The organism is Mammaliicoccus sp. L-M44, from assembly GCF_022386355.1.
GTDB classification, from domain to species: Bacteria; Bacillota; Bacilli; order Staphylococcales; family Staphylococcaceae; genus Mammaliicoccus; species Mammaliicoccus sciuri_A.
The window spans coordinates 1-56,457 of the sequence record NZ_JAJNIU010000016.1 but is presented as its reverse complement, the minus strand read 5'-3'; the positions used below and the strand labels follow the sequence as shown (position 1 = coordinate 56,457).

Sequence of the window (56,457 nt, the reverse complement as noted above, 5' to 3'; positions counted from 1 at the left end):
AGACTAATATTCGTCTGTATTGTAGGTTCAGTTGTAATGTGAAAAGTCTTTTTAGCGTTTAAAATGGTCTTAACGCCTAAATAAGCAATGTAAACAGAACCTAATATTTTGATAGCACTAAAAACATAATATGATGTTGTTAATATAAAAATTAATCCAAATGCTGCTAAAGCTGAATAAAAAACATGTGCACTCGATATACCTAAGCCAGCCATAATGCCATTTTTAGCATTTCCTTTTAAAGTATTATTCAATACAATGAAGAAATCTGGTCCCGGAATAATAATGATCATTAATGCAATAACTACGAAACTTAACCAATTATCCATATATGCAACACCTCTTATTGATGATTTGTTTTAAATAATATAACAAAGAAATATTAAAATAACTATACTATTTTATAATTAAGTGGTATATTCGACTGAAATTAATAATTATTTTAGGAGTATTATATGAATTTTGGTAAATATAGAGTGGATTCAACCTGGTTAAGTATGATTGTTGGAGTTGGATTTGTATCATTATTTGCACCATTTATGTGGTTTTCTGTTTTAGCATTAGTATATTTCGCATACAGAAGAGGTGCTATTGAAAAAGATTAATGTTTGTAGGTAAAACTAGTTATGACAGTATGACTAGTTTTTATATTAAATTTAAAAGGAAGTTTAACAAAGAACCTAAAGTTAATAAAATTCCTAAAGCAAATATAAATATATTGAAGATACTTTTGCCTTCCCAGATAAATATGATAATGCTTATAAGTATTAGCGTAATGCCACATATTAAGTACATAGTGCCTCCGTCTGATTTAACAGATTGAATGTTTTTTTGAATATCATTATTTTATCATAAACTTTTAATTAAATAGTCTTTAAACTTACGAAGTTGACATATAAATTTTTTTATTATAACATTTAAGTAGTTACTTAAATGATTAAATGATGATAAAGAAAAAGGTGTGATTTATGAAAGATATTTTTAAAGCTTTATCAGATGAAACAAGAAGAGAAATCTTAGAAATGTTAAAGGATGAAAAGATGACTGCTAGTGATATCGCAAGTCATTTCGATATGAGCCAAGCTAGTGTTTCGCAACATTTGAAAATACTTAGACTGAATGACTTAATTTATTCTGAAAGACAAGGAAAGTATATATATTATCACTTAAACTTATCTGTTTTTGAGGAAGTCATTAAATGGGTGATTCAGTTTAAAAACTAAATGAGAGGGTTTTTGAAGTGAAAGAAATATATAAACAATCTAAACTCAGTATATTTATTATTTGTATTGCTATTATTACATGGATTATAGCAATTCCGTTTCTACCTCATGATGTTCCAATGCAATATAATGCAAATGGAGAAATAAATTGGTCAGCTAATAAATTTGTAGCAGCTATTGTAATGATTGGTATTATGTTGTTTAGTTATATCATCACAAATTTAAAAATTGTTAAAGATAAAGATCAACGCAAATTTTCTAATATAAAATCTTTAAATGATTTACTCAATCCTTTAGTTCAAGGATTTATATATGTCATTACGTTAATTGTAATAAGTAATGGACTAGGGTATGAAATCTCAGCCAATTTTATAATACCAGTTTTAGTTGGTGTACTTCTGATTATAATAGGTAATTATTTACCTAAAGTACCGAAAAATAATACATTGGGGATTAAAAATAAGTGGACGAAAGCTAGTGAATATGTATGGAAGAAGACGCATAGATTTACAGCTTTAATTTATATAATAGTTGGACTCATGATGTTTGTTCTAGGTTTATTACACATGATTAACACTGTTGTAACGATTACTTTAATTGTAATTCTTGTATTAATACCATTACTTTATTCTTGGTACACATATCAAATCTTATCTAAAAATTAATTTAAATATTTGAAGGGTAATGTGTTTCGACATGTTGCCCTTATTTCATAAGTATATTACTATTATCCATAACTATTGTTATTTATTAATTATGGAATTAATTAAAATACTAAGGTGATTAAATGAAAGCATTCTTATTGTTGATGGCATTTATTGTTGAAGGTTTACTGATATTACTAGGAGTAGGCTTTGATCTTTATACTGGGCATCTTGGTATTAGAGATGCATTTTATGATTCATGGATTACGAGTCACTTACATACGAAGCGAAATGCTGTAGGTACGTTAACTGCAGTGGCTTTTGCTTATCTTTCTTTAATGACATTGTTTATTATCGTACATATTGTTTATAGAGATAAGGGAGAAAAAATTAAAATAATGTCTGCTTTATTTATTTTAGGCACTATGGCTTATGCATTTTATATATTTATAAAAGGTATCAACTATCTAGTTGAATTTGCTTCTGTACATTTATAAATTAAGATAGGAGGCGTCATATGGGTAAAGAAAATAAAAAACATAAAGCTGATAAATTATCTTTTGGAGATTTTTTAGAAGGGTTCTTTTATATAGGAGATATTATCAGAGCAATATTTGTTACAATTCCAAGAGCTATAGGCTGGATATTTAGAATGATTTTTCGATTATTTGACTAAAAACATCGTAAAGGTGTTTTTATTTTTTTGATTTGAATCCATTGAATATTTTTTATTTATAAATGCTATTAATATAATCTTTTAAGGTAAGGTAATTTAATCGAACAAGATAATAAAAATTTACGATAAATTTTTGTGAATTTAGTATAATTAACAAGTGAATATTTAAGTAGGAGTAAGTGTTATGAAAAAGATTATATTGTTATGTGTAAGTATTTTATTCTTAGCAACTATTGAAAGTGGATGTAGTAATGTAAGTATTGATAATAGTGAAAAAGAAAAAGTAAAACAGGAGAATACAGCATTAAAAAGTAAACAAAAAGAATTAGAAGAGACAAATAAAATGCTGAAGGAAAAAGTAGAGAACTCCGAGAAAAATTCAAATAATAATGAGAAATCTAGTCAAAATGGTACTCAAGAAAAAACATACAAACCAGGTACAACTGACAGAATTCCAGTTGAGTTAGCGGGTACAGTTGATGGAGATACTGCGAAATTTATTTATAATGGCAGCCAACAATCATTTAGATTTTTACTAATTGACACACCTGAAACGAAACATCCAAGATTAGGTAAGCAACCATTTGGACAAGAAGCATCAGATAGAACAAAAGAATTGTTAACGAATGCAAAGAAAATCGAAGTAGAGTTTGATGTAGGTGGACAAACAGATAAATATCAACGTTATTTAGCATATATATATGTAGATGGTAAAATGCTTAATGAAATATTGGTGAGAGAAGGATTAGCTAAAGTAGCATATGTATATCCGCCAAATACAAGATATTTAGATCAATTAGAAAGTGCACAAGAAAAAGCAAAAGAAGAAAAATTAGGTATTTGGAGTTTAGGAAGTGCATTTGAAGATAATCAAGCAAGCACACAACAATCTACAACTAATCAACCAGCATCAAATAATACTCAAAGTTCAAATGGAGCAGGAAATTCTGCAACACAAACACCAAAAAATACTTCTCAAAATGCAGGATCAGAATATTATCCAAATTGTACAGCACTTAGAAAAGTATATCCAAATGGCGTACCTAGTACACATCCAGCATACAATGGTAAACTAGATAGAGACAAAGATAACTTTGCATGTGAAGCAAATTAAATTTATTTTATTTATCTTAGTTAAAGGAGATTATTATGAATAATAAAATTATATTTTTTATCTTAAGATTATTAATCTATTTCTTAGCTATTTGGGGATGTAATACTTTAACTAGTTATTTGGAATTGGGATATGTTTGGAGTTTAGTTGTACTATTAATCGTAATGATTTTCGTTAGTATAGTTGTTGAAACGGTATCCATTAGAATTAGAAAAAATAGATAAATAACCACACTAAAAACCCCCCTTATTTTCCGAGAATAAGGGGGTTTGGTGTTGTCCATGATGGAAGCTATCATGGTTGTATTGTATGGAAATATTATACAATATTGATAAGTCCAATTCAAAAGTTTTCTTCACAATTTTCAATGTATATTTACTGAAATTTAGCGTGTTATGTACCGTTATAAGTGATACAATAGATTTTAAATTATTTAATGTGAGGTTTGAATGATGACAAATGTATATTTTTTAAGACATGGTGAAACGGATTGGAATTTGGAAGGTAGAACGCAAGGCAGAACGGATATTCCTTTGAATCGTAATGGCGAATTACAAGCTAACGAAAGTGGTGTAGCTTTAAAGGATAAAAAGATTGATGTGATTATTACGAGTCCTTTAAAAAGAGCTAAAAAAACTGCCGAAATCGTTCAAGAACAATTGAATGTAGATTTGATTGAGAGAGAAGCGTTTATTGAATTATCGTTTGGTGATGCTGAAGGTATGACGCTTGCTGAAAAACTCGAACGATTCCCAAATCGAATATATCCTAATAGTGAAGATGGGGCTAGTATCGAGCATAGATTCGTAAATGGATTGTCTGAATTACATGAAAAATATCCAAATCAAAATGTAGTAGTTGTATCTCATGGTGCCTTTATTAATGCCATATTATATCATTATTCAAATGGAGAAACAGGGACAGGAAAAATTAAACTTACAAACGGTAGCATATCGTCGTTAAAAATATCAGACGATAAAGTAGAAATATTAGAATGTAATCAAGTAAATCACTTGTCTCAATATAAGAAAATTGGTGAGATATAAAGGATGATTGTATGAAAATTAGAATGTTCGATTCAAAAGATGCAAAAGCAGTTAGTGAAATGATTATTCACACATTGAGAACAACCAATGTAAAAGATGAACCAGTTGAAGAGATAGAAAAAGTTGTGAGTAGCATGACACCTGAAGCAATAATTGAAAGAGCAAGTTTTACAAATTTTTATATATTTGAAGAAAATAATCAAATAATAGCAACAGGTGCAATTGGACCGTATTGGGGTAGCCAAACTGAAAGTAGCTTGTTTACCATTTTTGTATCACCAGATCATCAAGGAAGAGGTATTGGTAAGTTCATAATAGAAACCCTTGAAAATGACTATTATTATAAACGTGCACAACGTATAGAAATTCCAGCATCAGTTACAGCAGTAGAGTTCTATAAAAAGTATGGTTATGATTTCAAGAATGGTATCAAATTTCAAGATGCTGAAGGTATTTATAGAATGGAAAAATTTAAATAAAACTACCTAAGCTTTAGTTATCTATATTTCTATATTCATAACTTAAACTTATCATTCAAAATACTAAATTTGTCATATTTATTATGATTCATTTGTGATAGCTTGAATATAAGAGAAATATAGAGAGAAAGAGGATATTATGTTTGTTTTCATTTTAACGGAAGTGTTATTACCGCTTCTTATTTTAATTTTTGTTGGGTTTTTATTACAGAGAAAGTTTGCATTTAATTTAAAACATTTTTCTACACTTATTACTTATTGTTTAATGCCTGTTGCGGTTTTTGCGAATATTTATGATATTACAATTCAGATGGATTTGTTGTTAAAGGTTCTATATTATATTGTAGCTTATAGTTTAGTAATGATCTTGATTGGTAATTTATTTGCTAAAGTATTGAATCTTCAAAAAGGTGAGAGTGCTGCTTTAAAGAATAGTATCTCTTTGATGAATTCCGGGAACTATGGTTTGCCGGTCAGTCAATTAATCTTTAGTCAAAATCCTATTGGTGTTGCTGTACAAATCTTCGTGCTTATTTTCCAAAATCTACTTACGTATTCTTATGGTATGTATAATTTACTTTCCACTACTAAAAGTTTAAAAGATATTTTCATTTCTTTTTTGAAACTACCTGTTTTTCATGCACTGATTTTAGGTATTATATTTCAAGTAGGGCATATTAAATTATCTCAAGTGTTTCTTATTCCTATCCATCAAATTTCAGATAGTTTTGCGCCAATTGCTTTAATTTTATTAGGTGCTCAATTAGCGCATATTAAATTGAAATTATTGCATAGAGCGATTATGGGATCGTTGATTGGTAGGTTGATAATTGGACCACTTATTGCACTTAGTTTAATTTATTTATTCCATATTGATGGCGCTATTGCACAATCGTTATTTATAGCTAGTGCATTTCCAACTTCAAGAAATACGTCAACGATTGCTTTTGAATATGATGTGGAACCAGAACTACATGCTCAAATTGTATTATTCTCCACATTATTAAGTTCAGTCACAGTATCAATCGTCATTTATTTGTCATATATACTATTTACTTAAGGAAAAAATCATTTGAATTTATAATGTCCATGCTTACTAAGATGTAAGCGTGGACATTTTTTGTTTGTATACCATTAGATGAAAAGTGTATATTATTATATTTAAATATTAAGTTGACACTATAAAAAAGTGAGCGTATACTCTTTAAACATGAAAAGGAGCTGTATACGTTTGAAGTTTAATAAAAAGAAAATCAACGTCGTAGATATCGGTATGGCAAAGAAAAGTGTGTTTGCTACTGGTATTGGTAATGCAATGGAATGGTTTGACTTTGCACTATATTCTTACCTTGCAGTTATCATTAGTAAGAATTTCTTCAGTCCAGTTCAAAATGATGAATTAAAATTAATTTTCACTTTTGCAACATTTGCGATAGCATTCTTACTTAGACCAGTGGGCGGAATCGTCTTTGGTAAAATAGGTGACAAGCTAGGTAGAAAAGTTGTCTTAACATTTACTATTATTATGATGGCAATTTCTACTTTGATTATTGGACTATTACCTACATATGATCAAATCGGAGTTTGGGCACCAATTTTATTATTGCTAGCTCGTATTTTACAAGGTTTCTCAGTAGGTGGGGAATATGCTGGTGCGATGGTTTATATCGCAGAGTCTTCACCGGATAATAAAAGAATTAGATTAGGTAGTGGATTAGAAATTGGTACTTTAACTGGTTATATTGTGGCATCTATCCTTGTTACAGTATTGTTCTGGACACTATCAGACGCTCAAATGAATTCTTGGGGTTGGAGAATTCCATTCTTCTTAAGCGCGCCAATTGGATTGATTGGTCTTTATTTGAGAACGCATTTAGAAGAAACGCCAATTTTTGAAAATGATATCGCTGATCAAAAAGATCAACTGAGCGTTATTGAAATTATAAAACAATATAAAAAAGATATCTTATTATGTATTGTGTTTGTAGCCTTCTTTAATATTACAAACTATGTATTATTAGGTTACATGCCTTCATATCTAGATGAAACAGTTGGTATTAGTGATCGTATTAGTACACCGATAACAGCGATTGTATTACTGATTATGGTACCGTTCGCACTTACATTTGGTAGACTTGGCGACAAAATAGGTAATAAGAAAGTAATTTCATTCGGTCTAATCTTAGGTATATTAGTATCTGTTGTTTCATTCCAATTCTTAAACATTGGGGGACTAGGATTCTTATTCCTTGGATTACTATTGTTAGGTATCGTATTATCAGTTTACGAAGGTACAATGCCAGGTTCATTACCAACATTGTTCCATACAGATATTCGTTACAGAACATTATCATGGACATTTAATATTTCAGTTTCGTTATTTGGTGGTACAACACCATTAGTAGCTTCATGGTTAGTACACGTGACAGGTAATAATTTAGCACCTGCATTCTATTTATTGGGTGTGAGTATTATTGGTCTGATTGTTGTCTTAACATTATTTGAAGATACTTCTAAAAAATCATTAAAAGGATCTTATCCAACTGTAGCATCGAAAAAAGAATTTGTTCATGCTGTAGAAAATCCGAAAGATTCATTATGGTGGCATAACGAAAGTACAAAATCATAATTTACATTAAAGAGTCTGGGACTGAAAAGTTCTAGACTCTTTTTCATATTTTTAGAAATATGAGGGTCAACATTGCAAGTGAGGTGCGACAAGCAACATAGACGATCCCTATGTTGCAAGACAGCCCAAACAAGCAACATAGAAACTCACGTTTACATTGATTTTTCCTTATAAAAAAGACCGGGACATAATGCTATGTCTCAGTCTCTTGTAGTATCTTATCAGTAGATGTCTTAATTGAAATACGCTTGTACTAAGTTTTTTCAACTCTAGTGATCCTTGCCGGGGCGGGACTACGAAATCTTTTTGTTATATGTGTAATGAAAGACTTAATTGGGTAAAGTAGTGAAGAAGTAATAGTAAATGATATATTGTAAGAGGAGCTGATAAGGATGGGAAACATAGTAAAACGTATTTTAAGATATGTTGGTACAGTTTTAATTATGAGACTTATAAGAAATCTTTTTAGTAAAGGTTCTAATAAACGTTAAAGAATCATGAATTTCTTTAGATTATTATTAAAATAATGTTTAGAGTTTATATACGTCGGGTATTTTATTATTACAAAGCTATTTACCTAGAGTGGTTTTGAAAATATTTATTCGTATATGACATAAGCACCGCACAATTTTGTGTGGTGCTTTTATTTGTTAAATATATCTGTATCAAAAAAGAAGCATATCACAAAATTAATTAAGTGATATGCTTCTTTATATTTATTGTACTTTCTATTTTTTAATTGCTTTTAAAATGAATGAAAGTACTAAGATTAAGATGATTGAACCGATTAATGCTGGAATAATTGCAATTCCACCTATTACTGGTCCCATATCTCCTAATAATTTACCACCAATTGCTGAACCAATAATACCTGCGATAATATTACCAATAATACCGCCTGGAATATCTTTACCTAAAATAACACCTGCTAGCCAGCCGATTAAACCGCCGACGATTAACATTAATATAAAGCCCATATATAACCTCCTACTTTTACACTTCTTTATATATATCCAAAGTGAAGATACGTTAAACACTTATAAAGAAAATTATTGGTAAAATTAAACAATAATTGTAGTAAATAGTTGGTTTTTTAAAATATTGGTATTATTTTATGAGCTTCTAGGATATCTTTAGTCCAAAAATATTGTTTGCCTTGTCCTGTATATGCTGGTACTAAAACATCATTTCTAATACAGGCATAGAACCATTCTGGATCGACACTACTATATAATAAAGTTTGGTATTCAATAAAATCTGATTTCCAGTTTATATTAAGTTCTTTCATAACTATACACTCCATAAATATTAAGCTTTATGACCTGCAATTAAGTTTTTTCGTTTATGTGAATGGTGTTCAAACAAAGTATGAAGAAAAACGTGTATATGGACCATACCCATCTAATAGATCTATTTCTGTATATGCTGAGGGTAAATATAAAGGTAAAACTTTAAAGTCTAATACGGTTAAAGTTAAAGAAAATAAAGATATCAATAATCAAAATATAACTTTAGAATTTGATACAACGAAGATAGATGAAATGGTTAAAAAAGATAGAGAAATAGAAAACGAAGCTAAGGCATTTATGGACGACTATACCAAAGACTTAAATAAAGCCTATAAAGAAGTTGAGTTTAAGCATGTAGAAAAGTATTTTGAACCTAATTCTAGCTTGTCTAATCATATTAAATCTATGGTAGACAGTAAAAATAAATCTAAGTACACTATGCCGACATATACAGGCTATAAAAAAGATGGTTCAAAGATATATATTGAATTAGTTAAAAAAGATAAGTCTAATAATCCGATTAAATCACAATATGAATTAGCGTATGATCATAAAGATAAGTCATTTAAAATCGTATCATATGGTGATATTCAAAAAACATAAGTTAGTAAAAGGATTAATAATTCACTGAATGTATTTTAAAAATTGGAAATTTTCTGATAAAATAGTGTGTTTTTTTATTTATTGATGATATAATAATAATCGTACATATATTTAATTTCAGGAGGCGATAAATATGAAAACTTTAGAACGTGATTGGAAAGAAAGTATTTTTGAACCTGTACTTAATGTAAGTAATGACAAATGGGATTAAATTCAATAAACAAAAGTCTTATAGAATATATTCTATAAGACTTTTGTTTATTGAATTTAGAAAGGATGAATAAAATGATATATACATCTAATGATAATTTAGAAATTTACAATGAAGACATGGAAGAATTATTTAAAATTGATAACTTGCTCAAAAATTTAAACTTAAGAGATAAGAAAGAAACTGAAAATACCATCCATACTGTATTAGATATATCTAGTAAAATACGACATTTTGCAGTGGCTGAACAATTATTTGGAATGGCTATTGGATTTAAAAATAGTTATGTAAGGTCAAAATTAATAGATTTTGTTAAAAGTTGGTTGCCTTATCCTTCAGCAATTGAAACAATAATTAGGCTAACTCATGATCCAGACGATCTTGTTTCTTTTAAAGCTATGAGTATTTGTGGTGAAGAAAAAATAGAATTATCAGTAAAATATTTATCAGATATTGTTGGAGATATTACGGAAAGAAACACACCTAGAAAGCCTGTAGGTTTAGGTGCCCAAATAGTAATACATAATTTACTGAAAATCTATGGAGCAAAAAATGAAGAAGAACTATCATATAAAAAAGCATATTTTGAAAAACATTTAAAATTTATGAATCATTATGAAAACAAAGTAGATATTTCTGCAGTAATTAAAGATGAGTTTAAATCTTTAAATGAAGAAAATATGATTTATATAGAAGAGGGTTTCTTTAATTATGGTATAAGTGAAAATGATATTAAAGAAAAAGATTTTGCTTGGACAGACAATGCTCCTAGTACTAAAGTTTGGTTACCTGCCTATTATATAGATAAATACCCAGTGACTAATGAGGAATATGATGAATTTTGTGAATTTGTAGAAAAATATGGACATATTTTTTGTCATCCAAATGAACCGAAAAATAAAAATCACAGAAGAAATACTTACTATGATTCTAAATATAAACCTGATCATCCTGTATCTGGGATTGATTTTTATGATGCTTATGCCTACGCTAGATGGAAAGGAAAAACTCTTCCATCTGAATTTCAATGGGAAAAAGCTGCTAAAGGAAATTCTGTAACAAAGTGGCCTTGGGGCAATGATTTTGATGGTAGCAAAGTACGTTATTCAGGAACTCTTTTTGAAAAAAAACCAGATTCTATATCAGAATGGCATGATAGATTAATAGATGTATATTATAACCAAGATATAGAACTCTCAGAAAGTATTAGTATAGAAAGAAATGTTTCGAGTTATGGAGTTCATAATATGCTTGGAGGTAATTGGGAATGGACCAAGAGTGATTACTTTTCCAAGAGAATGTTCCATCCTTCTTATAATCATAATCATGATAAATTAAATCAATTCGGAGTTTTAAAGGGAGGATCTTTTTATTCACATCAAGAGCTAATGTATCCGGCATTTAGAGGGAAAGATATACCGTATTGTAGGCATGATGAAATGGGATTTAGATGCGTTAAAGAAATTCCATTACCATTATTGAGAAAAGAAAATAAAAAACCTATTGAAAATAAGGCAATCTACTAATGTTTTACAATTTAAGTTTTTATTCGTTATTAGTAACGCAACTTGCCACTAATTTAGCTTTTTCTTTCTATACAATGGCAATTACTTATTATGTATATACACTAACTAATTCAGTCTTTTTTTCAAGTCTAATAACTTTTATTAGTGTTGGTTCAAAAATTCTTTCAGGGTTAAGTATAAGTATTATAACTGAAAAAATTAAAGTAAAAAACCTTTTATTATTTAATGCAGTGTTTCAAATACTATGCATGATAATACTCCTGATAAGTATAAATAATAATGTCAACATGATTATTGTTTATATAATAATCATGTTTCTATCCTTTTCAAATGGTATTTTCACTCCACTGAAATCAAGAATACTGAAAGAAAATCTTGATAGTAATGAAATGGCAAAAGGTCTGTCTCTCATTACGAGTTTAGATCAGATACTGCTATTTTCAGGATGGATATTAGGAGCATGGATTATCTCATTGATTGGTAATAATAACCTTTTATTACTTTCTTTAATATTACTTTCATTAGCTTTTATTGCAATTATTAATATAAAAATTAAAAATGAAAAGGAAGAACTACAAGGTAAAAATCCGATTATAACAATTATGAATTCTTTTTCGGTTTTAAAAGGTATCCCTGTAATTAGAGTTTTAATTATCATTGAGTGTTTAGAAGTTTTGATGGGTTCTATTTGGATAGGATCCGTGACATTAAAATTTGTTCAAGTACATTTAAAGCATGATGTAACATGGTGGGGATATGTTAATGCTAGTTACTACTTAGGCACTATATTAGGCGCTTTTATTGTAATAAAATATGCTGAATTCTTTAACAAACGACCTATCCAAAAGATTACTATTTTTATGTTTATATATGGAATTTTATTGATTCTATATTCTTTTAATATAATTGATGTAATTGCATTAGTACTAGTGGTGCTAATCGGTCCAGTTTTACAAATAAAAGATATTATTCAGGAAACTTACTTTATAAATAAAATTAATGAAAAAGATATGATTAAGATCACAGGTTTAAAGAATTCACTTGTGCAACTTTCTTTTCTATTTTCTATATTACTAGTTGGTTATATAACTGAATATATAGCTATACAGTATATTTATACTATTTCAGGTGTGTTAACTTGTTTAATAGCAATTATGTTTTCTAGGTATATGTATACTAAAAATATAAACTTAGAAAAAAGTGATATAAAAACATAGATTATATAAAATTTGATATAATCTTGTTCATTTCAAACAAATCTTCTTTAACTATATTGAACTAGCAAAAAAGAATAAATCGAAAAATCCGATTAAATCACAATATGAATTAGTGTAGCATCATAAAAATAAATTACTAAAAATCGTATCAAATGGTGATATATAATTGACTAGCATGATAAAAGGAAAAATGAATGCTATGATTTACCTACCTGTGTAATAAACATAGGTAGTTTTTTTGTATTTCAACCAACAAATAGTTAATAATAATTTACAATATGTGTGTTTGTGTGTTACAATATGTTTGTAGTTAAAAACAGGAAGGAGTGAAAAAATGAATACGCAGGCATTGAAGTTTGTATATAACAATAAGATTTATACACTGACTAAGCATAACATTGGTAAAGGTTATACCTGTATTGTCGTTTTTGAAAATGGTGTTTTTCTAGGATTATTAGATCTACCTGTAAATGAGCAGATAGAAAACGTGTTACTCGATACCGCTTCAAAAATAAAAAAAGACGCAACGTTTTTAGAAAAAACGCACGCCTAAATCGAAAGTTTTTAAAAGTGCTTGTGAACTAAGTTATCACCTTAAAAACTGGTGGAATGAGGACACATTCCACCTCTTATTATAACACTATAGGAGGTAATTATCATGACTAGAATGAATAAAAAGATTAATTCAATTGAATTTATTTCAAATGGTAATCTGTATGATTTAAGACTGCAAGAAACCGACAAAGAAGATAAAGTCAGACAATACGAAAATGGTTATTTAAAAGGTGTTGCTGCAAGAGGAAATAATGAACCTTCTGAAATTGTTGTCTTATTAAAAAGTATTGAGATTATGAGAGATACAGACTTTGTTATTAAAGCTATAGAGTTTGAAAAAGATAATGAATTGTATGAATTAAGATTACAAGATGTATCAAATGGTGATTGTAAAGTAAGGTTATATAAAAACAATGAATATATAGACAATCTGAGTAAATCAGATACAGAAGATAAGTACAATATCGTTTTAATTAGAGCTTTAGGTATTTTGAACTCATCTCAAAGGAGAGTGGTTTAAATGATTAAATATCATACACAAAAATCACTCGAAAAACTACAAGATGTGATTGATAATTTTGTTAATGAAAAAGGCACTGGAATTACAAAAAATATAGATGAGAAATCAATTATACTCATCGGTTCAGATATGAAAATCGTAAATGAAGAAAGTCAATTCTCTTTTGTAACACTTAATGTTCAAACATTGGAATTAGATAAAGAAATAAAAAGCCCTAAAGATTGGATAACTGAGAAAAAGCCATTTAAATCAGTTGAAGATTTAGAAGAATACTTGAATGAAACCACTTATGAAGAATTAATTTGGTTCAAAGCGTTATAAAATTCTAAGGAGGGTTACTATGTTAGAGCAAATATTTGAAGCACATAACAAAAAGTATATGTTCTCAAAGATTGTTAACCTTTGGGGTGATGAAGAAATTGGTTTATATGAAAATTCGGATTTAATTGGATATCTAAATGAAAAATATTCAGTAGAAGAAGCAATCAAATTGATTACTGCACATCAGGAATTTAAAAAGTTAGGTGTTATAGTTTGATTCTGTTATTCCCCTGCTATGTTATGGTGGATATAAAAAAAGCGACCACACAAGTGATCGCACATTTGGTTAACAGAATCATCTATTGAACCAAACAAAAAGGTATATTTATTATAACATAATTATAGACGGAGGAACTAATATGGATTTCAAAAAAATTAATGAGGTTTTAAATCACGATCAAACTATATACACAAAATCTAATGGTATGAATGTAGCAATTAATACAGAATTAGGTTGTTATGTATCAGAAACAAGTGGTGTTTACTCGGTTTCTGATTTAAAAAACAATGACTTAACTAATATAGGACAAGAACCTATAAAAATCTTAGGTATGCAAGAAGTCGGAGATATACTTGGCAAAAGTAGACATGGTGTGCGCTGGGCTTTAGAAAATGAACATTATGATGTAGTACCTAAACCGGCTTTTGTAAATCATCAAAAACGTGGCAATACTTATTTTTGGTTAGAATCACAATTTGATAAGAAAGGTTGAAAAATATGAAGTACATCAAGACGTTACTCGCAATAATCCTAACAAGTACCCTATTAGCTGGGTGTGATTTGGAAAAGGATATTAAAAGAGAACTTAAACAAGAAGCTAATAATCAAATAGATAAAGGTTTAAATGAATTAAAGTCGAAAGCGTTTAGTAAAAAATCGACAGTAAAAACAAGTGAAGAAGATAAGGCGCTTATCAAAGTTCAAACTAACGAAGAAAATTACGCTTTATTGAACGACAATAAAACAACACTCACAGATTATGATCAGCAACTCTTGAACCAAAATGGTAATGATAAATTTTGGGCTAACTATTCAGATTTAGATGATTTAGGTAGAGGTGGCAGAGTTACAGCGCTTGTGACTAAGGAAGCAGTGGATAGTCATTCATCTAAAGCACAAGAACGCCCCTCTTTTGATTCAACAGTTAGACTTGCAGGCGAATTTAAAGATGGTACTTACGATCCACTTGAAAAAAGGTGGAAAGGCAATGAAAGTAATAATCAAATATTACAGTTAGATGGTTATAGAGGTTATATCTATAACAAATCTCACTCATTAGCATGGTCATTGGGTGGAGATATGGAAACACATAATTTAACACTAGGTACAAGAGCGCAAAATGTTGGTAGTAATAGAGCTAGTGAAGGTGGCGGTATGGGTTATCCTGAAACTCAAGTGAGAAATGCGATATATAACCACCCTGAAGCTAAGATTTATTATGATGTACACCCTGTGTACAATAATGATGAATTATTACCACGGGGTTCACATGTGAGAGCTTATTCTATTAATGACAACGGTCAGACTGTTAACTTAAACGTTTGGGTATCTAATACTCAAAAAGGTGTATCGATTAATTATAAAGATGGTACTTATGAATATTGAAATAGTTAGGGGGATATTATGGAATTTATTGTAAAACATGCAAGTAAAATAAGAATGATAGTTATTGTTATTTTTATAGCTATTATTAATTTGATTGGAGATAATATATATTCTCCTTATTACTATATACCGTTAACTATCTTATTTATGACAATACATTTTTGGTTAATCGGCATTCGAAACAAGAGACAAGCTTTAAGTATCAAAGCTTTTAGGGTAAATATGATATTAAATATTATCCTTTTTATACTATGTTTTATAGGTGTGTATATATTTAGTGTAGACAATCACTGGATTAACAATCCTTTTATTGTACTATGTTACATTTTTATTATAGTAATAATAGCAATTTATATATATCACAGAGAAAGAAAAAATAATGAAGTATCTAATGGTAAATGATAATAGAACATATATTGAGGTTACTTGTCCTTATTGTAATAATCATGATGGAAATTTATTTAAAAAAATTAACAATGCCACGATGAAATTATCAAGATGTAATACATGTAATAAGGTATATGAAATTAGGAAAGAAAAACCTCACAAATACTTGATTGTAAAATATCAATGACAAATATAAAAACCACAACAATTATAGCGACTTGTTGTGGTTTTAACGTTCATATGACATAGTGTTGGTTTATTAGTGTATGATTAAATGCTGCCGTAATTAACAACCTATAAGTTTACTATACAATATTTTACATACGAATGGTAGTATATATAAGTCCGATTTTAAAGGAAAAAAAGAGAGAAACATAGATCAAAAGGGAACTATGTTTCTCTTTATAATTATTAAACAGTTTCTTGAATTGTATCTATATAATTCCCGAATTCTGTTTTTATATTAGTAATTGTTTCTTTAGAAAAACTTATGATATCTATCACAGAATTACTAAGATATATCATATTTTTATCATTATAGAAGATGATATATGGTTCTACTAATCCTTTTTGAATATATAAAGAATAATTAATTATTTCTGTATTTTTTATATTTTCAATAGTTGCAATAATATATTTTTCATCAGTATAATGGAGTTCTTCATGCCAGTTTGTAATAGATAGAAAACGACCAATTCGTGTTTTTTCTCTAAATTTAACAGGATATAAATACTCAGATAAAAATGAACACTTTGTATTAGATTGGTTGCTAAACAACTGATTAATAATTTTAGAAAGTTGCTTTTTTTCAAAACTATCTATATCAAAACGCATTCTATTTTCATGAGATGATTGAAAAAATGGAATTTCACTTTCTAAATCAAAATTTATTTGTTGTTCTCCGATGTTAATAATCATTTTTTAATCTCCAATTCTTTTTAGGTTGGCATCATATGTACCGCTTCTTGTTTTCTTACTACCTAGATTTTTAATGCTACTTGCACCTTTCCATGCTCCTCCATTGTGACCATCTTTATCAACAGAGATATATTTGGGATTGCCTTTACCATTTTTCTTAAAGACCTTTTTGCCATGAGATACAGATTTTGTTGCAGAATAACCTAAGTTTTTAGCTGCTTGAGCAGCAACTTGAGGGCTTGTACGAATCATTGATGTTACAACGGTTTTACCATATTTTTTGATAGCCATTTTAAGACCTTGTTTAGCTATAAAGCCAACTAATACAGCGACTACAGGAGCAACTGAAGCTTTAACTTCATTTGTATCATATACTAATTTTTCTCCAGTATCTTGATCAGTAAATTCAGCTTTAAAGTCATTTTCATTCACAATTCTTAAAAACGTTACATCATATGTTTTATCTAGGTTATTACCATATTCGTCATTTAATGAAGCGTCTACGGTAATTTTATCTGTATTTTGATCAAATTCTAAGCTACTTTCAATATCTAAATCATTTGAGTTATAATTATTTTCAATGTAATTACGGTTATCTTTGGTATAAATATTTTCGTCAATGTTATTTTCGTTCACTTTACTATTAGCACTATTTATATCTGTTTCTTTAATAACTTCAGCAGCTTCCGCAAAGTTTCCATAAGTAATCGTGATTATACTAGCAAGTAATAAAGCTATAAGTTTGTTTTTCATATTTTCTCCTTTGATGTATCAATTTATTGGGTATTTTTTTAAAACATGTGACAAATTATTTCTTGAATCCAATTTAGTTGTTAGGTAAGAAGTGAAATAAGCAGCGGCAAAAGATGTTCCATTTACAGTTGTAATTTCATCTTTTGAATCTAATGTATAAACTTCGACACCGGGCGCTTTAAAATCGACTTTTTTAGTTGGTGCATAAATAAATGGTTTGTTATTTTTATCTATTGCTGTAATAGAATAGACCTCATTGAAACGAGCAGGATAGTCACTATAATCATCCATATTATTTCCCGCTGCACCTACTAAAATGATACCTTGTTTTTTAGCTTTTTTTATAACATCATGTAATTCTTTGTTGTAACGTTGAAAGCCAAAACTCATATTGATAATATCTACATCGTTTTTAATACACCAATTGATGCCATTCACTATACTATCTGTCTCTCCACCGAGTTCATCATCTAAAACCTTAACATCGTAAATACTTACTGTTTTGCTTATCCCGATTAACTTTTCTTTATGTTTCCCATATGTGATAATACTTGCGATTTGTGTGGCATGATTACTTTTAGTGTTTATTTGATTACGTTTATTTATAGCATCATATTTTTTTATGACAAACGCATTGTTAATTCTTTCATTATTAATACCTGTATCTAATATAGCCACTTTGGTATTAGAGTTGTTTGAATCTTTTTTTGTTAAATTTAGCGTTTCCCACGTCCAATTATTTGGCTGTTTGTAGAAATAAAATGAGAAAAAAACTATAAGAATAATGATTACTATAAATAGATATTTGACACTACGTTTCATACGACACCCATCATTATTATCTAAATATACCCTTATTGAGATTGTTTAGAGAATAAAGACCTCCTGTTTAAATTTATATATTCAGTAATATAAAGAATAAAAAACATTCTGAATATATATACTTTATATATTTACTTATCTTCATATTTATGTCAATGATTGTTTGTATTTACAATATATGTTTATAAAGTTCATGTTTATGCTTTATGACCTGCTATAAGTCCTTTTCTTTCTAATAATGTACCACTATTTAATAAGCTTGAACCGCGCATAACAATATCTTTGCCATATTTCATACGTATAAAATCTAAATGATTTTCGAGTGTCTCTGTCTTAATTTGATACGGATCGTCGAATAAAGATAGTTGCTTAATTTGGTTTGGAATAAATTTGCCAAATGATATCGCGATCGTTCTATAAAGTCTGTCCGGTTCTAACCGTTGAGATAAATAATCCCATAATAATTGTGTGATAACATAAGTATTCATAAATCCCGTTTTATTTGTAAATTGCTTCCGCACGCCTCCAACGTCTGCATAACCGACACTCACGCTAATACGTGTAGGGTATAAATTGAGCTTTCTAGAACGGAAATAAACTTCATCTACTTGTTCATTTAATACAGTCTTAAGTTCATTCATACTGTAATCACGCATAAGTATTTGCGACTTACCTAGAGATTTATCATATATACGATGAGGATTTCTAATGACGCTTTCATCAATACCATTAGCATGCAAATGAAGGTCAACGCCAATAACGCCAAAGTCCCGCTTCAAATATTCCACAGGATAGTTAGCTAAGTGACCAATTGTAAATATCCCTTTCTTATTAAGCTTAGCTTCTGTACGTCGATTGATTCCCCACATGTCTCGTAAAGGTTGAATGGACCAAACTTTAGACGGCACATCTTCATAGCGCCATTCTGATATACCAAGACTCGTATGCTTTGCGTCAATATCCATCGAAAGTTTCGCGAGTAATAAATTAGAGCCAATGCCAATCGTGCTACGAATTTGAGTATAATTAAATATACGCTCTTGAAGTTGCATCGCTAATGAAAAGGGAGAATGCGCAAATAAATGATACGACTCTGATACATCCATAAAGAATTCATCTATACTGTATTGATGAAAATCTTCAGGAGCAACATAATCCAAAGCAATTTTGCTAATCTGTGTTGATAATTGCATATATTTCTTCATAGATGGATTAATAACATAGATATCTTTACGTTGAGGTATTTCATATAAACGAGAACCTGTTTTAATACCAATTGCTTTTAAAGGTGGTGTAGCTGCCAAGACAACAGAACCTTTACGCTTCGTATCAGCCACAACAGCTAGCTTAGTCGTTAGCGGGTTCAAACCTTTTTCAATACATGAAACAGACGCAAAGAAACTTTTTAAATCCACGCATAAAATATCCCGATTTAGACAATAACTGTAGTCATACATAAAAATCACCCTAGTCATATTGTACTTTTATTATACGAACATATGTTCTATTTTGTAAAGTATAAACTTGTGTAAAAGCACAATATATTATCATATGATGATTGTGACGTATTAGATTAAGACTTTAAATCTTGCCATTCTTCTCTTAAAAGCCCCATTCTAATAGAGTCGTAATAAGTTCCGTTATAATATCTTACTTTTCTAATTCTAGCTTCCATCGTCATACCAAGACGTTCTCCAATTTTAATCATGCCTTTATTTCCTGACCAAGTCGTATAACCAACGCGAACAATATCTAAAGTATTGAATAAATGATCAATCCACATACGCATGACATTAGTGCCAATGCCTTTACCCCAATTATCAGATTGATAGATTGAAATACCCATCTCTAGCCACTTAGAAGGTTCATGTTCCCAGTAATAAGAGACTGTACCAATAACTTCGTTGTTGTATATCACAGCCCATCTATTCGGAACATTTATCCAATCATCCTTTTGTAGCAAGAAATCATCATATGACATAGCATGATGAGGAAAATAAGGCGCATCCCATAACTTCCATTCAGGATTTGAGTCCTTAAAAGCCATCTGCCATATACTATTTAAATCTTCTAATTTAATAGGTCTAATATGTAATTCACAATTTTCACCCATGTTATCCCTCAGTTCTGTATAAAATAATTAAAATTATTATATCATGTGAATTGGAAAAATTATAATTTCTTTGAAGTTTACAGTTTTGAAAATAAGCTATATGAATTATTAAGAATATGTAGCCAATCAATATAATCTAATAAAAAATGGTTACTTTCCATCGCATAATTTTAAAATACAGTTTTTGACAATAATATTTATAAATTATAAAATAAAAAAAGAGAGGTGCTCATTATGTCAGAATATGTTACGAGAAATGAATTTGAACAATTTAAAAAGTGTGTTGATGAACGTTTCGATACTTTGAACAATAAGATTGATCATTTGCTAAGTATCATTCAAGACAAAATTACAATTTCAATGAACAACCTTGAAAGAAGTATTAATGAAACAATAAGAAAAATAGAAAAGCGGTTATTGCATCTGTTCTATCGGGTGTAGGTGTATTAATAACACCAGCAGGGTTAATTGGAAATATATTAGGTGTGTTTTAATAAGAAAGACTTAATCTTACAAAATTGTAAGCTTAGAAGCCTGTTGTGACAACAATGTTAGGACTATTTCAAGTGAGATGATGCTATCATTTTACTTGAAAGGAGAGATAACATTGAAAGGTTTATTAAAAGGTATTGTTTTTCTAATTATATTTGTCATTTTATGTTGTTGTTTATTAATCGTTATATTTAGTACATCTGGCTCAAGTGAGATTAAAGGTGTATCAGATCAATTAAATCCATTTATGAAAGAGAAATACGCTTATGTAAAGACAAAGCTACCTGATGCTGTTGAAGAACATAATATTAGAAGATATAAGCAAGATATTGTAGATGAAGATGGTAAACGTACGAAAGTGGAATTTATATCATCAGATGAGCTTAAAACAAATCACTATTTAAAAATTAAGCATAAAGGGGCACATGTGGAATCATTTGAAGAAGTTGATAAAAGTGAAATACCAAAGAAAGTGCTAAACGTTATAGAATAAAAAAGAACGAGATGATCAATTTATCTCGTTCTTTTTATTTGTAATAAATATTTAATATAACGAAATATTCTTCAAGTATATTAATTAATTATAGTTTGTAATACAATATAAAAATAAAATATAAGGGGGATTATTATGAAGTACAAGTTTGGAACAGCAATAATTTTGACGACAAGTATATTATTTTCTCAATCTGTTGGATATATCAATGCAGAAGAACATCAAAGTGAACAAACAGAGAACACAAGCAAATCGATTAGTTTTGAACAAGCACAAAAGATGAACCCGAAAGAATTAACAGGCTTGCTAACGGATGAAGATCTTAAATTACATAATAAAGATGCAGAAGAAAATTCTACAGAAATAGAATCCAATCAACATACAAATGAAGCGTATCAAGATGTTAATAATTATATTGCTAAAAATAATATTAAGCCGTCTACAATCACGCAAGATTCTAGAATGGATAGTTTGCCGAAATATGACTATAAATCAGATAAGTTTATCGGTGTGATTATACATGAAACAGCTAATCCTGATAGCACAATAGATGAAGAAATCAATTACATGTATAACAATTATGAAAGTGCGTTTGTTCATGCTTATGCAAGTAGTAGTAAAATTGTTCAAACAGCATCTAGTGATTATTTAGCTTGGGGAGCAGGTGCAAAAGCCAATCCATATTTCTATCAAATAGAATTGGCTCAATCTAGTACATTTGACCAGTTTGCGAAATCGGTTAATAATCAAGCATATTTAACTGCGAAAATGTTACACCAAAATGGACTGAAACCATCATTAGCCGATAATAATGAAGGAACAGGTACAGTTATCAGTCACAATGCCATTAGTCAGTATTATGGTGGAACAGATCATACAGATCCAATCAATTACTTTAGTCAGTGGGGCTATGATATGGATCGATTTTATAGTCTCGTTCAAAAGCATTATAATGATTTAAATGAATCGAGTGACAGTATTACAGGCGATACACATACTGTTGTTTCTGGAGATACGTTGTATAATATCTCTCAAAGAAGCGGCGTAAGTGTAGCTAAACTTAAATCATTAAATAATTTAAGTTCAAATGATATAAGTGTAGGACAAGTATTGAAACTGAAATAATTAAAAACACCTCTAAAGTGCAAGCGTTACTGTAACTTTAGAGGTGTTTCTTTATTTAAATTTAGGTATCAATTTAATATAGAATAGTTCGCCAATAAGCTCGACAAGTGTTTGTGTGACGACAACAGTTGTTACAATTGTTGACCATTTGTCTGGTAGAGATAAAGCTAATGGTAAGACAACTAATGCATTTCTTGTGCTAGTACTAAAAGCAATTGTGCGTTTTAAATCTGAAGGTAAAGCAAAGATTTTACCAGAAAGATAACCAATAAAAGGCGCGATGATCATAAAACAAATGTAAACAGGAACAACTATCCATACGATGTGTAAATCATTAAATATTTTTGAAATTTGAGAGCCTATAACCGTCATTAATACGAGTCCCATAAAAGGAACAGGCAACCATTCTGATAAAGATAAAATATTCGACATAGTATCGGACTTTTTGCTTAAAATCTGCATAAAAATAGCTATGAATAAAGGTACTAGAATAAGGTATACAAAAGTCTTTAGAAAAGGTATAAAGTCAATGTATTCCGAGAAATCTTGGTTTAAAAATATAAGAAAATATATCGGTAATAAAATGATTTGTAGAATAAATAAAATAGGTGTAGCAATCAACATAAAGCTTTCATTTCCGTGACCTAACTTCGTAAAAACAATCACATAATCAATACAAGGTGTCAGTAAAACTAAGTAAATGCCGATTAGAAGCGGTGTAGATGTAATATGAAATGCTGTGACAATTAGAAAAACAAAAATAGGAATAAAAATAAAATTAGAAATAATAAGTGCCACAAGAAATTTAAAATTTAATGCCTTTTGACGTAAAGATAAAAAAGGAATTTGAGCAAACATACTAAACAATAGAATCGCAATTAAAATAGAAATAAAAGGTTCAAAAATAGGACTAGCATGGTCAAACAATAAACCGAAACCTACGCCCATCATAATAAATAAAAGATATATATAAATTTGTTTCTCCTCTAAAAAAGACTTCAAGTAAGACATCATAACCTCCTGTAAATCGCTTAATATAAATCATAGTATGAAGTAGAAATTAATTCAATTGAATAAAAAGATAATGAATATTGTTATAATATGAATACTAATACTATATTTATTGATATTTGTAAGGGGATAGACACATGAAATCTATTTTTATGATGGATGAAATAAATGATACGGAAGAAACTCAAAAAACAGCAAAATATTTTATAGATAAAATTGAAAATTATATTGATATTCTGAAAAAAGATTACGAATTAAATGACATGCCAGAACACGTCATATGGACAAGCGATTATGTAATGAAACACGTATTTAAAAAGAATGTACCAGCGTTTACAAATGAAAAAGGTATATTTATGAATATTGAAAAAGAAAGTTGGAAGACCTTTTTAAATGGTCAAATCAAAAGTGACATGTCTGAAACGACTCAAAACATATTTAATAACTATTTAGAGAAAGAAATATTATGCATATTAGGTCATGAAATTACACACCATTGCGACTTCTTTTTAACAGAATTTGATGATCTTGACTTAACATCAGATGACTTATGGTTTGAAGAAGGATTGGTTACTTTCTTACCAAGGTATTATTTATATAATGACAAAGAATTTAAAGAAATTATACAGTATGAAACAGAATTATTTAATTATTATAAATCAAAATATGATGAAAATAATTTAGAATCATTCACATATGAAGTTTATAAAAGTAATGATAATGCATATGTTATGTTTCATTACTGGAAAAGCTTTTTAGCAATAGTTGATTTAGTTGAAAACTACTATGAAGGCAACATTCATAAGATGATCAAACAATATCAACAATGGAATAAAGAAGGAAAAAAGCAAAAATTAAGTGAATACCTATTTCGGGGATAAGGGAGTATTACATGGATAAAATATATATAAATAAAGATTTAATATTAAGAAATGCAGAAACAAAAGATATAGATGATTATCTTTCAGTTCCTTTTAATAAAGAACTATTAATGATGTATGGATCAACAATGGATTACAGAACTTCAAAATCAAAGGAAAAAGCAGCTTTATTAATTAAAGAAATTCAGAATGAACCTTATGAATGGGCAATTGTATACCAAGATAAATTTATAGGGCAAGTTAGATTGGTTATTGATGATATAAATAACAAAGCAAAATTTGCAATAGGGATATTTAATCCAGAATATTGGTCTATGGGAATTGGAACTAAAGTTTCAGCAGCTGTAGTAAATTATGGGTTTGAATATTTGAAATTACATAAAATTTACTTAAGAGTATTGAAATATAATACTCGTGCAATTAAGGCATATGAAAAAGTAGGATTTATAATTGAGGGAGAAGAACGTGATAGTGCATTTATAAAAGGTGAATACTATAACGATATTCATATGGGTATTTTAAAATCTGAATTTTATATCAATCAATAGTAGCAAGAGACCAATCATACTAATAATTACAAGAAGAAGCGGTGGAAAATGACAAAAGTTATTATAATTAGAGGGAATTCAGGAAGTGGGAAGTCATCTTTAGCAAAAGAAGTACAAAACAGAATAGGATTTCATACTTTGTTAATTTCACAAGATACGATTAGAAGAGAATTGTTATACGATAAACCTGGCAATAAGACAGTGGAACTCATCGATCATTTAATCAGATATGGATTGGAAAATTGTGATTATATGATTATTGAGGGTATTCTTAAAGCGCATAGGTATGGTGATATGCTGAGAAAACATTTTGCAGGCAAGAAAAATGTGTTTACGTATTACTATGATATCTCTTTTGAAGAAACGTTAAGAAGACATAAGAATAAGGAAAATGCTGAATTTGGTAAGGAAGAAATGAGTAAATGGTTTGTTGAGCATGATTATTTAGGTTTAGAAAATGAAAAAATAATAAAAGAACATATAGGTTTAAACGATATGGTAGAAAAAGTGTTGGAAGATATTGATTTTAAAGAATAACAGCGACTTTCCAATAAAAAATTTTAATACTTACCTATCCTTTATATAGCAACTGGGTTAACGCTTTCATACTTTAGCATAATATTGATTTATTTCGAAAACTGAAACAAAATAGATGAAATATTAGCTGAGATGTTCTAATATGTACAAATATGATAGTGAATAAATCAAGGGAGTAATGAAAATGGAAAGTTTTATATTTAGCGTTATTGGAGTTGTAGTATTAATAGCTTTTATTGTGATGTTAGGCACGACTGTTGTTAAAGCGATTAGAGATACTAGGTTCAGGATTCCGTTGCTAAGTACCATTATATTATTCTTTTTAACTTTAGGTTGTGCTGTTGGAGTTGTTTCAACTGAACCTGTCCAGAATAATCATTCAAAAATTAAGTTCGATGATCACGTAGCAGAAGCACAAGCGAATGAATATGTTCAGAAAAAAATGAACCATTCTAAAGAGATTAATTATGACAAGTATAATAATGAAACATATAGCCACAACGAATTGTTAAAAATCACAAATGCTAAGGTTGATAAAATTAGCCATAGTGAAGCTGGTGATAAAATCGTCGAAGTTACAAAAGGTAGTGGCGACGATAAAGTGTCATATTATATTATAGATTATGATCATAAAAAACTTGAAGAAGGCGAAAGCTATACTTTTTATGGTAAAGAAGATTTGAAATATGATGCAAACAGCCAATTACATGGATTTAATGTATGGAAAGTTGAATAGAGATAAACAGAGTCTGGGACACATTACGTTGTCTTAGACTCTGTTTTTTCGATTCTAATTATCAATTCTAAATGAAAAATAAAAATTTGCTCTTGCCAAATAAAAATTCATGTATTATAGTTAAAACGTAGTCATTACGATTTACCTCTGGAAATGAGATGGCTACTTTACTTACTTAATATACGATTTCAAAAGAGTGAGACATCATTTGCCGTCTCACTCTTTATATCTAAAGATTTATTTCAAAAATTTTAAATGTAAAAGGAGTATATAAAATGGCGAAGAAGTCAAAAATTGCAAAAGAGCAAAAAAGAATTCAAATGGTTGAAAAATACCGTGAAAAACGTGAAGAATTAAAAGCTAATAAAGATTACGAAGGTTTGAAAAAATTACCGAGAGACGCTTCTCCTACACGTATTACACGTAGATGCCAAGTGACTGGCAGACCAAGAGGTGTATATAGAAAATTCGGTATGTCTAGAATTGCTTTAAGAGAATACGCACATAAAGGTCAAATACCTGGATTGAAAAAATCAAGTTGGTAAGATTTTTGGTTTATATGGGATAAATAGATAGAAGGTAGGGGAAAAGTGTTGAATAAAATACCAGTTACAGTGTTGAGTGGTTATTTAGGATCTGGAAAGACAACGCTGCTCAATAATATTTTGAAAAATAGAGAAGGATTAAAAATTGCAGTCATTGTAAATGATATGAGTGAAATTAATATAGATAAAGATTTAGTCATACAAGGCGGAGGTATTTCACGAACTGACGAAAAATTAGTAGAATTATCGAATGGCTGTATTTGTTGTACTTTAAGAGAAGACTTATTAATAGAAGTTGAAAAGATAGCTAAACGAGGAGATGTAGATCAAATCGTAATAGAATCAACTGGTATTTCAGAGCCGGTACCTGTTGCCCAAACTTTCTCATATATAGATGATGAATTAGGCATTGATTTAACTAGTATATGTCGTTTAGATACGATGGTTACAGTTGTAGATGCACATAGATTTGTTCATGATATGTATTCTGAAGATTTGTTGAAAGATAGAGATCAAGTTGTCAGTGAAGAAGATGAACGTTCTATTTCAGACTTGTTGATTGACCAAATTGAATTTTGTGATGTACTTATTTTAAATAAAGCTGATTTAGTAGAAGAAAAGGATTTAAAGCAATTGGAAATTGTTTTGAAAAAATTACAGCCTAAAGCGAAATTTATCAAGACAAGTTATGCAGATGTACCGCTTCAAGAAGTGCTCAATACAGGTTTATTTAATTTTGAAGATGCAAGTCAATCAGCCGGGTGGATTAAAGAATTAACAGAAGGTGGTCATGCGCATCATACACCAGAAACTGAAGAATATGGTATTTCATCATTTGTATACAAGAGAAGACTACCATTTCATGCAGAAAGATTTAATCAATGGATGGAAAATATGCCAACGAATATTATAAGAGCTAAAGGTATCGTTTGGTTAGCTCAATATAATCATATAGCATGTCTATTTTCTCAGGCAGGTTCTTTTGTAAATATTCATCCAATTACATTCTGGGTTGATGCGATGAAGGAAGAAGCGAAACAAGAAATCTTTGCTTCTAGACCAGAAATTAAAGCTGATTGGGATCCAGAATATGGCGACAGAGAAACACAATTTGTCGTTATCGGTAGAGACTTAAATAAAGAAGAAATTACAAAAGCATTAGATCAATGTTTATTAAATTCAGAAGAAATCGATGCAGATTGGACAAAGTTAAACGAGCCTTACCAATGGCAACTATCAACAGTATAAGTTAAAAGCATGAGCATAAGTAACTGCTCATGCTTTTTTGTATGCATAAAAATATCTACGACCTCCCAATATGAGATGCTTAATGTTATGATATTAAATAACTAAATTGTAACTAAAAAGGAGTCATTACAATGATATTAGAAACGGAAAGAATCAAACTCGTACCCCCAGCATATACATATCTTGAAAAATTATTTGAAGTTCATCATGATCCAGCAAATCAAAAATACAACCCAGCAGGTCCAGCAACAACAATAGAAGCTTTTAGAGAAACATTGGATCAATGGATTAAACATTATGAAGACCATGGATTTGGATATTACGTCTTGATTAAAAAAGACCACTATCTCCCGTTTGGCGTATGTGGGTTACAGTATAAAGAAATATTAGGACAAACATATTTGAATATTTACTATCGAATAGAAGCTGCAGAAACACAACAAGGACTCGTATCAGAAGCAAGTAGAAAAATAATCGAGCACGTCAAAGAATTAACCAATAACCAATATAAAATCGTAGCATTAACTAAAAAAGAAAACACACCTTCAATAAAGACAGCAGAAAAACTAGGATTCAAACATAATCCAGAACTAGATAATTACGACGGAGAAGGCAACGTGTATTACTTTAGTGAATAAGGAGTGGTGGGATGGATTATATATCAAGTTTACGAGATAAAGTCGGACATGCTCCAGTTATTTTAGTTGGAGCTTTAGTTCTGATATTTAATAAAGATAAACAACTATTGTTACAGTTAAGAAGTGATAATGAAAGTTGGGGTTTACCAGGAGGAACAATGGAACTCGGAGAATCTTTTGAAGAAGCGGCAACTAGAGAAGTATATGAAGAAACTAATTTGGAAATTCAAAACCTTAAATTTATTACAAATTTTTCAGGTAAAGATTATCACATGGTCTATCCAAATGGAGATGAAGCATATACTGTAACAGCATTATTTGAAAGTGAAGAATATGAAGGAGAGCTTAGTGCCGATATTAAAGAAACTCAGAACTTAAAATTCTTTGATTTAGATAAATTGCCTCAAAATATAAGCCCACCAGTAAAAATGAAAGAATTTATACTAAACTATTTATCACAAAAATAAAGGAGTGGTGGGATGGAAGTAAGGTTGAGTGATTTTGATAAAGATTGGAGAAATATGTATTTAGAAGAATGTAGAATAATTAAGTCTATATTAGAAGATGAAGTTATTAGTTTTGAACACTTTGGTAGTACATCAATTGAAGGTATGAAAGCAAAACCAGTTATAGATATGATGGTAATTGTAAATAATATAGAAAAAATTGATTTATTTGATGATGAGTTTTTGAGTAGAGGTTACGATTTGGCTGGAGAATGGGGAATAAAAGGAAGAAGACTCATTCGAAAGGGAGGAATTAATCGAACACATCATATACATATTTATGAACAAAGTAACCCTGAAATAGATAGACATTTAATATTACGAGATTATCTAAGAGAACATAGAGAAGCGGCTATAGAATATAGTAAATATAAAGAAAAATTAGCTGAAGAATATAATGAAACAGCTGGTTATAGTAAAGCCAAAAAATCATATGTTAAAAATTTAGAACAGCAAGCAATCAGGTGGTATAAAGAAAAATAAAGGAGTGGTGGGATGGAAGTAAGGTTACTAAATAAAAATGATGTAAATGCATTTAGGAGTCTTAGGTTACTAAGTTTGCAGACAGATCCATCTGCGTTTGCGTCTTTATATGATATTGAAATAAACTATCCGATTAGTAAATTTGAACAGCGCTTAGAATGTAGTGATACAAAATTTACAATAGGTGGTTTTGAAAATGAAAATTTGGTTTGTGTAGCTACTTTTTATAGAGAACCGGTTAAGAAGATGCATCATAAAGGAAATTTAGTGGCGATGTATTGTCATCCTGATTATCGAGGTACAGGTATTGCTGAGAAAGTAGTCAATAAATTGATTATTGAAGCATCCAAGTTAACAGATTTAAAATATATTGATTTAAGTGTCCTTTCTAATAATCAACGCGCAGTAGAATTTTATAATAAAGTTGGCTTTGACAAATATGCTACTGAACCTAATGCAATATTAGATGGAAAAGATTATCATGATGAAGACATGATGAGATATGAAATAGAGTGAAGAGAATGGATTGAGAAATATGGACCGATAAAATAAATTACCGGTCCAGAAACGAGATTACCAGGCCGATAAAATAAAATATCGACCCGAAAACGGGATTTGCAGGCCGATAAAAAAATTTATCGACCCGAAAATTGTAATAAGCTGAATTGTCCATAAGACAATTCAGCTTATTTTCATCTTATCAGCTTATACACACTACACAACAGTTCGTTATTGTTGATATATTAAATTAATCGAACATAATCAATTGAATATTCAAAATATTATGATAGAATAAACACAATTAAACATTATCAAACAAGCAAAGGGGATTGATTTGATGAAAAATATTTATAAAGTGGGGATTTATGTATTAGTTTTAGCATTATTTTTAGGTGGTTGTAGTAGTGGTGGGGATAGTGATGGTGCGAGCGGTGATTCAAAGGATACGCTACGTTTAATTGCACCGTCTGATTTAACGACATTAGATTCTAGTTTGGCTGTTGAAGCTGGCGCTTTTGAAGTGATGAATGCGACACAAGAGGGGTTATATCGTTTGGACAAAGATGATAAAGCAGAACCAGCGATTGCAACTGGTGATCCTAAAAAATCAAATGATGGGAAGACTTGGACATTTAAATTAAGAAAAGACGCGAAATGGTCTAATGGAGATCCAATTACTGCGCATGATTTCGTTTATTCATGGAGAAGGGTTGTAGATCCAAAGACGGCATCAGAATATGCGTACATCATGTATGATATTAAAAATGCTGAAGCGATTAACAAAAGTGAGAAAAAACCTGAAGAATTAGGTGTGAAAGCAATTGATGATCATACTTTACAGTTAACGCTCAATCAAGAGTTACCATACTATAAAGAATTATTAACGTTTGGAACATTCATGCCATTGAATGAGAAGTTTGTTAAAAAGCAAGGCGGTAAGTATGGAACGACTGTTGATAAGACGTTATATAGTGGACCGTTTGTAATGAAGAGTTGGAAAGTTGAAGATAATTACTCGCTTAAGAAAAATAAACATTATTGGGATAAAGATCATGTATCACTAAAAGGTATTAATTATAGAGTCATTAAAGACGAACAAACGGCACTCAATTTATATAATAATGATAAAGTGGATACAACGGAATTAAGTTCTCAAAACGTAGAATCTAACAAAGATAAAGAAGGCTTCGATACGAAGTTAGAATCTGCTACTTATTATATTCAAATTAATACACAAACGAATAAAGACTTACAAAATAAAGATTTACGTGCTGCACTTGCACAAGCAATCGATAAAAAATCTTACGTAGAACATAATTTAAATGATGGATCAAAACCAATAGATACATTTACACCTGAAAAAGTATTTACTAATGAGAAAAAAGAAGATTATAACAAGTTAGTCAATGCACCTTATACGTATGATGTTAAAAAAGCACAAGCTTCATTGAAAAAAGCTAAAAAAGCATTAGGTAAAGATAAAATTGATATAGAATTTTTAACATTTGATCAAGATAATGCTAAGAAAGATGCAGAGTATTTTAAAGAACAAGTTGAAAAACATTTACCTGGTGTAACAATGTCGATTAAGCAACAACCGAACAAACAGAAAATAGCACTGACTAAAAAAGGTGACTATGATGTAGCAATTACAGGTTGGGGACCAGACTATCCAGATCCAATGACATTTTTAGATTTATTCCATAGTGAAACAACTAAAGGTGAAACGGGATATAATAACCCTGAATACGACAAAATTATCAACGAAGGTAAATCTTCATTACTTCAAGATCCAGACAAGAGATGGCAAGAACTCGCTAGAGGAGAAGAAATGTTATTGAATGATGCAATGGTTATCCCACTTTATCAAAAAGGTAAAGCAAGATTAACGAAAAAAGAAGTTCACGGGCGTATCATTCATTACGTAGGTACGAAAGAGTACAAACATGTGAAATTAGATAGATAATTTATTTATTGCTAGGGCATGATTCAATGTCCTAGCACTTTATTTTTTGCAAAGTTGAGTATTATTATAAGAATAGTTTTGTATAGTTTGAAAATTATGATAAGATATTCCCAATCATTAAATTACATATCATCATTGGAGGATTTTAAATGGATTACTATACTAGGGATTTGAAGCGATCAGATATAGAAGATATTCATGCATATAATGCTTTACCTGAAGTGAGTCAGTATCAAGCATGGGAGCCACAAACTTATGAAGAAACAGAAGCTTTTGTTGAGATGTTATTAAATCGAGATGAAAATTGGATGTACAACGTCATAGTGGATGCAGAACATGATAAAGTCATTGGCGCAGTGCAATTAGTATGTGATACGAAAAATAAAAGTGGAGAGCTTGGTTATATCATTCATCCTGATTATTGGGGTAACGGCATAGCAACGGATATTGGTAGAACGATTATTAAATATGGTTTTAAAGTATTGAAACTAAATAGAATTTGGGCATCAACAGATATTCGTAATACAGCATCTGAAATTGTTCTACAAAAGCTAGGTATGAAACATGAAGCCATCTTAAGACAAGATACAAAGCTTAAAGATGGCTACAGAGATTCATTGATTTATAGCATTTTAAAAGAAGAATATTAAAATGAAACAACAAAAGGTTCAGTACGATTTAAACAGTACTCGAACCTTTCTTTGAATGTTTGTCGAGTAACCATATTCATAACTTCATCATAAGTAAAAAAAGCCTACCTCTAAACTCTCATCACTCGTTTGAAGCGTGCCACCTATATAACGCGCTAAAAATAATGTGTTGACGATAGAACTTTTCGTATTTTGGAAAATACCACAAAATCTTATAATTTCGATATCAGCACCAGATTCTTCTTTAACTTCGCGAATTGCTGCATCATATAAAGGTTCGCCCAATTCAACTTGACCACCAGGCATTTCCCAACCACGTTTAGGACCTTTAATGAGTAATATTTTATCTTCGTCATTTAAGACAATACAAGCAGCTGAAACAATATGTTTTGGAACCATAAGTAACCTCCTGTGAAAATTAGATTCTATTTAATCAAAAGTCGTACAAATAATATTTTATGATTAAATGACTAAAATGTCATATAATTACTTTAAATGTATATAAATATACGTCATTTTATAAAGGAGAACTTTTATGCCTATTAAAGTAGAACAGTTAAATATAAGTTTTGATTATGAAGGAGATAACTACGAAATACATCCTACACTTATTATCCAAGATGAAGAATTGACACTCGTTGATACAGGTTATCCAGGTTTCATGGATAAGATTGAACGAGAAATTAATCGATTAAATTACAATATAGAAAATTTGAAAAATATTATTATCACACATTATGATGATGACCACATTGGAGCGTTAAAAGCTTTTAAAGACAAATATCCTAATACACAAATTATAAGTAGCTTTGTAGAAGCTAAATATATAGGTGGACATGCTAAATCAGAACGATTGATTCAAGCTGAAAATTTATTAAATGAAATGTCAGAAGATGAAAAACCATATGGTGAAGCATTTGTTAATATGCTACAGGAATTAGAACATGTCGATGTTGATGTAGAAGTTACAAATGGGGCGCTCATATTAAATAATGAAGTGGAAGTTATTGCGACACCAGGACATACGTCAGGGCATATTTCATTATATATACAATCAGTCAATAGCGTCATTACTGGAGATGCTGCTGTGAAAGAAGGAGAGACTTTAAACGTTGCGAATCCTGAATATAGTATGAATTTAGAAGACGCAGAAAATTCCTTAAAGAGAATTAAAGATTTAAATGCTGAGAAATATTATTGTTTCCACGGCGGATTGTTAGAGAAAGCTTGAAGATTATAAATCTATGATTTACACGTACACAAATGGGTATAATTTAGGACAAGGTTATATTGTGAGGTGAGCGCATGATTAATATTATTCAAGCGATTGGTTCTATAGGGACCTTTATTATGGCGATTCTATATTTTATATCCGTCATGATTCAAATTCGCCAAATTAAAATATCATTTATTCCTTATTTGTCTTTTGATCAGATTATATTGGAGAAGAAACAAAGTGGTATTAAAGTGATGAATTTAACTTCTTCTGATCATGAATATTTAAATACGGCTTTTAAGCTATTAAATTTAGGCGGCGGTTCTGCTAAAAATATTGAAGTCGTCTTAAAATTAAATGGCGATGAAGTAATACAACGTAAACGTATTAATATTTTACCTAATAATCAATTCTATTTAATTCCTCTTAACCAAAAAGTCTTTAATGAATTTAAGAAGACAATCGACAATCACTATTTTGAAACGAATATGACAATTGAGTTAAAGTATGATGGTCAAGTTTCTAAAAAACGATCTTCCAATGAATATAGAATATCCATCGATGATTTTGTAAATATGGATGATAAAGATTTATATGAAATAACTTTTGAAAAATTAGAAGAATAAAGGTATTACATAAACAGGTTTTGAATTTATTTTTTAACCTGTTTTTTTAAAGTGAAGCCATATATAAATAGGTCAATTATAGTTAATAATTATTTGATTTTGTACTATTATTTTGAATAATTCATGCTATGATGAAAATATTAATCATTTGTAGAGGAGAGAAAAAATGAGTAGTCTACTTTTTGCGTTATTATGGGTTGTTATTTCGATTGCCTTTATAACGACTTTGATTATTACAGTCGTTAAATATGCTAAAGAAAAACAGTATAGTAGCTATTTAGTGAGCACAATTTTACTATTTGTAATCGGTGTGATTAGTTTTGTATGTATATTTGTAAGTCTGTCATTCGATAAAGAATATTCATATAAACAATTATTTAAGGAAGATAAGCCTAAAGCTGTTAAACATGTTTCCGACACACCTAAAAAAGAATTAAAAAATATCAAACTAGGTGATAAAATTATTGTTGATGGTCTAGAAGTGACCGTTACAAAAGCAGAAGTTGTTCAACCTGATGACGGTTATTCTTATTCGCAAAATGGCAAAATTCTTAAAGTCACTTATAAGTTCAAAAATTTAGAAAAAGATAAAAAATTAATCGATAATTCTAATTTTCAACTTACTATTGGTGGAGCGGTACAACCGCAATTTAATGGTATGAAAGATAATAAAGGTGGATTCCAACACCAACTTGATAAAGATGACAGCAAATCGAGTTATTTATACTATGATGTAGCGGACGCTGATAAATATGATGTGAAAATGAATTATGAAACTTCTAAGAAAACGTATAATGCTAATTGGCGTATAAATGATAAGGATATTAAAGATAATACGCCTAAAGAGAATCCAACTGAAGAAATCAATTCTACTCAAGAAGCGCCAACTTATGAACAAAGAACGGTTCAACAACCTAACAATAACGCTGATGAAGAGAAGAAAAAAGCTGAAGCTGAGAAAAAACGTAAACAAGAAGAAGCAGATAAAGCGGCTAAAGAAAAAGCAGATAAAGAAGCAGCAGAGAAGAAAGCTGAAGAAGAAAAGGCAGCTAAAGAGGAAGAAGAAAAACGTCAAGAAGAAGCGGATAAAAAAGCTGAAGAAGCTGAACAAAAACAACAAGAAGCTGACGAAAAAGCAGCAGCTGAAAAAGAAAAAGCTCAACAAGCAGCTGAGCAGAAAAAACGTGATGAACAAGCAGCAGCTGAACGTGAAAAACAACAACAGCAACAACAAAGAGATCAAGAGGCACAAAGAGAGAAAGATCGTGCAGCTCAAGATGCAGCACAAAAAGCAAAAGAAAGATCAACAGAGCAAAGACAATCTCAAAATAATTCAAATGAACAAAAAGAACGTTAGTTAATCAAATGGACAATTTATGCGTAACATAAGAAAGAGGTAACCAAATGACGACAGTATATTTCAACCATGATGGTGGCGTAGATGATTTAATTTCATTATTTTTATTATTACAAATGGAAGATGTTAATTTGATAGGTGTAAGTGCAATTGGTGCAGATAGCTATGTAGAACCAGCAACAAATGCTTCTTGTAAAATCATTAATCGATTTTCATCACAAAAATTAAATGTTGCAGCTTCGAAAGAAAGAGGGAAAAATCCATTCCCTAAAGATTGGAGAATGCATGCCTTCTTTGTAGATGCGATGCCAATGTTAAATGAAGATGTTGAAGTAAATTCTACAATTTCTGAAAAAGAAGCATATGAAGATATCATTGAAAAGGTAATGAATAGTTCTGAAAAGGTAACAATGCTGTTTACGGGACCGTTAACGGATTTAGCTAAAAGTTTGAAAGTTGAACCAAGAATTGAAAGTCGTATTGAAAGAGTTGTATGGATGGGTGGCACATTGCTGAATAAAGGTAATGTTGAAGAACCTGAACATGATGGTACAGCTGAATGGAATGCTTTTTGGGATCCAGAAGCAGTGAAGACTGTTTTTGATACGCAATTACCGATTGATATTGTAGCATTAGAAAGCACGAATAAAGTACCTTTAACACCAGATGTACGTAAACGTTGGGCGAATGAAAGACAATATGAAGGTGTTGATTTCTTAGGTATATGTTATGCGCTTGTGCCACCATTAACACATTTTGTAACAAATTCAACTTATTTCTTATGGGATGTATTAACAACGGCATATGTTGGAAAACCTGAACTCGTTAAGAAAGAATCACATAAAGTATCTGTCATTACAGATGGACCTAGTCAAGGTAGAACATTCAAAAGTGATGAAGGTAGAATGATCAATATCATTAATGATGTTGATAGAGATGGATTCTTTGATTACATGACAGATTTAGCTAAAAAGATATAACAAATAAGCACTTCATTCAGTGTCGTTAGGATAAAATAGCGAGCTGAATGAAGTTTTTTTATAAAAAAATTAAAATTTTAAATTGCATAATGATAGGGCTCAACACTGTTCAACTCATAAAATAGTGAATTTTCTGATTAAAACCATTTTATTAGGTTATATGATTATATAGACAAAATGGGGAGTGTTTATAATTATGAAGTTTAAAAGAAAGAACGTTAATGTTGTCGACGCCAGTAAAACGAAAAAAACGGTCGTTGCAACAGGTATTGGTAATGCGATTGAGTGGTTTGACTTCGGTCTATACGCTCAACTAGCCGTCATTATCAGTATGAATTTCTTTGGTAATATGCCTAAAGAAATTCAGCTTGTATCAACATTTGCGGTATTTGCTTTTGCATTTATAGTAAGACCGATTGGTGGTATATTCTTTAGTCATTTAGGAGATAAACATGGTCGTAAAGTCGTCCTTTCAACTACAATTATTATGATGGCATTATCTACGCTTGCTTTAGGACTATTACCTACACAACACCAAATCGGTATTTGGGCACCAATTTTATTATTAATTATTAGAATGATTCAATCATTCTCTACTGGTGGTGAGTATGCCGGTGCAATGACTTATATTGCAGAAATTTCACCAGATAAGACGAGAGGCAGACTTGGTAGTGGACTTGAAATTGGAACTTTATCAGGTAGTATTTTAGCTGCTGCTTTAGTAGGGATTATGTATGCACTATTGAGTGATGATCAAATGGCAGCTTGGGGCTGGAGAATCCCATTCATTATAGCTGCACCTCTTGGTATTATAGGTGTCTATTTAAGAAATAATTTAGATGAAAGTCCAGCTTATGAAACAACACTTGAAGAGCAAGAAGAGCTTGAATACTCTTATAAAGATATCTTCAGAAAATATTGGAGAGATATCATTGTTTGTTTCGCAGGTGTAGCTTTCTTAAACGTTGCTAATTACATGGTATTATCATATATGCCTTCATTCTTAAATGGAACTTTAGATTTAGGTGGTACGATGAGTAGTTTATTAAGCACGTTAACGATGGCAGCAATGATACCAGCAGTATTCTTCTTTGGTTGGTACAGTGATAAAGTTGGAAATAAAAATACCATTTTATTTGGATTAATAGGATTTAGTTTATTCTCAGTATTAGCCTTCTGGTTAATGAGTATTCCTTCAATACCAATTGTTATTTTAGGACTATTTATCATTGCACTGTTTATGTCTACATTTGAAGGCGTTATGCCATCTGTATTACCAAGTATTTTCTATACAAAAGTGAGATTAAGAACATTATCACTTGTTTATAATATTGGCGCAGCGATATTTGGTGGTTTAACACCATTTATTTTAACAACTTTAGTTGAAACAACTGGTCAAAAAATTGCACCATCTTATTATTTAACATTGATTAATGTCGTTGGACTTGTCATTTTCTTATTTATGTTTAAGACAACGTCTAATAAATCATTAAGAGGATCTTATCCTAATGTAGATAATAAAGAAGACTTACAAGAAGTTTATGAAAATCCGAAAGATGCATTATGGTGGAATCACGAAGAACCAAATAAATCATAAAAAATAAGGACTGAGACAAAATTTGTCTCAGTCTTTATTTGTGTAACTTATATTCAATTAAACAGCTTCTACTTCTAAATTCACGTCAATATTTCCACGTGTTGCTTTAGAGTATGGGCAGAAATCATGCGCTGCTTTTAAATATTTCTCTGCGTCTTCTTGAGATACGTTTTTTACTTTAGCGGCAATATCTACTTCTAATTTAGGACTTTCAGCATTTTCGTCATCTACTAAACGAACAGTTAACGTAACTTCTGGTTCAGCATCACGAACTTTGTTTTGTTTTAAAATTAAATCAAAAGCACCGTTGAAGCATGAAGCATAACCTGCTGCGAAAAGTTGTTCTGGATTAGTGGCATTACCATCTGCTTGTTGTGGTGGTAATACATCTACATCGATTGCTTTATCGTCAGTGTAAACATGACCTTTACGTCCACCTGTGTTTGTAGCTTTTGTTTCATAATGAGTTGCCATAAAAAAATACCTCCTTTAAAGTATATTATCTGTTTACCCGTATATATTTTTTTAAATCATTTATAAATTATAAATTTTCATATATAAATTGTCGGAAATATGAAATAATATACGTTATCAAAATAAGAGAGGTCACAACATGAAAGCAATCTTAATAGGTGTCTTGGCAGCTTTATTTTTTGCAGTTACATTTGTCGTTAATCATATGATGGCTAATGATGGCGGAAGTTGGTATTTCAGTTCCTCTTTACGTTTTATTTTTATGCTGCCATTTTTATATTTGTTTGTATTAATCAAAGGAAGAACAAAATTTGTTTTAAAGCATATTCAACAAGAGAAAAAGGCTTGGTTCATTTGGAGTGCAGTTGGATTTGTATTGTTTTATGTACCGATAACTTTTTCAGCAGAGTATAGTCCGGGGTGGTTGATTTCAGGTACTTGGCAAATAACAATTATTTGCGGCATGATACTCGCGCCATTATTTGTAGAAACAGTTGTTATAAATGGTAAAGAAACAATCGTTAGACATAAAATTCCATGGCGTTCCTTATTGATTTCAAGCATTATGTTTATCGGTATTATCATTATCCAAATTCCTCAAGCAAGTGAAATTAAATTGAATTTGTTTTTATTAGGTTTCTTACCGATTTTAATTGCAGCTTTTAGTTATCCTTTAGGAAATAGAAAAATGATGCAAGTTGTGAACGGTGAGCTCGGTACTATTGAACGTGTATTTGGTATGACGTTAGTCACATTGCCTATTTGGGTAGTCATTTTTATTGTGGGCGTACTTAAAGAAGGATTACCTTCTTCTAGTCAAGTTGTACAAGCATTTATCGTCGCACTATTTTCAGGCATCATCGCAACAATTCTATTTTTCTATGCTACAAATATTGTGAAAGATAACCAAGAACAATTAGCAGCAGTTGAAGCAACACAGTCATTAGAAGTTGTATTTGCCATTATTGGTGAAATGATTCTCCTAGGCTTACCATTACCAAATGGTTTAAGTATGATAGGGGTAGCACTCATTATAATAGGTATGTGTATATATAGTTTTATCGATCATATTTCTATTGGTAAAATTTTCAAAAAAATCGTGGAGTGAGATGTTTAAAAATCCTTTTACAGGGTGAAATATACATGAATGGTCAATCATTCAATAAAGTTTAATGAAGGGTGATATAAAATGGCTGATGAAAGCAAATTCGAACAAGCAAAAGGTAACATTAAAGAAACAGTTGGTAATGCAACAGATAACAAGGACTTAGAAACTGAAGGTAAAAAAGATAAAGCTTCAGGTAAAGCTAAAGAAGCAGTAGAAAATGTTAAAGATAAAGCGAACGAAGTTATCGATAAATTTAAGAAATAATACATTTTTAACTTCTCAGATAACATAAGAAAAGCCATTAGACACGATGACTGTCTAATGGCTTTTTATTTACTTTACATCGTCTTTATCGATTTCCCATTTCATTTTGTAACGTTTATCAGATGAACGTAATTGTAATTGTACGTCATATTGATCCGCTTCAGGAACATCGTAGTATACATAACCAGTATCAGATTCTCCAGGTTTTAGACTGAATGAGAATCCATCATTTTTGTCATTCATACCATAGTATTTTGAAACTCTGCTTCCATCAGCAGTAACACCGAAGTTAGCATCTCCAACGATTAAGCTAGAGTTATTAATATTTTCAAGTTTGTAGTTAACTTTTAATATTTTATCTTTTAATGGTTTAGTACCGTCAGATGGTGGAGTAACAAATTCAGCTCTTTCAACTGTAATCTTTGTACCGATTGCACTAATCCCGTTACCAACTGATGTTTGTCTATCGATAATAGATGAATCGTTATCATCTTCATCTGTTTTTTCTTCTGTTGTAGATTCTTCAGTAGTAGACTCTTCAGTCGTTTCTTCCTCAGTTGTTTCTTCTTCTGTTGAATTCTCTTCAGTAGAATTTTCTTCTGTTTTGTTTGTGAACTCATCGATTTGGTCTTTAATTGGACCAGCAGCGCATGCACCTAAAATAACAGCTAAAATAATGAATATAACTAAACATCCACCACAGCCGAATAACCAAGGTTTCATACTAGAGCCATTGCCGTCTCCCGATTGTTGTTGCTGATTGTTACCATTTGTTTCGTTAAATGGATTACTTTGTTGTTCTGAGGTGTTCTGATTAAAAGGATTCTGATCTGATTGATTAGAATTAGCCATAATATTTCCCCCTTATTCATTACTTTATTTTAATAAAAAATTATTGTTTCCACTTAATCGAAATTCTTGTGTGAAAGTTTTCAACTATTGATAAACAATTGTGTTATTTATTAATTATTTTTAGTTTATAGTAAACTGGGAAATAAATCTAGGCTTATTATTAAATTTATAAAAAATTTATAGTACTTTAATATTTAATGATTTTGTAGAATATGAATATTTGTAAATTTTATGCAAAAAGGGGTAATATAGTTATAAAGGAGTGATAAATATGTATAAAAATATTTTGTTTGGCATTGATACAGAAATGAAAAATCAAAAGGTTTTAGAACAAATTAATCACCTTGTCGGAGAAGGTTCTCAGGTTACATTACTGAATGTTGTCGCTGATAAAGACCTTCAAGCTTCAGTAAGAATGGGTGTTCATTTAGATGAAATTCAAGAAAAACGCCAAGAAGCTATGAAACATGTCTTAGATTATTTCCATGAGCAAAACATTCAATATAAAATTGAATTTGCGAAAGGGAATCCTAAAACAGAATTAGTGCATAGAGCAAATAGTGGTGATTTTGATATCGTTGTGTTGAGTAATAGAAAAGCAGAAGACACAGATAAAATGGTATTAGGAAGTGTCAGCCATAAAGTCGCTAAAAGAGCTAAAATTCCTGTATTAATTGTGAAGTAGTAAGCACACATTGATTTAAGTAATAGATTTCTTGAATCATCATGCATCGTTTCATAGAAAAAAGTCCTCGACTCATGTAAAATGAAAATAGAAGCATATTGGAGGAATGACTATGACTGATGGACAAAAGAAAGCGTTTCCGTATATCGTTGCAACGATTTCATTAGAAACTCAAGATGATATTGAAAAAACTGTGCAAGAACTCAATGCTCATAAGGATTCAATAGATATTGTTGAATTTAGAGCAGATACTTTAAAAAACACTTCAATTGAAAACATTAATGAAACATTAGAGAAATTTAAAAGTGCATATCATGATGCGCCAATTCTGTTCACTTATCGTTCAGTAGGACAAGGTGGTCATGGCGACTTTGATCATGAAACATATTACAAAATCATGCAAGATATTATATGTAACAAGAAAGCTGAATACGTCGATATTCAACTCGATACGTATGAAGATAATCTTATGAACTGCATTACGAAAGCTCAGCATAATGATGTGAAAATTATTATTTCACATCATGACTTTAAATCAACACCTGACGTTGAAGAAATGTTTGTCACATATGAGAAAATGGCAGAGTTAGGTGCAGATATTGGTAAATTAGCTGTGATGCCACAGAACGAACGTCATTTATTATCGATGTTAAATGCTATGAATAGAGCTTTTCATAAGTTAAATATTGATGTAATTGGTATATCTATGGGTGAATTAGGTAAGGTGACAAGAATAACTGGTGGTATGTTTGGATCTAAATTTACTTATGGTTTCGTAGGTAAAGAAGCGGCACCAGGACAAATTCATGTTAAAGATATTAAAGAGCAGTTAGCTTTATATCAAAATTAATCACTGTATTAAGCATAATAATGATGAAGCGAGTGTAGAAATCTTTAGGATAATTTTAGATTTCTATCTCGCTTCTTTATTTTATGATACAATTGATAATAATTATCAATGAATTAGGAGTGTAAATAATGGAATTAAAGAAAGCGATTGAAGAAAGAAGAAGCGTCAAAAAATATGATTATGATATGTATATAGACGAAGAAAAAGTATTTTCTTTAGTTGATTTAGCAACATACGCACCAAACCATGGTATGAGAGAACCTTGGAGACTAGTGTATATCAATAAAAAACAAATTCCTGAATTTGCAGAAGAAGTTGCACAATCAGCATTTGTTAACGATCCAGCTAAACAAGAAAAATATATCAATAAAGTGACTAAAGTTGGCGGCATGTTTGTCATCTTGTCAAAAAGAGACTCAAGACAAAAAGAAAATCTTGAAAATCAAATGGCAATCGGCGCATTTGTACAGAATTTAATGTTATTAATGCATGACGAGGGAATGGGTTCATGTTGGAAAACACCCGCATTTATATTTAATCCATCATTTAGAAAAACAGTCGGCGCTCAGGATGATGAAGATGTATGTGGATTTTTATATTTAACTGAAAAAGACTCAAGTGTAAAAGCTGCCGAAAGAGAAAATAAATCATTAATCACTGAATGGTAATAACAAAACCCACAACTGAGTTCTTATACTCAATTGTGGGTTTTAATATGATTATTTTAAGTTCTCAGCTAAGAACGCTTTAACATCTTCTGGTGTTTTTGCGTTTGCTGAATGTAAGTGTGCAAGTTTTTCGTTGTTTTTAAATACTAGTAAACTTGGGATTCCCATTACATCATTTTCAGTTGCTGCTTCTGGAACTTGGTCACGATTGATTTGATACCAATTGTATTGATTGTATTCATCGATGATTGGATCGATCCATTGATTCATTCTTGTGCAATCTGGACACCAATCTGCGAAGAATTTAACGACAACTGGTTCATCGCTTTGTGTAATTTCTTCAAATTCAGCATATTGACTTATTGTTCTCATATTTATTCTGCTCCTTAGAAATAATGATTATAAGGTAAGTATATCTTATTTCTAATATTTAAAAAAATATTTAACTCATTACTACATGTTCTGTACTAATATTGTTATAATGAAATTAAATAGACATATGGAGGTAAAGACATGATAAAATTTTATCAATATCCTAATTGTACAACTTGTAAAAAAGCAGCAAAGTTCTTAGAAATGAACGGTGCCAGTTTTGAACCGATTGATATTACTCAATTAACACCAACAGCTAAAGAATTAAAAGATATCATTGATGGGACAGACATCAATGTTAATCAATTATTTAATACTCGAGGCGCTAAATATCGCGAATTGGGATTAAAAGATAAAATGGATGATTTATCAGACAATGAAAAGTTTGATTTATTAGCATCTGATGGCATGTTAATTAAAAGACCTTTAGCCGTTTTAGGAAATAAAGTGACACTTGGATTTAAAGAAGACGAATATCGTCAAACTTGGTTATAAAAATAGTTGCTTGAATAATGGCTTTATGTCATGATTATAATTGAATTACATATAGGAGGGGATTACTTTGACAGTGCCTAGTGAGTTAAAATATTCAAAAGAACATGAATGGGTAAAAGTAGATGGAGATATCGTAACAATCGGTATTACTGATTTTGCTCAATCAGAATTAGGGGACATCGTTTTTGTTGAGTTGCCAGAAGAAGGTGACGAATTAACTAGTGGAGATTCATTCGGTAGTGTAGAATCTGTTAAAACAGTTTCTGAACTATATGCACCACTATCTGGTAAAGTCGTTGAAGTAAACGAAGAACTAGAAGACAGCCCTGAGTTTGTTAATGAATCATCATATGATAAAGCTTGGATGGTCAAAGTTGAACTATCTGATAAAGCTCAATTAGATGAATTATTAGATGCAGACGCTTATAGCGAAATGATAGGTGAATAACATAACATTAAACTCCACGATACTGATGTGTCATGGAGTTTTTTTAAAATATTTATCATGAAACTGAACAGTAATACTATCTCATTTGTAGAAGGTGATATTCATGGCGATGATTAAAAAGATTATAATCGTAGAAGGTATTTCTGATAAAAAACGAGTGGAAGAAGTATTAAATGATCATGTTCATATCATTTGTACCCATGGAACGATGGGTGTCGAAAAAATGGATGAGCTACTAGAAGAGATATACGGTTCTCAAGTATATGTCTTAGTAGATCAAGATAAGGAAGGTAAGAAAATTAGAAAATGGTTTAAGAAATATGTGAGTGAAAGCCAGCATATTTATATTGATTCTACATTTTCTGAAGTAGCGCGCTGTCCAAGACAATATTTAGCGAATGTGTTAAACTATCATGGATTTATAGTTAAGAATGATTTTGTATTGAAAGGGAAGTATCGTTACCATGAAACACACAGAAATATTGAACGATATATACAAGCATTTTGATAAAGATATCCATTTATTATTTGGATATACGCCAACATGTGGAACGTGCAAAATATCAGAACGCATGTTAGATATTGCAAACGATGTGTCACAATTACCTATTAATAAGTGTGACTTAAATTTTTATCCAGAATTCTGTAAAGAATTTGAAATCATGTCAGTACCCGTACTTTTTATCATGCATAAAGATCAAGTTATCCGTCGAATCTATGCCTTTCAGTCTGTTCCGTATATATTAGAGAATATTCAAAAAGTTATTGACGATAAAAACTTATCATGATAGTATGAATTTAATTAAATACGTAATAACTCTTATCAAGAGTGGTGGAGGGATGTGCCCTTTGAAGCCCGGCAACCGTCATATCAATATGAAATGGTGCCAATTCACAAAAAGTGTTAACTTTTGGAGATGAGAGAAAGACAAATTTTTGACGCCTTTCTCTTATTTTAAGAGTGAGGCGTTTTTAATTTAGAGATTAGGAGGCAACAGATTTGATCGAGTTAAATAAAGTTGTTAAAACTTTCAAAACAAAAAAAGGTGACATAACAGCTGTTGACCATGTTGACTTAAAAATAGATAAAGGAAGTATATATGGTGTAATTGGATTTTCTGGTGCAGGTAAAAGCACACTTATACGTATGTTTAACGGCCTAGAAACACCTACTGAGGGAGAGGTAATTGTTGACGGTGCAAACATTGGACAATTATCGAAACAAGACCTTAGATTAAAAAGACAAAAAGTAAGCATGATTTTCCAACATTTCAACTTACTTTGGTCTAGAACAGTTAAAGATAACATCGCATTTCCATTAGAAATCGCTGGTGTATCTAAAAGTGAGATTGATGAGAGAACAAAAGCACTCATCAAAAGAGTTGGTTTAGAAGGACGCGAAAATGCCTATCCTTCACAACTATCAGGAGGGCAAAAACAAAGAGTAGGTATTGCCCGTGCACTAGCAAATGACCCACATGTCTTATTATGTGACGAAGCAACAAGTGCACTCGATCCGCAAACTACTGATGAAATATTAGATTTGTTAGTAGATATTAATAAAGAACTGGATTTAACAATCATACTGATTACACATGAAATGCATGTCATTAGAAAAATTTGTGACCATGTAGCAGTCATGGAAAATGGTAAGTTTGTTGAAGAGGGAGAAGTTATTAACGTATTTAATAACCCTCAAACTTATGTTACACAACGATTTGTTAAAGATGATCTTAAAGCAGATGATTTACAAAGAACTTTACAAGACTTTAAGAAAGAACAACCAAATGGTGAAATTTGGAAATTAAACTTCGTTGGTGGAACAAGTTCTGATCCAGTATTAGCGAAAATTATAAAAACTTATAATATCGATATTAACGTTATCGAAGGTGACGTTAAATTAACTCAAAACGGTACATTTGGACATATGATCGTTCATTTACCTCAAGGAGATTATTCTAAAGAAGCAATTAAGCAAGAATTGAATAATCTAGGCGTGAAAGTAGAGGTGAACGTAGGTGAATAAATCATTTGGAGATATCATTACAGAAATGGTCACGATGCCTAACGTACGATGGGATGCTGTATGGGAAGCATTGTATGAAACGTTATATATGACGATTATTTCTACAGTATTTACTTTAGTATTTGGACTAATCTTAGGAACTTTACTATTTTTAACATCAAGAGGAACATCGAAAAGTTCACGTGTGTTCTATTCAATCGTTTCATTTGTCGTGAACTTATTTAGAGCCATTCCATTTATCATTTTAATATTATTATTACTACCTTTTACGGACATCTTACTGGGTACAATTAGTGGACCTAAAGGCGCTTTACCAGCATTGATTATTGGTGCATCACCATTTTATGCACGACTTGTTGAAATCGGCATGAAAGAAATTGATAAAGGTGTTATTGAAGCGGCAGTTTCAATGGGTGCTACTACTTGGACAGTCGTTCGAAAAGTATTAATAAAAGAATCATTACCTGCTTTAGTATCGGGAATCACAGTTACAGCTATTGCTTTAGTTGGATCAACTGCTATAGCCGGTGTAATTGGTGCAGGTGGTTTAGGTAACTTAGCTTACCTAACTGGATTTACACGAAATCAAAATGACGTCATTTTAATTTCAACAATCTTTATTTTAATTATTGTTTTTGTTATCCAATTTATTGGAGATTTAATTGTAAAAAGAATTGATAAACGTTAAGGAGTGTTTTAAATGAAAAAAGTATTTGGGTTATTATTTATTTCGATTTTAGCAGTCGTGCTAGTAGCTTGTGGTGGCGGTAGTGGCGACAAGAAAGAAAAGAACGAAACAATTAAAATTGGTGCATCACCAGCACCTCATGCTGAAATTTTAGAAGAAGCTAAACCACTTCTTAAAAAAGAAGGTTATGACTTAGAAATCAAGACAATCAATGATTACACAACACCTAACAAATTATTAGACAAAGGTGAACTTGATGCAAACTTCTTCCAACATACACCATACTTAAAAACTGAATCAAAAGAAAAAGGATATAAAATTGAATCAGCAGGTAACGTACATTTAGAGCCAATGGCAGTTTACTCTAAGAAATATAAAAAATTATCTGACTTACCAAAAAATGCAACAGTTTATGTATCAAACAATCCAGCAGAAGAAGGTAGATTCATCTCATTCTTCGTTAAAGAAGGATTAATCAAAATCAAAGACGGTGTTAAACCAGTTGACGCAACATTTGATGACATCGTAGAAAACAAGAAAAACATTAAATTCAACAATAAACAATCAGCAGAATTTTTACCTAAATCTTATCAAGCAGATGAAGGTGACGCTACAATCATCAACTCTAACTTTGCAATCGAACAAGGATTAAATCCACTTAAAGATTCAATTGCAGTAGAAGGAAAAGATTCACCATACGCAAACCTAATTGCAGTTCAAAAAGGTCATAAAGATGACAAACAAATTAAAGCTTTAATGAAAGTCTTACAATCTAAAGAAATTAAAGACTTCATTAACAAGAAATACGACGGAGCTGTAATCGCAGCTAAATAAGAAATTTAAAAAACATCTAGCCATATGGTTAGATGTTTTTTGTATTATTACTCATCTTTGGGCATTATGTTTGTGTATGCTTTCATTTATAGATAAAATTTATTTAATTAATCGAAAAGGTAGTAAATTATGAAGATTATATTAGTTGGTGCTAATGGTATTATTGGTTCAGCAGTGGCAGAAGAACTTGCGTCAAACGGACATGAAGTTGTGAAAGTTGGACGTAACTCAGGTGACTATCAAATGGATATGTCAAATGTAGAAGATATTAAATTAATGTTTGAACAAATTCAAAATGTAGATGCAGTTGTTTCTACTGCAGGTGCAGCGAATTTTGATGATTTATCTGACTTAACACCTGAATCAAATGAAGTTGCTGTTACGAGTAAATTACTTGGACAAATCAACTTAGTACTGATCGGACAACATTATATTAATGATGGTGGAAGTTCACATTAACAACTGGTGTTATTATGGACGAACCAATCAAAGGTGGCGTTTCATCAGCAATGGCTGGTGGTGGTATTCAAGCACTTGTGAAATCAGCTGCATATGAATTAAAACGTGATTTAAGAATTAATAATGTAAGTCCAAATGTAATTGAAGAAGCACTCGAAGATTATGGTGATTTCTTTAAAGGTTATCAAGCAGTCCCAGCTAAAAAAGCCGCTAAAGCATACTTGAAAAGTGTAGAGGGTATTCATTCGGGTCAAACATACCGAGTTTATGAATAATATTTAAGAAAAAGCAGTTGATCTCCCTTTGTAAACGGAGAGTCGACTGCTTTTTTGTTTTAGTAGAGATGAAAATATGGGGAAGCTGCACGAAGACTGGTAGATATCGTGCAATAATCAATACTTAAATATATCCGTTAAAGAAATAAATGATGAGCATAAATACGGCGATGGCATATAAAATGATACCGACAAATCTGTAATTTCTAACGTTGAATGTAGCGATTGTAACAATTGTAGCAGCTGTTAATAATGTGTTTAAAAGACTACTCAAATTAATAACATTGACTAAATTTAATAAAAGTATAAATGCACATATTGCACTTATAACGAATGCAAATTGTTCATAGCGTTTCATGTAATTTTCCTTTCATAAACTGCATATTTATTTATTATCATTATAGTATATATTGGATAGAAAGGCATTCGGAAGAGGGTGAAATAGAATATTTATAAATTGAGAATTAATTGAAATGATTATCATTTGAAAAACATTTCAGAAAAATAGTTTATATGAGCAGTTTCTTCTATATAAATAAAGCGAAAATGTTTATTTGCCCGTGTAACTACGTTATAATATTAAGGGTAAAGATTTACAGCAAACTTTGACGTTACATTAAAATTATTATAAACTAGAAAAGATAATGTAGGGTTATCTTTTTTAAATGTGAATAAATTCTCTGGAGGGAAAAATAATATGGCATCAATATTAGAAATCAAAGATTTACACGTAGAAATCGAAGGTAAGAAAATTCTTAAAGGTGTAGATTTAACTATTAAACAAGGTGAAATCCACGCAATCATGGGACCTAACGGTACTGGTAAATCAACTTTATCATCTGCAATCATGGGCCATCCTAGTTATGAAGTAACACAAGGTGAAGTACTTCTTGATGGTGAAAATGTATTAGAAATGGAAGTTGACGAGCGTGCGCAAGCTGGTTTATTCCTAGCTATGCAATACCCATCAGAAATTTCTGGAGTAACAAATGCTGATTTCTTACGTTCTGCAATTAACGCTAAACGTGAAGAAGGCGATGAAATTAACTTAATGCAATTCATTAAGAAATTAGATAAACAAATGGATCTATTAGAAATGGACCAAGATATGGCTCAAAGATACCTAAACGAAGGTTTCTCTGGCGGTGAGAAGAAACGTAACGAAATTCTTCAATTAATGATGTTAGAACCTAAATTTGCAATTTTAGATGAAATTGACTCAGGTTTAGATATCGACGCATTAAAAGTTGTATCAAAAGGTATTAACAAAATGCGTGGAGAAGACTTTGGTTGTTTAATTATTACTCACTATCAAAGATTATTAAACTATATTACACCTGACTTTGTACACGTTATGATGCAAGGTAGAGTTGTTAAATCAGGTGGCGAAGAATTAGCAAAACGTCTTGAAGCAGAAGGTTACGAGTGGATTAAAGAAGAACTTAACATTAAAGACGAAACAATTAACGCTGAATAATATATGATCATGATAGTCAAGTAGGAGGAGTATAAATGGCAACTGAAACAAAGTTAAATATTAACGTTGAAGACTTAGTTAATTATTCAGCATCTCAAAATGAACCGCAATGGATGACTGATTTAAGAAAAGAAAGTTTTCAAAAATTAGATACATTAGAAATGCCTAAACCAGACAAAACAAAAATTGACAGATGGGATTTTGATTCATTCAAAACACATACTGTTACAAGTGAAACATTTGATACTATCGACAATTTACCAGAATCAGTTCGTAAAATTATCGATACTGAAAATGCTACAAACTTAATTGTTCAACATAATAATACACCCGCTTTTACTAAAGTAGATGAAAAATTAGTCGAACAAGGCGTTGTAATTAAAGATTTAAAAACAGCTTTAATTGAAAATAGTGATTTAGTACAAAAATACTTCATGACAGACGCAGTTAAAGTAGATGAACATAGATTAACAGCTTTACACGCAGCATTAGTTAACGGTGGTGTATTTGTATACGTACCTAAAAATGTTGTTGTAGAAAATCCTGTTCAATACGTTGTATTACATGATGATAGCGATGCAAGTTTCTTCAACCATGCGATTATCGTAACTGAAGAAAGTGCAGAATTAACATACGTTGAAAACTATTTATCTACAGTATCTTCAAACGAAGGTCAATTAAACATCGTTTCTGAAGTAATTGCTGGTGCAAACTCAAACATTACTTACGGTACAGTTGATTTCATGGATAAAGGCTTTACTGGTCACATTATCCGTCGTGGTACAGCAGCAGCTGATGCGACAATTGATTGGGCTTTAGGTTTAATGAATGACGGTAGTACAATTAATGACAACACGACTTATTTAATGGGTGACCGTTCAAACTGTAACTTAAAAACAGTCGTAGTTGGTCGTGGAGAACAAAAACAAAACTTCACAACACAAATCATTCAATATGGTAAAGAATCTAATGGTCACATATTGAAACATGGTGTTATGAAAGATAGTTCTTCTTCAATCTTTAATGGTATTGGATACATCAAACACGGTGGTACTAAAGCAGATGCTCAACAAGAATCTCGTGTTCTTATGTTATCTGAAAAAGCACGTGGAGATGCAAACCCAATCTTATTAATTGATGAAGATGATGTAACAGCAGGGCACGCAGCTTCAGTAGGTAGAGTAGATCCAACTCAACTTTATTACTTAATGAGTAGAGGTATTTCTCGTGAAGAAGCAGAACGTTTAGTTATTCACGGTTTCCTTGATCCAGTTGTATCTGCATTGCCAATCGAAGACGTTAAACGTCAATTACGTGAAGTTATTGAATTAAAAGTAACAACACAAATATAAAAAAGGCACAGAAAGGTCTGATAATGTGGCCGAATCAACATTTAATGTAGAAAAAATTATAAAAGATTTCCCGATATTAGAACAACAAGTTAACGGTAGTAGACTCGTGTATTTAGATTCATCAGCCACAAGTCAAACACCTACTCAAGTCACTGATAGCATTGTAGATTACTACAACCGTTATAACTCTAATGTTCACCGAGGTGTGCATACACTAGGTACACTTGCTACGGATGCTTATGAAAAAGCACGTGAAACTGTTAGAAGATTTATAAATGCACAATATTTTGAAGAAGTTGTATTCACAAGAGGAACTACAACAGCGATCAACTTAGTGGCGCATAGTTACGGTGATGCAAATGTTTCTGAAGATGATGAAATTGTTGTCACACAAATGGAACATCATGCGAATATCGTGCCATGGCAACAGCTTGCTAAAAGAACAGGTGCTAAACTTAAATTTATTCCAATGTCAGAAAGTGGCGAACTTGAAAGAGAAGCAATTGAAAGTACGATCAATGATCGAACTAAAATTGTCGCAGTCGCTCATGTGTCTAACGTATTAGGTACAATCAATGATGTTAAATATATTGCAGAAGTCGCACATCGTCATAATGCTGTTATTGCAGTAGATGGTGCACAGTCAGCACCACATATGAAAGTGGATGTTCAAGATTTAGATGTAGACTTCTTTAGCTTTAGTGGTCATAAAATGTTAGGCCCTACTGGTATAGGTGTCTTATATGGTAAACGTGATTTATTAGATAAGATGGAACCAATCGAATTTGGTGGAGATATGATTGATTTTGTTGGATTAGAAGATGCAACATGGACAGACTTACCAACGAAATTCGAAGCTGGTACACCGCTTATTGCTGAAGCAATTGCTTTAGCTGAAGCGATTAAATATATTGATGCTATCGGTTTAGATAACATTCATCAATATGAGTATGATCTTGTGAATTATGCTTACAATGAAATGTCTAAAATTGATGGACTTGAAATATATGGACCTACTCCTGATAAAAGAGCTGGATTAATTACATTTAATGTAGAAGGTGTTCACCCACATGATTTAGCAACAGCATTAGATTCTGAAGGCGTAGCTGTAAGAGCAGGTCACCATTGTGCACAACCATTAATGAAATGGTTAAACCAATCATCAACAGCAAGAGCAAGTTTCTATATTTATAATACTACTGAAGATGTTGACCAACTCATTCAGGCACTAAATGGCGCGAAGGAGTTTTTCTCTTATGAATTTTAACAATTTAGATCAACTATACCGTTCTGTCATTATGGACCACTATAAGAACCCTCGTAATAAAGGCGTTCTTGAAGATGGCTCTCTAACAATAGATATGAACAATCCAACATGTGGAGATCGCATCCGCTTAACATTAGATGTAGAAGATAATGTTATTAAAGATGCTAAGTTTGAAGGTGAAGGTTGCTCTATTTCAATGTCTAGCGCATCTATGATGACTGAAGCAGTTAAAGGTCATACAATCGAAGAAGCATTAGAAATGAGTCAAGAATTCTCAAACATGATGCTTGGTGAATCCTACGATATTACAGAAGAAATGGGAGATATAGAAGCACTATCAGGTGTATCTAAATTCCCAGCAAGAATCAAATGCGCTACTTTAGCATGGAAAGCATTTGAAAAAGGAACAAAAGAGCAAAATAACGCGTAACTTTTGAAAAATGGGCGAACGCTATTATAAAAGAGGAGTGAAGAAAATGGCTAAAAAATCACCAGAAGTTGGAGATTATAAATATGGCTTCCATGATGAAGACGTTTCTATTTTCCGTTCAGGTAGAGGTTTAACAGAAGAAATCGTTAAAAAAATATCTGAAATGAAAGACGAACCACAATGGATGCTTGATTTTCGTTTGAAATCATTAAAACAATTTTACAAAATGCCAATGCCAATGTGGGGTGGCGATTTAACAGAGTTAAACTTTGATGAAATCACATACTACGTAAAACCATCAGAACGTTCAGAGCGTTCATGGGATGAAGTACCAGAAGAAATCAAAAATACTTTCGATAAATTAGGTATTCCTGAAGCAGAACAAAAATATCTTGCAGGTGTATCTGCGCAATATGAATCAGAAGTTGTATACCATAACATGGAACAAGACTTAGAAGAACAAGGTATTATCTTCAAAGACACTGATTCAGCATTACGTGAAAACGAAGAATTATTCAAAGAATATTTTGCAAGTGTTATTCCAGCTGCAGATAATAAATTCTCAGCATTAAACTCAGCAGTTTGGTCTGGTGGATCATTCATTTACGTACCAAAAGGCGTAAAATTAGAAACACCACTTCAAGCTTACTTCAGAATTAACTCTGAAAACATGGGTCAATTTGAAAGAACATTAATTATTGCTGATGAAGGTTCTTCAGTACACTATGTAGAAGGTTGTACAGCACCTGTTTATACGACTAATTCATTACACTCAGCTGTAGTTGAAATTATCGTTAAGAAAGATGCATACTGCCGTTATACAACAATCCAAAACTGGGCTAACAATGTTTATAACTTAGTTACGAAACGTACTTTCGTATATGAAAATGGTACGATGGAATGGATTGATGGTAACTTAGGATCTAAATTAACAATGAAATACCCATCTTGTTTCTTACTTGAAGAAGGCGCTAGAGGTATGACTTTATCTATCGCACTTGCAGGTAAAGGACAAGTTCAAGATGCTGGTGCAAAAATGATTCATAAAGCACCTAATACGTCATCAACAATTGTTTCTAAATCAATTTCTAAAAATGGTGGTAAAGTTGTTTACCGTGGTCAAGTACACTTCGGACGTAAAGCAACTGGCGCACGTTCAAACATTGAATGTGACACATTAATTATGGATAACGAATCTACATCAGATACAATTCCTTACAATGAAATCATGAACGATAACATTTCATTAGAACACGAAGCGAAAGTTTCTAAAGTATCTGAAGAACAATTATTCTATCTAATGAGCCGCGGTATTTCAGAAGAAGAAGCAACTGAAATGATCGTAATGGGCTTCATCGAACCATTTACAAAAGAATTACCAATGGAATACGCAGTAGAAATGAACCGACTAATCAAATTCGAAATGGAAGGTTCAATTGGATAATACCAATTAAACTGTGTAAGACAATATTTATAGATAAAATAACCCTGTATAAGTTCTTAGTCGTAAGAACTTATACAGGGTTTTTCTATTTCTTAATCTATTTTAGATAATGTGTTTATAAAGTAATCTTCGATTTTGTTCGTGCATGCTTGCCTAGGGTATGGTTCGAGCCTATAGTCTCTCACGCATACTATTCCCTCAGGCGTCAGCACTTAACAAAATCGATGGTATATATTTTAATATAGAAAATATATACCATCTTATGTGTTTATGGTATTATTTTTACAAAATAAGGAAATATAAATTAAGTCTAACTAGGTTATCATAATGAGGTGGTCAATGTTGAATAACTTAAAAGAAATTTTTAAGAATATAACAATACTAGAAATTATATGCTTTATACCATTTATGTTATTGTTTTCGTATTTACCTAATTCGAATATGATATGTATAATTGTTAATATAGTTATAGTCATTTTTTGTTGCTTAGGTGCTTCACATTTATTTTACTTAATCAAAGATTATAAAAAGAATAAAGCTAACAAGTAAATGGAGGTAGACAGTGTTTAATATTGTACTAGTTATATGTATACTTGTAATTTCTTTAACCCTTTCTATATACGTTGCAATATCTAAAAATATAAATATTATTGCTTCTATAGAACATGATAAAGTAAATCTAGAAAATATAGCTAAAATCTCATACATATTTTCTACTTGTTTATTTTTAGGAACAGTATTGATTGTTGCTGGAGATTTAGTTTATGGTTTTAATTTTATATTATCAATCTTTTTTATTATATTAGGTATTTCAGTTCTCTTATTGTTTTATGTCTTATTTATGATGATAGAAAAGAAGTGAATTTTGGATTTATAATACTACCATATAAAGAAAGCCCCGTAGAATGGCACTGCACCCTTACTAAGGGAGCTCAATAAAAACACTATTTTCTAGGCTGCTAATTCCCTATATTCTATAGGGGATAAGTAGCCTAGTTTTTGTTGAATTCTAACTTTATTATAGTTTTCAATGTAATTTTCGACAATATCTATTACAATGGTATTAGAGTTTCTAAGCTCACTGTTTAAGTAGAATGTTTCACACTTTAGAGAGGCATGAAAACATTCTATTGGGGCATTATCAGCTGGCGTTCCCTTACGGGACATGCTTCTGGTAATGCCTTTTTCTGTACATAGGGCA

At 30.8% G+C, this 56,457-nt stretch carries 73 protein-coding genes, 2 pseudogenes and 1 riboswitch (1 of these 76 only partly in view); of the genes and pseudogenes, 60 read left to right on the top strand and 15 right to left on the bottom strand.

Going from position 1 to position 56,457, the window contains the following annotated elements; genetic code table 11:
- A protein-coding gene (locus LQ611_RS09895) for a LysE family translocator (protein WP_107566117.1) crosses the window boundary here: on the bottom strand, positions 1–329 show its 5' portion. Its footprint begins 292 nt before the window's first position; 329 of the gene's 621 nt are visible here — the first part of the coding sequence; the start codon lies at positions 327–329; its stop codon lies off the left edge, out of view.
- Between the two features lie 126 nt (positions 330–455).
- Here LQ611_RS09895 and LQ611_RS09890 point away from each other — a divergent pair, with 126 nt between their 5' ends.
- The 10 genes from LQ611_RS09890 to LQ611_RS09845 all read left to right on the top strand — a co-directional run bounded on the left by LQ611_RS09890 (position 456) and on the right by LQ611_RS09845 (position 7,811).
- Positions 456–605 carry a hypothetical protein gene (locus LQ611_RS09890; protein ID WP_182476375.1) on the top strand — a complete coding sequence of 50 codons (150 nt, stop codon included), beginning with the start codon at positions 456–458 and terminating at the stop codon, positions 603–605.
- 363 nt (positions 606–968) lie between these two features.
- Complete coding sequence (locus LQ611_RS09885) at positions 969–1,223, top strand: autorepressor SdpR family transcription factor (RefSeq protein WP_049319759.1); 255 nt, start codon at positions 969–971, stop codon at positions 1,221–1,223.
- A 17-nt stretch (positions 1,224–1,240) separates the two neighbouring features.
- Positions 1,241–1,888: an SdpI family protein gene (locus LQ611_RS09880; RefSeq protein ID WP_239709546.1), complete on the top strand. Its 648-nt coding sequence runs from the start codon at positions 1,241–1,243 to the stop codon at positions 1,886–1,888.
- 122 nt (positions 1,889–2,010) lie between these two features.
- Positions 2,011–2,364, top strand: a complete 354-nt coding sequence (locus LQ611_RS09875) for a hypothetical protein (protein WP_107566044.1) — start codon at positions 2,011–2,013, stop codon at positions 2,362–2,364.
- Between the two features lie 20 nt (positions 2,365–2,384).
- Positions 2,385–2,543, top strand: a complete 159-nt coding sequence (locus LQ611_RS09870) for a hypothetical protein (protein ID WP_158011185.1) — start codon at positions 2,385–2,387, stop codon at positions 2,541–2,543.
- Between the two features lie 184 nt (positions 2,544–2,727).
- A complete protein-coding gene (locus LQ611_RS09865; RefSeq protein WP_107596904.1) occupies positions 2,728–3,657 on the top strand; it encodes a thermonuclease family protein in 930 nt (309 codons plus the stop codon).
- Positions 3,658–4,109: 452 nt separating this feature from the next.
- Positions 4,110–4,703 (top strand): histidine phosphatase family protein, encoded by a 594-nt coding sequence (locus LQ611_RS09860; RefSeq protein WP_107566046.1) that lies wholly within the window; start codon positions 4,110–4,112, stop codon positions 4,701–4,703.
- An 11-nt stretch (positions 4,704–4,714) separates the two neighbouring features.
- Positions 4,715–5,182 carry a GNAT family N-acetyltransferase gene (locus tag LQ611_RS09855; RefSeq protein ID WP_107566047.1) on the top strand — a complete coding sequence of 156 codons (468 nt, stop codon included), beginning with the start codon at positions 4,715–4,717 and terminating at the stop codon, positions 5,180–5,182.
- 139 nt (positions 5,183–5,321) lie between these two features.
- Positions 5,322–6,242, top strand: coding sequence for an AEC family transporter (locus LQ611_RS09850; RefSeq protein ID WP_210136062.1), 921 nt, complete (start codon positions 5,322–5,324; stop codon positions 6,240–6,242).
- A gap of 171 nt (positions 6,243–6,413) precedes the next feature.
- A complete protein-coding gene (locus LQ611_RS09845) occupies positions 6,414–7,811 on the top strand; it encodes an MFS transporter (RefSeq protein WP_107618194.1) in 1,398 nt (465 codons plus the stop codon).
- A gap of 728 nt (positions 7,812–8,539) precedes the next feature.
- On the opposite strand, the gene LQ611_RS09840 is transcribed toward LQ611_RS09845, so the two are convergent.
- Both LQ611_RS09840 and LQ611_RS09835 read right to left on the bottom strand, forming a co-directional pair.
- Positions 8,540–8,788 (bottom strand): GlsB/YeaQ/YmgE family stress response membrane protein, encoded by a 249-nt coding sequence (locus tag LQ611_RS09840; RefSeq protein ID WP_025904335.1) that lies wholly within the window; start codon positions 8,786–8,788, stop codon positions 8,540–8,542.
- A gap of 116 nt (positions 8,789–8,904) precedes the next feature.
- Positions 8,905–9,099, bottom strand: a complete 195-nt coding sequence (locus tag LQ611_RS09835; RefSeq protein WP_107566049.1) for a hypothetical protein — start codon at positions 9,097–9,099, stop codon at positions 8,905–8,907.
- Positions 9,100–9,157: 58 nt separating this feature from the next.
- On the opposite strand from LQ611_RS09835, the gene LQ611_RS09830 reads away from it, so the two are divergent.
- The 10 genes from LQ611_RS09830 to LQ611_RS09785 all read left to right on the top strand — a co-directional run bounded on the left by LQ611_RS09830 (position 9,158) and on the right by LQ611_RS09785 (position 16,061).
- Positions 9,158–9,703 carry a TcaA NTF2-like domain-containing protein gene (locus tag LQ611_RS09830; protein WP_107566050.1) on the top strand — a complete coding sequence of 182 codons (546 nt, stop codon included), beginning with the start codon at positions 9,158–9,160 and terminating at the stop codon, positions 9,701–9,703.
- Between the two features lie 285 nt (positions 9,704–9,988).
- Positions 9,989–11,440: a formylglycine-generating enzyme family protein gene (locus LQ611_RS09825; RefSeq protein ID WP_107566191.1), complete on the top strand. Its 1,452-nt coding sequence runs from the start codon at positions 9,989–9,991 to the stop codon at positions 11,438–11,440.
- Positions 11,440–12,657, top strand: coding sequence for an MFS transporter (locus tag LQ611_RS09820; RefSeq protein ID WP_107596634.1), 1,218 nt, complete (start codon positions 11,440–11,442; stop codon positions 12,655–12,657). The genes LQ611_RS09825 and LQ611_RS09820 overlap by 1 nt, the downstream gene beginning before the upstream one ends.
- 334 nt (positions 12,658–12,991) lie before the next feature.
- Positions 12,992–13,210 (top strand): hypothetical protein, encoded by a 219-nt coding sequence (locus LQ611_RS09815; RefSeq protein WP_107566155.1) that lies wholly within the window; start codon positions 12,992–12,994, stop codon positions 13,208–13,210.
- 105 nt (positions 13,211–13,315) lie between these two features.
- On the top strand, positions 13,316–13,732 hold the full coding sequence (locus tag LQ611_RS09810; protein ID WP_107566156.1) for a hypothetical protein: 417 nt from the start codon (positions 13,316–13,318) through the stop codon (positions 13,730–13,732).
- Complete coding sequence (locus LQ611_RS09805; RefSeq protein WP_107566157.1) at positions 13,733–14,053, top strand: hypothetical protein; 321 nt, start codon at positions 13,733–13,735, stop codon at positions 14,051–14,053.
- Between the two features lie 19 nt (positions 14,054–14,072).
- Positions 14,073–14,270 (top strand): hypothetical protein, encoded by a 198-nt coding sequence (locus tag LQ611_RS09800; protein WP_084756558.1) that lies wholly within the window; start codon positions 14,073–14,075, stop codon positions 14,268–14,270.
- A 142-nt stretch (positions 14,271–14,412) separates the two neighbouring features.
- The gene (locus tag LQ611_RS09795; protein ID WP_084756559.1) at positions 14,413–14,766 is read left to right on the top strand and encodes a hypothetical protein; all 354 of its coding nucleotides are present in this window, start codon (positions 14,413–14,415) and stop codon (positions 14,764–14,766) included.
- Between the two features lie 5 nt (positions 14,767–14,771).
- Positions 14,772–15,659: a DNA/RNA non-specific endonuclease gene (locus LQ611_RS09790; RefSeq protein WP_107566158.1), complete on the top strand. Its 888-nt coding sequence runs from the start codon at positions 14,772–14,774 to the stop codon at positions 15,657–15,659.
- Between the two features lie 18 nt (positions 15,660–15,677).
- Positions 15,678–16,061 (top strand): hypothetical protein, encoded by a 384-nt coding sequence (locus tag LQ611_RS09785; RefSeq protein ID WP_107566159.1) that lies wholly within the window; start codon positions 15,678–15,680, stop codon positions 16,059–16,061.
- Between the two features lie 396 nt (positions 16,062–16,457).
- Here LQ611_RS09785 and LQ611_RS09780 read toward each other — a convergent pair whose 3' ends face one another.
- The 5 genes from LQ611_RS09780 to LQ611_RS09760 all read right to left on the bottom strand — a co-directional run bounded on the left by LQ611_RS09780 (position 16,458) and on the right by LQ611_RS09760 (position 20,652).
- On the bottom strand, positions 16,458–16,964 hold the full coding sequence (locus LQ611_RS09780) for a phage tail protein (protein WP_107572999.1): 507 nt from the start codon (positions 16,962–16,964) through the stop codon (positions 16,458–16,460).
- Positions 16,965–16,967: 3 nt separating this feature from the next.
- The gene (locus LQ611_RS09775; RefSeq protein ID WP_107566199.1) at positions 16,968–17,717 is read right to left on the bottom strand and encodes an SAR2788 family putative toxin; all 750 of its coding nucleotides are present in this window, start codon (positions 17,715–17,717) and stop codon (positions 16,968–16,970) included.
- A gap of 18 nt (positions 17,718–17,735) precedes the next feature.
- Positions 17,736–18,539, bottom strand: coding sequence for a S8 family peptidase (locus LQ611_RS09770; RefSeq protein WP_107566200.1), 804 nt, complete (start codon positions 18,537–18,539; stop codon positions 17,736–17,738).
- A gap of 197 nt (positions 18,540–18,736) precedes the next feature.
- A complete protein-coding gene (locus LQ611_RS09765; protein ID WP_107566129.1) occupies positions 18,737–19,996 on the bottom strand; it encodes a Y-family DNA polymerase in 1,260 nt (419 codons plus the stop codon).
- 116 nt (positions 19,997–20,112) lie between these two features.
- On the bottom strand, positions 20,113–20,652 hold the full coding sequence (locus LQ611_RS09760) for a GNAT family N-acetyltransferase (RefSeq protein ID WP_107566130.1): 540 nt from the start codon (positions 20,650–20,652) through the stop codon (positions 20,113–20,115).
- A 234-nt stretch (positions 20,653–20,886) separates the two neighbouring features.
- Here LQ611_RS09760 and LQ611_RS09755 point away from each other — a divergent pair, with 234 nt between their 5' ends.
- The 3 genes from LQ611_RS09755 to LQ611_RS09745 all read left to right on the top strand — a co-directional run bounded on the left by LQ611_RS09755 (position 20,887) and on the right by LQ611_RS09745 (position 22,762).
- The gene (locus tag LQ611_RS09755; RefSeq protein WP_107596631.1) at positions 20,887–21,093 is read left to right on the top strand and encodes a hypothetical protein; all 207 of its coding nucleotides are present in this window, start codon (positions 20,887–20,889) and stop codon (positions 21,091–21,093) included.
- A 166-nt stretch (positions 21,094–21,259) separates the two neighbouring features.
- Complete coding sequence (locus tag LQ611_RS09750; RefSeq protein ID WP_158011184.1) at positions 21,260–21,637, top strand: YxeA family protein; 378 nt, start codon at positions 21,260–21,262, stop codon at positions 21,635–21,637.
- A 135-nt stretch (positions 21,638–21,772) separates the two neighbouring features.
- A complete protein-coding gene (locus LQ611_RS09745) occupies positions 21,773–22,762 on the top strand; it encodes a LysM peptidoglycan-binding domain-containing protein (RefSeq protein WP_119493957.1) in 990 nt (329 codons plus the stop codon).
- A gap of 51 nt (positions 22,763–22,813) precedes the next feature.
- Here the strand turns inward: LQ611_RS09745 and LQ611_RS09740 are convergent, their stop codons facing one another.
- Entirely contained in the window at positions 22,814–23,773 is a 960-nt protein-coding gene (locus LQ611_RS09740) for an arsenic resistance protein (protein WP_119493956.1), read from the bottom strand.
- 137 nt (positions 23,774–23,910) lie between these two features.
- On the opposite strand from LQ611_RS09740, the gene LQ611_RS09735 reads away from it, so the two are divergent.
- The 12 genes from LQ611_RS09735 (at position 23,911) to LQ611_RS09680 (ending at position 33,012) form a co-directional block, all read left to right on the top strand.
- Positions 23,911–24,654, top strand: coding sequence for a hypothetical protein (locus tag LQ611_RS09735; protein WP_119499118.1), 744 nt, complete (start codon positions 23,911–23,913; stop codon positions 24,652–24,654).
- Between the two features lie 11 nt (positions 24,655–24,665).
- On the top strand, positions 24,666–25,202 hold the full coding sequence (locus LQ611_RS09730; RefSeq protein ID WP_107618219.1) for a GNAT family N-acetyltransferase: 537 nt from the start codon (positions 24,666–24,668) through the stop codon (positions 25,200–25,202).
- Between the two features lie 48 nt (positions 25,203–25,250).
- Positions 25,251–25,739 (top strand): AAA family ATPase, encoded by a 489-nt coding sequence (locus LQ611_RS09725; RefSeq protein WP_107618218.1) that lies wholly within the window; start codon positions 25,251–25,253, stop codon positions 25,737–25,739.
- Positions 25,740–25,923: 184 nt separating this feature from the next.
- Positions 25,924–26,475 (top strand): hypothetical protein, encoded by a 552-nt coding sequence (locus LQ611_RS09720; RefSeq protein WP_107618217.1) that lies wholly within the window; start codon positions 25,924–25,926, stop codon positions 26,473–26,475.
- A 275-nt stretch (positions 26,476–26,750) separates the two neighbouring features.
- A complete protein-coding gene (gene rpsN, locus LQ611_RS09715) occupies positions 26,751–27,020 on the top strand; it encodes a 30S ribosomal protein S14 (RefSeq protein WP_025904347.1) in 270 nt (89 codons plus the stop codon).
- A 48-nt stretch (positions 27,021–27,068) separates the two neighbouring features.
- Positions 27,069–28,268 carry a GTP-binding protein gene (locus LQ611_RS09710; RefSeq protein ID WP_119499116.1) on the top strand — a complete coding sequence of 400 codons (1,200 nt, stop codon included), beginning with the start codon at positions 27,069–27,071 and terminating at the stop codon, positions 28,266–28,268.
- 131 nt (positions 28,269–28,399) lie between these two features.
- On the top strand, positions 28,400–28,906 hold the full coding sequence (locus LQ611_RS09705; RefSeq protein WP_065381020.1) for a GNAT family N-acetyltransferase: 507 nt from the start codon (positions 28,400–28,402) through the stop codon (positions 28,904–28,906).
- An 11-nt stretch (positions 28,907–28,917) separates the two neighbouring features.
- A complete protein-coding gene (locus tag LQ611_RS09700) occupies positions 28,918–29,373 on the top strand; it encodes an NUDIX hydrolase (protein ID WP_107573010.1) in 456 nt (151 codons plus the stop codon).
- Positions 29,374–29,385: 12 nt separating this feature from the next.
- Positions 29,386–29,895: a GrpB family protein gene (locus LQ611_RS09695; RefSeq protein WP_107618215.1), complete on the top strand. Its 510-nt coding sequence runs from the start codon at positions 29,386–29,388 to the stop codon at positions 29,893–29,895.
- A 12-nt stretch (positions 29,896–29,907) separates the two neighbouring features.
- Positions 29,908–30,411 (top strand): GNAT family N-acetyltransferase, encoded by a 504-nt coding sequence (locus tag LQ611_RS09690; protein WP_107590919.1) that lies wholly within the window; start codon positions 29,908–29,910, stop codon positions 30,409–30,411.
- 322 nt (positions 30,412–30,733) lie between these two features.
- Entirely contained in the window at positions 30,734–32,362 is a 1,629-nt protein-coding gene (locus LQ611_RS09685; protein WP_107573013.1) for a peptide ABC transporter substrate-binding protein, read from the top strand.
- 149 nt (positions 32,363–32,511) lie between these two features.
- Positions 32,512–33,012, top strand: coding sequence for a GNAT family N-acetyltransferase (locus LQ611_RS09680; protein WP_025904351.1), 501 nt, complete (start codon positions 32,512–32,514; stop codon positions 33,010–33,012).
- On the opposite strand, the pseudogene LQ611_RS09675 reads toward LQ611_RS09680, so the two are convergent.
- A pseudogene (locus LQ611_RS09675) lies at positions 33,009–33,411 on the bottom strand (NUDIX hydrolase). The gene LQ611_RS09680 and the pseudogene LQ611_RS09675 sit on opposite strands and share 4 nt — an antisense overlap.
- 142 nt (positions 33,412–33,553) lie before the next feature.
- Here LQ611_RS09675 and LQ611_RS09670 point away from each other — a divergent pair.
- The 5 genes from LQ611_RS09670 (at position 33,554) to LQ611_RS09650 (ending at position 38,788) form a co-directional block, all read left to right on the top strand.
- Complete coding sequence (locus LQ611_RS09670) at positions 33,554–34,243, top strand: MBL fold metallo-hydrolase (protein ID WP_119499067.1); 690 nt, start codon at positions 33,554–33,556, stop codon at positions 34,241–34,243.
- Positions 34,244–34,317: 74 nt separating this feature from the next.
- Complete coding sequence (locus LQ611_RS09665; protein ID WP_107590923.1) at positions 34,318–34,854, top strand: hypothetical protein; 537 nt, start codon at positions 34,318–34,320, stop codon at positions 34,852–34,854.
- A 166-nt stretch (positions 34,855–35,020) separates the two neighbouring features.
- Positions 35,021–36,211: a DUF4352 domain-containing protein gene (locus tag LQ611_RS09660; RefSeq protein ID WP_119499065.1), complete on the top strand. Its 1,191-nt coding sequence runs from the start codon at positions 35,021–35,023 to the stop codon at positions 36,209–36,211.
- Positions 36,212–36,258: 47 nt separating this feature from the next.
- Positions 36,259–37,191 carry a nucleoside hydrolase gene (locus tag LQ611_RS09655; protein WP_025904356.1) on the top strand — a complete coding sequence of 311 codons (933 nt, stop codon included), beginning with the start codon at positions 36,259–36,261 and terminating at the stop codon, positions 37,189–37,191.
- A 196-nt stretch (positions 37,192–37,387) separates the two neighbouring features.
- A complete protein-coding gene (locus tag LQ611_RS09650; protein ID WP_119499066.1) occupies positions 37,388–38,788 on the top strand; it encodes an MFS transporter in 1,401 nt (466 codons plus the stop codon).
- A gap of 57 nt (positions 38,789–38,845) precedes the next feature.
- Here the strand turns inward: LQ611_RS09650 and LQ611_RS09645 are convergent, their stop codons facing one another.
- Positions 38,846–39,262 carry an organic hydroperoxide resistance protein gene (locus tag LQ611_RS09645; RefSeq protein ID WP_025904358.1) on the bottom strand — a complete coding sequence of 139 codons (417 nt, stop codon included), beginning with the start codon at positions 39,260–39,262 and terminating at the stop codon, positions 38,846–38,848.
- 139 nt (positions 39,263–39,401) lie between these two features.
- Between LQ611_RS09645 and LQ611_RS09640 the strand changes: the two genes are divergently transcribed.
- Complete coding sequence (locus tag LQ611_RS09640) at positions 39,402–40,370, top strand: DMT family transporter (RefSeq protein ID WP_107565560.1); 969 nt, start codon at positions 39,402–39,404, stop codon at positions 40,368–40,370.
- An 81-nt stretch (positions 40,371–40,451) separates the two neighbouring features.
- On the top strand, positions 40,452–40,634 hold the full coding sequence (locus tag LQ611_RS09635; RefSeq protein WP_037588806.1) for a CsbD family protein: 183 nt from the start codon (positions 40,452–40,454) through the stop codon (positions 40,632–40,634).
- 69 nt (positions 40,635–40,703) lie between these two features.
- Here the strand turns inward: LQ611_RS09635 and LQ611_RS09630 are convergent, their stop codons facing one another.
- Positions 40,704–41,486: a DUF4352 domain-containing protein gene (locus LQ611_RS09630; RefSeq protein ID WP_107596621.1), complete on the bottom strand. Its 783-nt coding sequence runs from the start codon at positions 41,484–41,486 to the stop codon at positions 40,704–40,706.
- Positions 41,487–41,757: 271 nt separating this feature from the next.
- On the opposite strand from LQ611_RS09630, the gene LQ611_RS09625 reads away from it, so the two are divergent.
- From LQ611_RS09625 to LQ611_RS09615, 3 genes are all read left to right on the top strand, one after another.
- Positions 41,758–42,171 (top strand): universal stress protein, encoded by a 414-nt coding sequence (locus LQ611_RS09625; RefSeq protein ID WP_025904362.1) that lies wholly within the window; start codon positions 41,758–41,760, stop codon positions 42,169–42,171.
- A gap of 112 nt (positions 42,172–42,283) precedes the next feature.
- Positions 42,284–43,021, top strand: a complete 738-nt coding sequence (gene aroD / locus LQ611_RS09620; RefSeq protein ID WP_107618051.1) for a type I 3-dehydroquinate dehydratase — start codon at positions 42,284–42,286, stop codon at positions 43,019–43,021.
- Positions 43,022–43,149: 128 nt separating this feature from the next.
- The gene (locus LQ611_RS09615) at positions 43,150–43,689 is read left to right on the top strand and encodes a nitroreductase family protein (protein WP_107565557.1); all 540 of its coding nucleotides are present in this window, start codon (positions 43,150–43,152) and stop codon (positions 43,687–43,689) included.
- 51 nt (positions 43,690–43,740) lie between these two features.
- Here LQ611_RS09615 and LQ611_RS09610 read toward each other — a convergent pair whose 3' ends face one another.
- The gene (locus LQ611_RS09610) at positions 43,741–44,061 is read right to left on the bottom strand and encodes a thioredoxin family protein (RefSeq protein ID WP_037588811.1); all 321 of its coding nucleotides are present in this window, start codon (positions 44,059–44,061) and stop codon (positions 43,741–43,743) included.
- Between the two features lie 141 nt (positions 44,062–44,202).
- Between LQ611_RS09610 and LQ611_RS09605 the strand changes: the two genes are divergently transcribed.
- The 8 genes and pseudogenes from LQ611_RS09605 to LQ611_RS09570 all read left to right on the top strand — a co-directional run bounded on the left by LQ611_RS09605 (position 44,203) and on the right by LQ611_RS09570 (position 49,286).
- On the top strand, positions 44,203–44,556 hold the full coding sequence (locus LQ611_RS09605) for an arsenate reductase family protein (RefSeq protein ID WP_025904366.1): 354 nt from the start codon (positions 44,203–44,205) through the stop codon (positions 44,554–44,556).
- A gap of 67 nt (positions 44,557–44,623) precedes the next feature.
- Positions 44,624–45,004, top strand: coding sequence for a glycine cleavage system protein GcvH (gcvH, locus tag LQ611_RS09600; protein WP_025904367.1), 381 nt, complete (start codon positions 44,624–44,626; stop codon positions 45,002–45,004).
- 103 nt (positions 45,005–45,107) lie between these two features.
- Positions 45,108–45,512, top strand: coding sequence for a toprim domain-containing protein (locus LQ611_RS09595; RefSeq protein ID WP_107565556.1), 405 nt, complete (start codon positions 45,108–45,110; stop codon positions 45,510–45,512).
- A complete protein-coding gene (locus tag LQ611_RS09590) occupies positions 45,469–45,792 on the top strand; it encodes a thioredoxin family protein (RefSeq protein ID WP_107565555.1) in 324 nt (107 codons plus the stop codon). Before LQ611_RS09595 ends, LQ611_RS09590 begins: the two co-directional genes overlap by 44 nt.
- A 29-nt stretch (positions 45,793–45,821) precedes the next feature.
- A riboswitch (SAM riboswitch) is annotated at positions 45,822–45,928 on the top strand.
- Positions 45,929–46,004: 76 nt separating this feature from the next.
- Entirely contained in the window at positions 46,005–47,030 is a 1,026-nt protein-coding gene (locus LQ611_RS09585) for a methionine ABC transporter ATP-binding protein (RefSeq protein ID WP_025904370.1), read from the top strand.
- On the top strand, positions 47,023–47,718 hold the full coding sequence (locus LQ611_RS09580) for a methionine ABC transporter permease (RefSeq protein WP_025904371.1): 696 nt from the start codon (positions 47,023–47,025) through the stop codon (positions 47,716–47,718). The genes LQ611_RS09585 and LQ611_RS09580 overlap by 8 nt, the downstream gene beginning before the upstream one ends.
- Before the next feature lie 12 nt (positions 47,719–47,730).
- Positions 47,731–48,552, top strand: coding sequence for a MetQ/NlpA family ABC transporter substrate-binding protein (locus LQ611_RS09575; RefSeq protein WP_107591110.1), 822 nt, complete (start codon positions 47,731–47,733; stop codon positions 48,550–48,552).
- Between the two features lie 129 nt (positions 48,553–48,681).
- Positions 48,682–49,286 (top strand): annotated as a pseudogene (locus LQ611_RS09570) (short chain dehydrogenase).
- A 124-nt stretch (positions 49,287–49,410) separates the two neighbouring features.
- Here the strand turns inward: LQ611_RS09570 and LQ611_RS09565 are convergent.
- Entirely contained in the window at positions 49,411–49,644 is a 234-nt protein-coding gene (locus LQ611_RS09565) for a hypothetical protein (RefSeq protein WP_025904374.1), read from the bottom strand.
- 339 nt (positions 49,645–49,983) lie between these two features.
- Here LQ611_RS09565 and sufC point away from each other — a divergent pair, with 339 nt between their 5' ends.
- From sufC to LQ611_RS09530, 7 genes are all read left to right on the top strand, one after another.
- A complete protein-coding gene (sufC, locus tag LQ611_RS09560; RefSeq protein WP_025904375.1) occupies positions 49,984–50,763 on the top strand; it encodes a Fe-S cluster assembly ATPase SufC in 780 nt (259 codons plus the stop codon).
- 35 nt (positions 50,764–50,798) lie between these two features.
- Positions 50,799–52,115 carry a Fe-S cluster assembly protein SufD gene (gene sufD / locus LQ611_RS09555; protein WP_025904376.1) on the top strand — a complete coding sequence of 439 codons (1,317 nt, stop codon included), beginning with the start codon at positions 50,799–50,801 and terminating at the stop codon, positions 52,113–52,115.
- Between the two features lie 25 nt (positions 52,116–52,140).
- A complete protein-coding gene (locus LQ611_RS09550; protein ID WP_107596618.1) occupies positions 52,141–53,382 on the top strand; it encodes a cysteine desulfurase in 1,242 nt (413 codons plus the stop codon).
- The gene (sufU, locus tag LQ611_RS09545) at positions 53,372–53,812 is read left to right on the top strand and encodes a Fe-S cluster assembly sulfur transfer protein SufU (protein ID WP_025904378.1); all 441 of its coding nucleotides are present in this window, start codon (positions 53,372–53,374) and stop codon (positions 53,810–53,812) included. The genes LQ611_RS09550 and sufU overlap by 11 nt, the downstream gene beginning before the upstream one ends.
- A gap of 46 nt (positions 53,813–53,858) precedes the next feature.
- Entirely contained in the window at positions 53,859–55,256 is a 1,398-nt protein-coding gene (gene sufB, locus LQ611_RS09540; protein WP_025904379.1) for a Fe-S cluster assembly protein SufB, read from the top strand.
- Between the two features lie 327 nt (positions 55,257–55,583).
- Positions 55,584–55,805, top strand: coding sequence for a DUF6007 family protein (locus tag LQ611_RS09535; RefSeq protein WP_311403224.1), 222 nt, complete (start codon positions 55,584–55,586; stop codon positions 55,803–55,805).
- A gap of 13 nt (positions 55,806–55,818) precedes the next feature.
- On the top strand, positions 55,819–56,118 hold the full coding sequence (locus LQ611_RS09530) for a hypothetical protein (protein WP_239709544.1): 300 nt from the start codon (positions 55,819–55,821) through the stop codon (positions 56,116–56,118).
- An 89-nt stretch (positions 56,119–56,207) separates the two neighbouring features.
- Here LQ611_RS09530 and LQ611_RS09525 read toward each other — a convergent pair.
- A partial coding sequence (locus tag LQ611_RS09525) for an integrase core domain-containing protein (protein WP_239709543.1) occupies positions 56,208–56,457 on the bottom strand: 250 nt, incomplete at its 5' end.

What these genes read in the sequence shown, in the direction of transcription:
- LQ611_RS09890 (WP_182476375.1), top strand. Translation starts at nt 456, where the DNA reads ATGAATTTTGGTAAATATAGAGTGGATTCAACCTGGTTAAGTATGATT.
- LQ611_RS09885 (WP_049319759.1), top strand. Translation starts at nt 969, where the DNA reads ATGAAAGATATTTTTAAAGCTTTATCAGATGAAACAAGAAGAGAAATC.
- LQ611_RS09875 (WP_107566044.1), top strand. Translation starts at nt 2,011, where the DNA reads ATGAAAGCATTCTTATTGTTGATGGCATTTATTGTTGAAGGTTTACTG.
- LQ611_RS09870 (WP_158011185.1), top strand. Translation starts at nt 2,385, where the DNA reads ATGGGTAAAGAAAATAAAAAACATAAAGCTGATAAATTATCTTTTGGA.
- LQ611_RS09865 (WP_107596904.1), top strand. Translation starts at nt 2,728, where the DNA reads ATGAAAAAGATTATATTGTTATGTGTAAGTATTTTATTCTTAGCAACT.
- LQ611_RS09860 (WP_107566046.1), top strand. Translation starts at nt 4,110, where the DNA reads ATGACAAATGTATATTTTTTAAGACATGGTGAAACGGATTGGAATTTG.
- LQ611_RS09855 (WP_107566047.1), top strand. Translation starts at nt 4,715, where the DNA reads ATGAAAATTAGAATGTTCGATTCAAAAGATGCAAAAGCAGTTAGTGAA.
- LQ611_RS09850 (WP_210136062.1), top strand. Translation starts at nt 5,322, where the DNA reads ATGTTTGTTTTCATTTTAACGGAAGTGTTATTACCGCTTCTTATTTTA.
- LQ611_RS09840 (WP_025904335.1), bottom strand. Translation starts at nt 8,788, where the DNA reads ATGGGCTTTATATTAATGTTAATCGTCGGCGGTTTAATCGGCTGGCTA.
- LQ611_RS09835 (WP_107566049.1), bottom strand. Translation starts at nt 9,099, where the DNA reads ATGAAAGAACTTAATATAAACTGGAAATCAGATTTTATTGAATACCAA.
- LQ611_RS09825 (WP_107566191.1), top strand. Translation starts at nt 9,989, where the DNA reads ATGATATATACATCTAATGATAATTTAGAAATTTACAATGAAGACATG.
- LQ611_RS09820 (WP_107596634.1), top strand. Translation starts at nt 11,440, where the DNA reads ATGTTTTACAATTTAAGTTTTTATTCGTTATTAGTAACGCAACTTGCC.
- LQ611_RS09815 (WP_107566155.1), top strand. Translation starts at nt 12,992, where the DNA reads ATGAATACGCAGGCATTGAAGTTTGTATATAACAATAAGATTTATACA.
- LQ611_RS09810 (WP_107566156.1), top strand. Translation starts at nt 13,316, where the DNA reads ATGACTAGAATGAATAAAAAGATTAATTCAATTGAATTTATTTCAAAT.
- LQ611_RS09805 (WP_107566157.1), top strand. Translation starts at nt 13,733, where the DNA reads ATGATTAAATATCATACACAAAAATCACTCGAAAAACTACAAGATGTG.
- LQ611_RS09800 (WP_084756558.1), top strand. Translation starts at nt 14,073, where the DNA reads ATGTTAGAGCAAATATTTGAAGCACATAACAAAAAGTATATGTTCTCA.
- LQ611_RS09795 (WP_084756559.1), top strand. Translation starts at nt 14,413, where the DNA reads ATGGATTTCAAAAAAATTAATGAGGTTTTAAATCACGATCAAACTATA.
- LQ611_RS09790 (WP_107566158.1), top strand. Translation starts at nt 14,772, where the DNA reads ATGAAGTACATCAAGACGTTACTCGCAATAATCCTAACAAGTACCCTA.
- LQ611_RS09785 (WP_107566159.1), top strand. Translation starts at nt 15,678, where the DNA reads ATGGAATTTATTGTAAAACATGCAAGTAAAATAAGAATGATAGTTATT.
- LQ611_RS09780 (WP_107572999.1), bottom strand. Translation starts at nt 16,964, where the DNA reads ATGATTATTAACATCGGAGAACAACAAATAAATTTTGATTTAGAAAGT.
- LQ611_RS09775 (WP_107566199.1), bottom strand. Translation starts at nt 17,717, where the DNA reads ATGAAAAACAAACTTATAGCTTTATTACTTGCTAGTATAATCACGATT.
- LQ611_RS09770 (WP_107566200.1), bottom strand. Translation starts at nt 18,539, where the DNA reads ATGAAACGTAGTGTCAAATATCTATTTATAGTAATCATTATTCTTATA.
- LQ611_RS09765 (WP_107566129.1), bottom strand. Translation starts at nt 19,996, where the DNA reads ATGTATGACTACAGTTATTGTCTAAATCGGGATATTTTATGCGTGGAT.
- LQ611_RS09760 (WP_107566130.1), bottom strand. Translation starts at nt 20,652, where the DNA reads ATGGGTGAAAATTGTGAATTACATATTAGACCTATTAAATTAGAAGAT.
- LQ611_RS09755 (WP_107596631.1), top strand. Translation starts at nt 20,887, where the DNA reads ATGTCAGAATATGTTACGAGAAATGAATTTGAACAATTTAAAAAGTGT.
- LQ611_RS09745 (WP_119493957.1), top strand. Translation starts at nt 21,773, where the DNA reads ATGAAGTACAAGTTTGGAACAGCAATAATTTTGACGACAAGTATATTA.
- LQ611_RS09740 (WP_119493956.1), bottom strand. Translation starts at nt 23,773, where the DNA reads ATGTCTTACTTGAAGTCTTTTTTAGAGGAGAAACAAATTTATATATAT.
- LQ611_RS09735 (WP_119499118.1), top strand. Translation starts at nt 23,911, where the DNA reads ATGAAATCTATTTTTATGATGGATGAAATAAATGATACGGAAGAAACT.
- LQ611_RS09730 (WP_107618219.1), top strand. Translation starts at nt 24,666, where the DNA reads ATGGATAAAATATATATAAATAAAGATTTAATATTAAGAAATGCAGAA.
- LQ611_RS09725 (WP_107618218.1), top strand. Translation starts at nt 25,251, where the DNA reads ATGACAAAAGTTATTATAATTAGAGGGAATTCAGGAAGTGGGAAGTCA.
- LQ611_RS09720 (WP_107618217.1), top strand. Translation starts at nt 25,924, where the DNA reads ATGGAAAGTTTTATATTTAGCGTTATTGGAGTTGTAGTATTAATAGCT.
- rpsN (WP_025904347.1), top strand. Translation starts at nt 26,751, where the DNA reads ATGGCGAAGAAGTCAAAAATTGCAAAAGAGCAAAAAAGAATTCAAATG.
- LQ611_RS09705 (WP_065381020.1), top strand. Translation starts at nt 28,400, where the DNA reads ATGATATTAGAAACGGAAAGAATCAAACTCGTACCCCCAGCATATACA.
- LQ611_RS09700 (WP_107573010.1), top strand. Translation starts at nt 28,918, where the DNA reads ATGGATTATATATCAAGTTTACGAGATAAAGTCGGACATGCTCCAGTT.
- LQ611_RS09695 (WP_107618215.1), top strand. Translation starts at nt 29,386, where the DNA reads ATGGAAGTAAGGTTGAGTGATTTTGATAAAGATTGGAGAAATATGTAT.
- LQ611_RS09690 (WP_107590919.1), top strand. Translation starts at nt 29,908, where the DNA reads ATGGAAGTAAGGTTACTAAATAAAAATGATGTAAATGCATTTAGGAGT.
- LQ611_RS09685 (WP_107573013.1), top strand. Translation starts at nt 30,734, where the DNA reads ATGAAAAATATTTATAAAGTGGGGATTTATGTATTAGTTTTAGCATTA.
- LQ611_RS09680 (WP_025904351.1), top strand. Translation starts at nt 32,512, where the DNA reads ATGGATTACTATACTAGGGATTTGAAGCGATCAGATATAGAAGATATT.
- LQ611_RS09665 (WP_107590923.1), top strand. Translation starts at nt 34,318, where the DNA reads ATGATTAATATTATTCAAGCGATTGGTTCTATAGGGACCTTTATTATG.
- LQ611_RS09660 (WP_119499065.1), top strand. Translation starts at nt 35,021, where the DNA reads ATGAGTAGTCTACTTTTTGCGTTATTATGGGTTGTTATTTCGATTGCC.
- LQ611_RS09655 (WP_025904356.1), top strand. Translation starts at nt 36,259, where the DNA reads ATGACGACAGTATATTTCAACCATGATGGTGGCGTAGATGATTTAATT.
- LQ611_RS09650 (WP_119499066.1), top strand. Translation starts at nt 37,388, where the DNA reads ATGAAGTTTAAAAGAAAGAACGTTAATGTTGTCGACGCCAGTAAAACG.
- LQ611_RS09645 (WP_025904358.1), bottom strand. Translation starts at nt 39,262, where the DNA reads ATGGCAACTCATTATGAAACAAAAGCTACAAACACAGGTGGACGTAAA.
- LQ611_RS09640 (WP_107565560.1), top strand. Translation starts at nt 39,402, where the DNA reads ATGAAAGCAATCTTAATAGGTGTCTTGGCAGCTTTATTTTTTGCAGTT.
- LQ611_RS09635 (WP_037588806.1), top strand. Translation starts at nt 40,452, where the DNA reads ATGGCTGATGAAAGCAAATTCGAACAAGCAAAAGGTAACATTAAAGAA.
- LQ611_RS09630 (WP_107596621.1), bottom strand. Translation starts at nt 41,486, where the DNA reads ATGGCTAATTCTAATCAATCAGATCAGAATCCTTTTAATCAGAACACC.
- LQ611_RS09625 (WP_025904362.1), top strand. Translation starts at nt 41,758, where the DNA reads ATGTATAAAAATATTTTGTTTGGCATTGATACAGAAATGAAAAATCAA.
- aroD (WP_107618051.1), top strand. Translation starts at nt 42,284, where the DNA reads ATGACTGATGGACAAAAGAAAGCGTTTCCGTATATCGTTGCAACGATT.
- LQ611_RS09615 (WP_107565557.1), top strand. Translation starts at nt 43,150, where the DNA reads ATGGAATTAAAGAAAGCGATTGAAGAAAGAAGAAGCGTCAAAAAATAT.
- LQ611_RS09610 (WP_037588811.1), bottom strand. Translation starts at nt 44,061, where the DNA reads ATGAGAACAATAAGTCAATATGCTGAATTTGAAGAAATTACACAAAGC.
- LQ611_RS09605 (WP_025904366.1), top strand. Translation starts at nt 44,203, where the DNA reads ATGATAAAATTTTATCAATATCCTAATTGTACAACTTGTAAAAAAGCA.
- LQ611_RS09595 (WP_107565556.1), top strand. Translation starts at nt 45,108, where the DNA reads ATGGCGATGATTAAAAAGATTATAATCGTAGAAGGTATTTCTGATAAA.
- LQ611_RS09590 (WP_107565555.1), top strand. Translation starts at nt 45,469, where the DNA reads ATGAAACACACAGAAATATTGAACGATATATACAAGCATTTTGATAAA.
- LQ611_RS09575 (WP_107591110.1), top strand. Translation starts at nt 47,731, where the DNA reads ATGAAAAAAGTATTTGGGTTATTATTTATTTCGATTTTAGCAGTCGTG.
- LQ611_RS09565 (WP_025904374.1), bottom strand. Translation starts at nt 49,644, where the DNA reads ATGAAACGCTATGAACAATTTGCATTCGTTATAAGTGCAATATGTGCA.
- sufC (WP_025904375.1), top strand. Translation starts at nt 49,984, where the DNA reads ATGGCATCAATATTAGAAATCAAAGATTTACACGTAGAAATCGAAGGT.
- sufD (WP_025904376.1), top strand. Translation starts at nt 50,799, where the DNA reads ATGGCAACTGAAACAAAGTTAAATATTAACGTTGAAGACTTAGTTAAT.
- sufU (WP_025904378.1), top strand. Translation starts at nt 53,372, where the DNA reads ATGAATTTTAACAATTTAGATCAACTATACCGTTCTGTCATTATGGAC.
- sufB (WP_025904379.1), top strand. Translation starts at nt 53,859, where the DNA reads ATGGCTAAAAAATCACCAGAAGTTGGAGATTATAAATATGGCTTCCAT.
- LQ611_RS09535 (WP_311403224.1), top strand. Translation starts at nt 55,584, where the DNA reads ATGAGGTGGTCAATGTTGAATAACTTAAAAGAAATTTTTAAGAATATA.